At 47.1% G+C, this 57,671-nt stretch carries 54 protein-coding genes, 1 rRNA gene and 1 pseudogene (1 of these 56 running past the window's edge); 28 read left to right on the top strand and 28 right to left on the bottom strand.

What is annotated here, in order from left to right:
- Both AYO36_RS14090 and AYO36_RS14095 read right to left on the bottom strand, forming a co-directional pair.
- A 16S ribosomal RNA gene (locus AYO36_RS14090) occupies positions 1–109 on the bottom strand; the annotation flags it as partial.
- A 347-nt stretch (positions 110–456) separates the two neighbouring features.
- On the bottom strand, positions 457–1,326 hold the full coding sequence (locus AYO36_RS14095) for a nucleotidyltransferase-like protein (protein WP_035398755.1): 870 nt from the start codon (positions 1,324–1,326) through the stop codon (positions 457–459).
- 114 nt (positions 1,327–1,440) lie between these two features.
- Between AYO36_RS14095 and AYO36_RS14100 the strand changes: the two genes are divergently transcribed.
- Positions 1,441–1,803, top strand: coding sequence for a DUF2614 family zinc ribbon-containing protein (locus AYO36_RS14100; protein WP_029340912.1), 363 nt, complete (start codon positions 1,441–1,443; stop codon positions 1,801–1,803).
- A gap of 14 nt (positions 1,804–1,817) precedes the next feature.
- Here the strand turns inward: AYO36_RS14100 and perR are convergent, their stop codons facing one another.
- Positions 1,818–2,240: a peroxide-responsive transcriptional repressor PerR gene (gene perR / locus AYO36_RS14105; protein ID WP_369792039.1), complete on the bottom strand. Its 423-nt coding sequence runs from the start codon at positions 2,238–2,240 to the stop codon at positions 1,818–1,820.
- Positions 2,241–2,415: 175 nt separating this feature from the next.
- On the opposite strand from perR, the gene AYO36_RS14110 reads away from it, so the two are divergent.
- Positions 2,416–3,714, top strand: a complete 1,299-nt coding sequence (locus AYO36_RS14110) for a glutamate-1-semialdehyde 2,1-aminomutase (protein WP_023467313.1) — start codon at positions 2,416–2,418, stop codon at positions 3,712–3,714.
- Positions 3,715–3,765: 51 nt separating this feature from the next.
- Here the strand turns inward: AYO36_RS14110 and AYO36_RS14115 are convergent, their stop codons facing one another.
- The 4 genes from AYO36_RS14115 to mutY all read right to left on the bottom strand — a co-directional run bounded on the left by AYO36_RS14115 (position 3,766) and on the right by mutY (position 7,690).
- Positions 3,766–5,499 carry an ABC transporter ATP-binding protein gene (locus tag AYO36_RS14115; protein WP_064300881.1) on the bottom strand — a complete coding sequence of 578 codons (1,734 nt, stop codon included), beginning with the start codon at positions 5,497–5,499 and terminating at the stop codon, positions 3,766–3,768.
- A 90-nt stretch (positions 5,500–5,589) separates the two neighbouring features.
- Positions 5,590–6,132 (bottom strand): nucleoside tri-diphosphate phosphatase, encoded by a 543-nt coding sequence (gene ntdP / locus AYO36_RS14120; RefSeq protein ID WP_023467311.1) that lies wholly within the window; start codon positions 6,130–6,132, stop codon positions 5,590–5,592.
- Positions 6,133–6,248: 116 nt separating this feature from the next.
- Positions 6,249–6,674 carry an SRPBCC family protein gene (locus AYO36_RS14125; protein WP_064300784.1) on the bottom strand — a complete coding sequence of 142 codons (426 nt, stop codon included), beginning with the start codon at positions 6,672–6,674 and terminating at the stop codon, positions 6,249–6,251.
- Positions 6,674–7,690: an A/G-specific adenine glycosylase gene (gene mutY / locus AYO36_RS14130; protein ID WP_064300785.1), complete on the bottom strand. Its 1,017-nt coding sequence runs from the start codon at positions 7,688–7,690 to the stop codon at positions 6,674–6,676. The genes AYO36_RS14125 and mutY overlap by 1 nt, the downstream gene beginning before the upstream one ends.
- A gap of 103 nt (positions 7,691–7,793) precedes the next feature.
- Between mutY and AYO36_RS14135 the strand changes: the two genes are divergently transcribed.
- On the top strand, positions 7,794–8,777 hold the full coding sequence (locus AYO36_RS14135) for a metal-dependent hydrolase (protein ID WP_023467308.1): 984 nt from the start codon (positions 7,794–7,796) through the stop codon (positions 8,775–8,777).
- A 46-nt stretch (positions 8,778–8,823) separates the two neighbouring features.
- Here AYO36_RS14135 and AYO36_RS14140 read toward each other — a convergent pair whose 3' ends face one another.
- The 5 genes from AYO36_RS14140 to AYO36_RS14160 form a co-directional block, all read right to left on the bottom strand.
- On the bottom strand, positions 8,824–9,096 hold the full coding sequence (locus AYO36_RS14140) for a YfhJ family protein (protein WP_023467307.1): 273 nt from the start codon (positions 9,094–9,096) through the stop codon (positions 8,824–8,826).
- A complete protein-coding gene (locus tag AYO36_RS14145) occupies positions 9,093–9,413 on the bottom strand; it encodes a DUF1811 family protein (RefSeq protein WP_023467306.1) in 321 nt (106 codons plus the stop codon). Before AYO36_RS14145 ends, AYO36_RS14140 begins: the two co-directional genes overlap by 4 nt.
- 60 nt (positions 9,414–9,473) lie before the next feature.
- The gene (locus tag AYO36_RS14150; protein WP_064300786.1) at positions 9,474–11,534 is read right to left on the bottom strand and encodes an ABC transporter ATP-binding protein; all 2,061 of its coding nucleotides are present in this window, start codon (positions 11,532–11,534) and stop codon (positions 9,474–9,476) included.
- A gap of 14 nt (positions 11,535–11,548) precedes the next feature.
- Positions 11,549–13,276, bottom strand: coding sequence for an ABC transporter ATP-binding protein (locus AYO36_RS14155; RefSeq protein WP_064300787.1), 1,728 nt, complete (start codon positions 13,274–13,276; stop codon positions 11,549–11,551).
- A gap of 321 nt (positions 13,277–13,597) precedes the next feature.
- The gene (locus AYO36_RS14160) at positions 13,598–14,413 is read right to left on the bottom strand and encodes a RecX family transcriptional regulator (RefSeq protein ID WP_064300788.1); all 816 of its coding nucleotides are present in this window, start codon (positions 14,411–14,413) and stop codon (positions 13,598–13,600) included.
- A gap of 132 nt (positions 14,414–14,545) precedes the next feature.
- On the opposite strand from AYO36_RS14160, the gene AYO36_RS14165 reads away from it, so the two are divergent.
- The 7 genes from AYO36_RS14165 to AYO36_RS14195 all read left to right on the top strand — a co-directional run bounded on the left by AYO36_RS14165 (position 14,546) and on the right by AYO36_RS14195 (position 21,079).
- Positions 14,546–15,454 carry a TIGR01777 family oxidoreductase gene (locus AYO36_RS14165; protein ID WP_064300789.1) on the top strand — a complete coding sequence of 303 codons (909 nt, stop codon included), beginning with the start codon at positions 14,546–14,548 and terminating at the stop codon, positions 15,452–15,454.
- Between the two features lie 18 nt (positions 15,455–15,472).
- Complete coding sequence (locus AYO36_RS14170) at positions 15,473–16,612, top strand: amidohydrolase (protein ID WP_064300790.1); 1,140 nt, start codon at positions 15,473–15,475, stop codon at positions 16,610–16,612.
- Positions 16,613–16,842: 230 nt separating this feature from the next.
- Entirely contained in the window at positions 16,843–17,403 is a 561-nt protein-coding gene (locus tag AYO36_RS14175) for a GNAT family N-acetyltransferase (protein ID WP_023467300.1), read from the top strand.
- A 127-nt stretch (positions 17,404–17,530) separates the two neighbouring features.
- On the top strand, positions 17,531–18,214 hold the full coding sequence (locus tag AYO36_RS14180) for a response regulator transcription factor (RefSeq protein ID WP_023467299.1): 684 nt from the start codon (positions 17,531–17,533) through the stop codon (positions 18,212–18,214).
- On the top strand, positions 18,211–19,605 hold the full coding sequence (locus AYO36_RS14185; RefSeq protein ID WP_023467298.1) for a sensor histidine kinase: 1,395 nt from the start codon (positions 18,211–18,213) through the stop codon (positions 19,603–19,605). Before AYO36_RS14180 ends, AYO36_RS14185 begins: the two co-directional genes overlap by 4 nt.
- Entirely contained in the window at positions 19,602–20,168 is a 567-nt protein-coding gene (locus AYO36_RS14190) for a TVP38/TMEM64 family protein (RefSeq protein ID WP_082874255.1), read from the top strand. The genes AYO36_RS14185 and AYO36_RS14190 overlap by 4 nt, the downstream gene beginning before the upstream one ends.
- A 32-nt stretch (positions 20,169–20,200) precedes the next feature.
- Positions 20,201–21,079, top strand: a complete 879-nt coding sequence (locus AYO36_RS14195; protein WP_064300791.1) for an aldo/keto reductase — start codon at positions 20,201–20,203, stop codon at positions 21,077–21,079.
- Between the two features lie 50 nt (positions 21,080–21,129).
- On the opposite strand, the gene rlmD is transcribed toward AYO36_RS14195, so the two are convergent.
- A complete protein-coding gene (gene rlmD / locus AYO36_RS14200; protein ID WP_035398768.1) occupies positions 21,130–22,515 on the bottom strand; it encodes a 23S rRNA (uracil(1939)-C(5))-methyltransferase RlmD in 1,386 nt (461 codons plus the stop codon).
- 40 nt (positions 22,516–22,555) lie between these two features.
- Positions 22,556–22,768: an SE1561 family protein gene (locus AYO36_RS14205; protein WP_023467294.1), complete on the bottom strand. Its 213-nt coding sequence runs from the start codon at positions 22,766–22,768 to the stop codon at positions 22,556–22,558.
- Between the two features lie 84 nt (positions 22,769–22,852).
- Here AYO36_RS14205 and yfkAB point away from each other — a divergent pair, with 84 nt between their 5' ends.
- The 3 genes and pseudogenes from yfkAB to AYO36_RS14220 all read left to right on the top strand — a co-directional run.
- Complete coding sequence (gene yfkAB / locus AYO36_RS14210) at positions 22,853–23,965, top strand: radical SAM/CxCxxxxC motif protein YfkAB (protein ID WP_064300792.1); 1,113 nt, start codon at positions 22,853–22,855, stop codon at positions 23,963–23,965.
- Positions 23,966–24,052: 87 nt separating this feature from the next.
- Entirely contained in the window at positions 24,053–24,235 is a 183-nt protein-coding gene (locus AYO36_RS14215) for a hypothetical protein (protein ID WP_023467292.1), read from the top strand.
- 68 nt (positions 24,236–24,303) lie between these two features.
- Positions 24,304–25,458, top strand: a pseudogene (locus AYO36_RS14220) (MFS transporter); the annotation flags it as partial.
- 41 nt (positions 25,459–25,499) lie between these two features.
- Here the strand turns inward: AYO36_RS14220 and AYO36_RS14225 are convergent.
- Both AYO36_RS14225 and AYO36_RS14230 read right to left on the bottom strand, forming a co-directional pair.
- On the bottom strand, positions 25,500–25,787 hold the full coding sequence (locus AYO36_RS14225; protein WP_023467290.1) for a hypothetical protein: 288 nt from the start codon (positions 25,785–25,787) through the stop codon (positions 25,500–25,502).
- Positions 25,788–25,950: 163 nt separating this feature from the next.
- A complete protein-coding gene (locus AYO36_RS14230; RefSeq protein WP_064300793.1) occupies positions 25,951–26,880 on the bottom strand; it encodes a DMT family transporter in 930 nt (309 codons plus the stop codon).
- A 185-nt stretch (positions 26,881–27,065) separates the two neighbouring features.
- On the opposite strand from AYO36_RS14230, the gene AYO36_RS14235 reads away from it, so the two are divergent.
- On the top strand, positions 27,066–29,015 hold the full coding sequence (locus tag AYO36_RS14235; protein ID WP_064300794.1) for a heavy metal translocating P-type ATPase: 1,950 nt from the start codon (positions 27,066–27,068) through the stop codon (positions 29,013–29,015).
- Between the two features lie 51 nt (positions 29,016–29,066).
- On the opposite strand, the gene AYO36_RS14240 is transcribed toward AYO36_RS14235, so the two are convergent.
- The 4 genes from AYO36_RS14240 to AYO36_RS14255 form a co-directional block, all read right to left on the bottom strand.
- Positions 29,067–29,975 (bottom strand): YihY/virulence factor BrkB family protein, encoded by a 909-nt coding sequence (locus AYO36_RS14240; protein WP_023467287.1) that lies wholly within the window; start codon positions 29,973–29,975, stop codon positions 29,067–29,069.
- Between the two features lie 86 nt (positions 29,976–30,061).
- Positions 30,062–30,490 carry an NUDIX hydrolase gene (locus AYO36_RS14245; protein ID WP_064300795.1) on the bottom strand — a complete coding sequence of 143 codons (429 nt, stop codon included), beginning with the start codon at positions 30,488–30,490 and terminating at the stop codon, positions 30,062–30,064.
- A 29-nt stretch (positions 30,491–30,519) separates the two neighbouring features.
- A complete protein-coding gene (locus AYO36_RS14250) occupies positions 30,520–31,431 on the bottom strand; it encodes a guanosine-inosine kinase (RefSeq protein ID WP_058704971.1) in 912 nt (303 codons plus the stop codon).
- Between the two features lie 178 nt (positions 31,432–31,609).
- On the bottom strand, positions 31,610–32,503 hold the full coding sequence (locus AYO36_RS14255) for a 1,4-dihydroxy-2-naphthoate polyprenyltransferase (protein ID WP_064300796.1): 894 nt from the start codon (positions 32,501–32,503) through the stop codon (positions 31,610–31,612).
- 159 nt (positions 32,504–32,662) lie between these two features.
- On the opposite strand from AYO36_RS14255, the gene AYO36_RS14260 reads away from it, so the two are divergent.
- From AYO36_RS14260 to menC, 6 genes are all read left to right on the top strand, one after another.
- Positions 32,663–34,048 carry an isochorismate synthase gene (locus AYO36_RS14260; protein ID WP_064300797.1) on the top strand — a complete coding sequence of 462 codons (1,386 nt, stop codon included), beginning with the start codon at positions 32,663–32,665 and terminating at the stop codon, positions 34,046–34,048.
- Positions 34,038–35,681, top strand: a complete 1,644-nt coding sequence (menD, locus tag AYO36_RS14265) for a 2-succinyl-5-enolpyruvyl-6-hydroxy-3-cyclohexene-1-carboxylic-acid synthase (RefSeq protein ID WP_082874256.1) — start codon at positions 34,038–34,040, stop codon at positions 35,679–35,681. The genes AYO36_RS14260 and menD overlap by 11 nt, the downstream gene beginning before the upstream one ends.
- A complete protein-coding gene (gene menH / locus AYO36_RS14270; RefSeq protein ID WP_064300799.1) occupies positions 35,678–36,454 on the top strand; it encodes a 2-succinyl-6-hydroxy-2,4-cyclohexadiene-1-carboxylate synthase in 777 nt (258 codons plus the stop codon). The genes menD and menH overlap by 4 nt, the downstream gene beginning before the upstream one ends.
- Before the next feature lie 18 nt (positions 36,455–36,472).
- The gene (gene menB / locus AYO36_RS14275) at positions 36,473–37,297 is read left to right on the top strand and encodes a 1,4-dihydroxy-2-naphthoyl-CoA synthase (RefSeq protein ID WP_023469886.1); all 825 of its coding nucleotides are present in this window, start codon (positions 36,473–36,475) and stop codon (positions 37,295–37,297) included.
- 63 nt (positions 37,298–37,360) lie between these two features.
- Positions 37,361–38,743: an o-succinylbenzoate--CoA ligase gene (gene menE / locus AYO36_RS14280; RefSeq protein WP_231884725.1), complete on the top strand. Its 1,383-nt coding sequence runs from the start codon at positions 37,361–37,363 to the stop codon at positions 38,741–38,743.
- Complete coding sequence (menC, locus tag AYO36_RS14285) at positions 38,740–39,810, top strand: o-succinylbenzoate synthase (protein WP_064300801.1); 1,071 nt, start codon at positions 38,740–38,742, stop codon at positions 39,808–39,810. The genes menE and menC overlap by 4 nt, the downstream gene beginning before the upstream one ends.
- A 292-nt stretch (positions 39,811–40,102) precedes the next feature.
- Here menC and map read toward each other — a convergent pair whose 3' ends face one another.
- From map to AYO36_RS14310, 5 genes are all read right to left on the bottom strand, one after another.
- Positions 40,103–40,864: a type I methionyl aminopeptidase gene (gene map / locus AYO36_RS14290; protein WP_023467279.1), complete on the bottom strand. Its 762-nt coding sequence runs from the start codon at positions 40,862–40,864 to the stop codon at positions 40,103–40,105.
- Positions 40,865–40,877: 13 nt separating this feature from the next.
- A complete protein-coding gene (locus AYO36_RS14295) occupies positions 40,878–42,068 on the bottom strand; it encodes an EAL-associated domain-containing protein (protein ID WP_023467278.1) in 1,191 nt (396 codons plus the stop codon).
- 72 nt (positions 42,069–42,140) lie between these two features.
- Positions 42,141–42,407 carry a hypothetical protein gene (locus AYO36_RS14300; protein WP_023467277.1) on the bottom strand — a complete coding sequence of 89 codons (267 nt, stop codon included), beginning with the start codon at positions 42,405–42,407 and terminating at the stop codon, positions 42,141–42,143.
- A gap of 106 nt (positions 42,408–42,513) precedes the next feature.
- Positions 42,514–44,073 (bottom strand): degradosome RNA helicase CshA, encoded by a 1,560-nt coding sequence (gene cshA, locus AYO36_RS14305; protein WP_035398788.1) that lies wholly within the window; start codon positions 44,071–44,073, stop codon positions 42,514–42,516.
- A gap of 332 nt (positions 44,074–44,405) precedes the next feature.
- On the bottom strand, positions 44,406–45,260 hold the full coding sequence (locus AYO36_RS14310; protein WP_047395140.1) for a CvfB family protein: 855 nt from the start codon (positions 45,258–45,260) through the stop codon (positions 44,406–44,408).
- A 233-nt stretch (positions 45,261–45,493) separates the two neighbouring features.
- On the opposite strand from AYO36_RS14310, the gene AYO36_RS16960 reads away from it, so the two are divergent.
- The 7 genes from AYO36_RS16960 to AYO36_RS14340 all read left to right on the top strand — a co-directional run bounded on the left by AYO36_RS16960 (position 45,494) and on the right by AYO36_RS14340 (position 52,879).
- Positions 45,494–45,661 carry a hypothetical protein gene (locus AYO36_RS16960; protein WP_023467274.1) on the top strand — a complete coding sequence of 56 codons (168 nt, stop codon included), beginning with the start codon at positions 45,494–45,496 and terminating at the stop codon, positions 45,659–45,661.
- A 125-nt stretch (positions 45,662–45,786) separates the two neighbouring features.
- Positions 45,787–46,092, top strand: coding sequence for a hypothetical protein (locus tag AYO36_RS14315; protein ID WP_050678231.1), 306 nt, complete (start codon positions 45,787–45,789; stop codon positions 46,090–46,092).
- Between the two features lie 38 nt (positions 46,093–46,130).
- Positions 46,131–46,388 carry a hypothetical protein gene (locus AYO36_RS14320; RefSeq protein WP_023467272.1) on the top strand — a complete coding sequence of 86 codons (258 nt, stop codon included), beginning with the start codon at positions 46,131–46,133 and terminating at the stop codon, positions 46,386–46,388.
- Positions 46,389–46,466: 78 nt separating this feature from the next.
- Complete coding sequence (locus AYO36_RS14325) at positions 46,467–47,165, top strand: lysophospholipid acyltransferase family protein (protein ID WP_029340873.1); 699 nt, start codon at positions 46,467–46,469, stop codon at positions 47,163–47,165.
- Between the two features lies 1 nt (position 47,166).
- On the top strand, positions 47,167–49,068 hold the full coding sequence (locus tag AYO36_RS14330; protein ID WP_064300802.1) for an ABC-F family ATP-binding cassette domain-containing protein: 1,902 nt from the start codon (positions 47,167–47,169) through the stop codon (positions 49,066–49,068).
- Positions 49,069–49,239: 171 nt separating this feature from the next.
- A complete protein-coding gene (locus AYO36_RS14335; RefSeq protein WP_064300803.1) occupies positions 49,240–51,081 on the top strand; it encodes a GGDEF domain-containing protein in 1,842 nt (613 codons plus the stop codon).
- 10 nt (positions 51,082–51,091) lie between these two features.
- Positions 51,092–52,879, top strand: a complete 1,788-nt coding sequence (locus AYO36_RS14340) for a GGDEF domain-containing protein (RefSeq protein WP_064300804.1) — start codon at positions 51,092–51,094, stop codon at positions 52,877–52,879.
- 55 nt (positions 52,880–52,934) lie between these two features.
- On the opposite strand, the gene AYO36_RS14345 is transcribed toward AYO36_RS14340, so the two are convergent.
- Genes AYO36_RS14345 through AYO36_RS14355 form a run of 3 tightly spaced genes read right to left on the bottom strand, consistent with a single transcriptional unit; the run spans position 52,935 to position 55,205 of the window.
- Positions 52,935–53,579 (bottom strand): hypothetical protein, encoded by a 645-nt coding sequence (locus AYO36_RS14345; protein ID WP_023467267.1) that lies wholly within the window; start codon positions 53,577–53,579, stop codon positions 52,935–52,937.
- Complete coding sequence (locus AYO36_RS14350; RefSeq protein ID WP_064300805.1) at positions 53,576–54,748, bottom strand: DEAD/DEAH box helicase; 1,173 nt, start codon at positions 54,746–54,748, stop codon at positions 53,576–53,578. The genes AYO36_RS14345 and AYO36_RS14350 overlap by 4 nt, the downstream gene beginning before the upstream one ends.
- Positions 54,749–54,776: 28 nt before the next feature.
- Positions 54,777–55,205 (bottom strand): hypothetical protein, encoded by a 429-nt coding sequence (locus AYO36_RS14355; protein ID WP_050678235.1) that lies wholly within the window; start codon positions 55,203–55,205, stop codon positions 54,777–54,779.
- A gap of 339 nt (positions 55,206–55,544) precedes the next feature.
- On the opposite strand from AYO36_RS14355, the gene pflB reads away from it, so the two are divergent.
- On the top strand, positions 55,545–57,671 hold the 5' portion of the coding sequence (pflB, locus tag AYO36_RS14360; RefSeq protein WP_064300806.1) for a formate C-acetyltransferase. 123 nt of this gene lie beyond the right edge of the window; only the first 2,127 of its 2,250 coding nucleotides appear in the window; its start codon is at positions 55,545–55,547; its stop codon lies beyond the right edge, outside the window.

Below are 57,671 nucleotides of genomic sequence, written 5' to 3' on the forward strand. Positions count from 1 at the left end.
ATTCCACTGCCTTCCCTCCGAAGAGTTCCGTCAGTTTCCTGCGCTCGACTTGCATGTATTAGGCACGCCGCCAGCGTTCGTCCTGAGCCAGGATCAAACTCTCCATGAAGTGTTTGACTTGCTCGTTGTGTGACCGAAGTCACGATTGACGAAGCTTGCGCTTCATTCGTTTTTGTATTCCGTAGAATACGATTTTTGCCTCATCGTTCAGTTTTCAAAGTTCGTCGTGTCGTTTTCAGCGACTTTAATAAGATATCACGGAATAACTTAAGCGTCAATCCCTTTTTGAAATCTTTTTTCTTTCTCGTCACCGTCCAGTGCGTGTTGCCCTGTCGACACGTATTAATATACTATCTCGGTATAATACCGTCAATAGTTTTTCTAAAAAAACTTTTATAATCTTTTCCCTTCTATATATAGCAAAAAACAATCAAATGGATAAAATAAAGCCGATCGTCATACGACCGGCTCATACGTCACGAGTTCGACCCCTGCTCCTTTAGTTGTTTGATACGAAATCCTGATTAGACCTTTTCGCATGAAGAAATCAATCAGACTACTTAAATCCACTTTGACTTCTTGCAGTCGCTCTTCTTCCATCAATTCATACATCGTCCAAGGACTCGTCCGCTCACGCATGATTTCGAATAAATAGCGTCCTCCCGATAAGACCTTCGACTGCAAAAGATGCTCAAGACCAATCAAGGCGAGGTGAATACGTTGATCTAATGTCTCTTCACTCATCAACAATTGTTCATATAGTTTATAGACATCCGGATCATCCAGTCGTGCTTGTTCCCAGACGACTGTCTCGGGATGTTTTCCTTTTTCAAGGACCGATAATCGCGCGAGATGATGCAAAGCGTGGTGGACGTGTGTATAGGCATCATAATGATGTCCGCGACTGAACAAATTCCTTCCGTCTTGGAAACGACGCAGAAGTTTAGCGAATGAGATCGTCATCTGTAGACATCTTTCCTCATCAGGAAAGTTTAAGAGTTGCCGTTTTAAGTCAACTAAATAATCGTTCCGTTCGAAAACGATCGTTCCTTCTGCAATCCAGTGAATCGCACGTCGATTGGCATTTAACAAAATCCAGCGTGATAAGACATCTTCATGTACGAGGTGTAATGACACCTTTAGTGTATTCAGTCGATAATGTTTGATCGTCCACTCGACTTCTGGGTCTCTCGTGATGACGACAAGAAGTGTATCAAATTGATCCGTCAAGGAATCCCGTGGTTGCCGTTTCTCAACAGCAATGATCCCTTGTGTTTCACGATAAGCCGCGTATTCCGAATAAATCGTTCGTGTTGCTTGTTCCATGTACTTCTCACCCTTCTATACGAACTCGTCGTTACCATTTTCGACAAAAAAACAAGCTTTCCTCCTTCAGACAGTTGCACTTCTTATGCTAGACTGACAACAGGGGGAATTCACTTGAAAAAACAACGTAAAAATAAAATAAACCGCGCGCGAAACCTTGCTATGTTTCTTGTGTTCGGTGGGATGCTCGTCATGTATGGCGGTCTATTACTCAAACAATTTGAAATCATCATGGTCTTACTCATGCTTCTCGGTTTCGTCATGGTTCTTGCCAGTACGGCACTCTATTTCTTGATTGGTCTGACATCAACGAAGGCAGCTGTCGTCACTTGTCCAAACTGCGGAAAAGAAACAAAAGTCCTTGGTCGCGTCGACTTATGTATGCATTGCGATGAACCACTTACGATGGATCCGTCTCTTGAAGGAAAAGAATTTGATGAAAAATATAATAAACACAATAAACGAGCTCCCCGCTAAGGCAGCTCGTTTTTTTATTGGACATTCGATTGACAGTCCGGACAAGTTCCGTACACTTCTAATCGGTGACGATCGACTTTAAAGCCCGTTAAGTGCGCCGCAACCGTTTCGACATCATCGAGCACAGGATAGTTGAAATCAACGATCTTTCCACAGTTCTCACAGATCATGTGGTAATGGCGTGTCGTAACGAAATCGAAGCGACTTGAAGCGTCTCCGTAATTCATTTCCTCAACGATTCCCTTTTCTCGAAACACGCGTAAGTTATTATATACAGTCGCCACACTCATGTTTGGAAATCGATGTTCGAGTGCACGATAAATCTCATCCGCTGTCGGATGAGTGTGTCCCGTCGTTAAATATTCCAAAATCGCGTGACGTTGTGGTGTCATTCGAACGCCTGATTCCCGAAGTGACTTCACGGCGTCATCCAGCATTTCGTTAGCCACGTCCATCCCCTCATTTCTATCTTTCATTGATTATCAGATTGTAATCTTTATAATTAGTCTACCTACAAATAGGCATTCCGTCAACGGCTCTGCATCGGATTTGACGTCCATGATACAATCATATCGTGATATTTTTCACGAATCATCGATTGGAGGAATCCTCATGTCTACCCACACTACACGTCCTACTTCAGAGGCGTTATATGAAATCGCACAAGAGTGTATCGTTGGTGGCGTCAACAGCCCATCCCGTTCATTCAAAGCCGTCGGTGGCGGCGCACCTGTCTATATGGAACGCGGAGAAGGTGCTTACTTTTATGATGTCGATGGCAATCGCTATATCGATTACTTAGCAGCCTATGGTCCGATCATCACGGGACATGGTCATCCTCACATTACGGAAGCGATCACCCATGCTGCCCAAAATGGTCTTCTTTACGGCACACCACACCGTCTAGAAATTGACTTTGCACATAAACTACAAAAAGCGATCCCTTCGCTTGAAAAAGTACGCTTTACGAACTCGGGAACCGAAGCCGTCATGACGACGATTCGTGTCGCACGAGCGTATACGGGTCGTGAGCTCGTCGTGAAGTTCAGTGGTTGTTACCACGGTCACTCGGATCTGATGCTGATTGCAGCAGGAAGCGGACCAGCGACACTTGGTTCCCCAGATTCAGCCGGCGTCACGAAAGCGACGGCAAAAGAAGTCATTACGACACCGTTCAATGATATCGAATCGTATCGTCAAATCATGGAACAATGGGGCGATCAGGTCGCTTGTGTACTCGTCGAACCGATCGTCGGAAACTTCGGTATCGTCGAACCGCAACCTGGATTCCTTGCTGCGGTCAACGAAATCACACATGCTCACGGCGCACTCGTCATCTATGATGAAGTCATCACAGCCTTCCGTTTCACGTACGGCAGTGCACAAGAGTTACTCGATATCCGCCCCGATATGACGGCACTCGGCAAAATCATCGGTGGTGGATTACCAATCGGTGCTTATGGCGGTCGTAAAGAAATCATGGAACACGTCGCGCCACTCGGTCCAGCTTATCAAGCGGGAACGATGGCTGGTAACCCAGCATCGATGGCTGCCGGTATCGCTTGTCTTGAATTACTTGAGCAGCCTGGTGTCTATGAACAACTTGATCACCTTGGTGCCTTACTCGAACAAGGTGTACTTGAAGCAGCAAAACGCCATGACGTCACGATTACGATCAACCGTCTAAAAGGTGCCATGACGGTCTACTTCACGGACGAAACAGTCATCGATTACGATGGTGCAGAACGTGCAGATAGTGAGATGTTCGGACGTTTCTTCAAATTGATGTTGGAAGAAGGCGTCAACCTTGCTCCTTCGAAATACGAAGCGTGGTTCTTGACGACAGAACATACGGAAGCCGACATCACAGAGACGATTGCAGCAGTCGATCGTGCCTTTGCTCGACTCTAAGTCCTCCCACTAAAAAAGCAGCGTCCCTCATGAGGATCGCTGCTTTTTGTGTTATTCGACGAGTTCCAGATTTTGAATGGCATACAGTTCGAAATAAGCGCCTCGTTTTTGCATGAGGACTTCGTGTGTTCCGATTTCCGTAATTTGACCATTTTCGATGACGACGATCTTATCGGCATCGGTAATCGTTGATAAACGGTGCGCGACAGTAAACGTCGTCCGTCCTTTCGCGAGACGTGCTAACGAATCTTGAATCATCGCTTCGCTCTCTAAATCGAGCGCACTCGTTGCCTCATCCAAAATCAGAATCGGCGGGTTCTTCAAGAAGACCCGAGCGATGGCTAGACGTTGCTTTTGACCACCCGATAACTTGACGCCTCGTTCACCGACTGGCGTATGATAACCGTTTGGTAACCGTTCGATGAATTCGTGGGCATTCGCTGCTTTTGCCGCTGCGATGACTTCCTCATCCGTCGCCTCCGGATTCCCCATCTTAATGTTCATCTGAACCGACTCACTGAAGAGAATCGACTCCTGCATGACCATCCCGATCTGATCGCGAAGACCACGCAACTTCAAGTCACGAATATCAACGCCGTCAAGCGTGATCCGACCGGCAGACACATCATAGAAGCGTGGAATTAAACTGACGAGCGTCGATTTCCCACCACCTGACATCCCGACGAAAGCAATCCGTTCACCTGCCTGAACGTCAAGCGTTAAGCGATCAATTGCTAGCTCGCCGCCTTCTTCGTAAGCGAAACTGATGTTTTCGAACTGAACGTTTCCGCGGACATCTTTTGGATCGCGTGCATTCGGTTTTTCCGTGATGTCATACGGCTCATCTAAAAACTCAAACATCCGGTCCATCGAAGCGATCGACTGCGTCAACGTCGTTGAGGAGTTGACGAGACGACCGAGCGGCGCATACAAGCGATCGATATAACCAATGAACGCAACCATCGTCCCGAGTGTCACTTGTCCGTTCAAGACGAAGAACGCCGCTGTCCCGAAAATAAGGATCGGTGCGAAGTCCGTAATCGTCGAGACGACGACGTACGTCCGCGCATTCCAGTTCGTTTGACGCAGCGCCGCTTTTAAGAACCCATCATTTTGATGTTTGAACGCTTTGTTCTCGTGCGGTTCGAGTGCAAAACTACGAATTACTGCCATGCCGTTGACCCGTTCCGTCAAATGACCTTGTAGTTCCGCAAGTGCTGCCGAACGTTCCCGTGTCAATCCGCGTAAGCGACCGTAAAAGAACTTAACGGCGAGGGCGTAGAATGGTAACGGAATAATGGCGACGAGCGTCAACTTCGGATCAATCGTCCACATGATAGCGATCGCAATGAAAATCGTAATCATATCAAGCCATAAGTTCATTAATCCCGTGACGACGAAGTCTTTCGTCTGCTCGACATCATTGATGATTCGCGAGATGACTTCTCCGGTTTTCGTATTCGAATAAAAACGAAGCGATAATTTCTGAACATGATCAAACAATCGATTACGAACGTCAAATAAAATCTTCGACGCTGACCATTGCGCGAGGTATTGACGGACGTATTCAAGCGGTGGCTTGACGATCAGGAAGATGAAGACACCCGCTCCGATCAAATACGCCAATTGTTTACTTTTTTCCGCCATCGGCATCGTGTTTCCAGTTAGGATATTGTCGATGATGTACTTATACAACAACGGAAGTCCAAGTGGGATCGAGAACTTGATGATCCCGACGAAAACCGTCAGGAGAATCTGTTTTTGATACGGCTTGACGAACGCCATATAGCGGCGGATCGAACCTTGTTTCTTACGTTTTGCTTGTGTTGCCACGTGTTTCACTTCCTTCAATTAAAAAAAGACGATGGCGAACCATCATCTCCGATATCTTGTTTCATATTCACGATACCACATATCCACGAAAGCCGGGTTAAATGGACCCTTGCGACTGCGGATCCATTGAATCAGGATTTGGACATTGTCTTTCAAAATACGATCGATCGCCTTCGGATAGTTCATCTCGCGGCGATGCTTCTCATACTCGTCCTCATCGAGGATCATGTAAGACATGTCCGGATACACTTTGATATCTAAATCGTAATCAATGTACTTGACTGCTCGATCTTTCTCATCGAACGTAGAAGGTGATCCAAGATTGCAGTAATAGTAAATGCCATCCTCCCGAATCATACAAATGACATTGAACCAGAGTTCTGTTGAAAAGTAACAGATTGCAGGCTCTCGTGTTCGCCACTGACGACCATCCGATTCACTGACCATGATGCGGTCATTGAACCCAATCAATTCTTCTTCCGTCGATTTCAGCACGAGCGTTTCTTCCCAAACTCTGTGTAAGCTCCCGTTATGTTTGAAACTTTGAATCTCAATCTTGCTACTTTCTTTTGGGAATCGACTCATGTGCTACTCCTTTCTAAAGCGTTTTTCTTCCATTCTGTTATACTCTCGTGCTTATTATACCCATTTTCAGAACGCATGAAAAACGAAAGGGTATTTTTTCAGAAAAATGACGGAATTCAGGCTTGAAAGTGATTCAAAATCGCATTTTTTCGTTGTTTGAACATCGGTTTCAAGATGAATGCTTCAATGACGAAGGCTGGCAAGAAGGATGCGTACGTCACTTCATCCACGAAATAGACGCCAGATTCACGTTCTTCGACTCGGTGCACGTGGCACCATGCCCGGAATGGATACGGAACTTTTGTACCGACATCGACGAAAACATATTCTTCTACGAAAGGAATCCAAGACGTCCACGAGACAAATAGTGGAGGAACACCAACGCGCAGACGAATCGTATTTCCTGCTCGCGTCCGTGTATCACCCGACGTCTTCACTTGCGGAAATACCGTCAATCGACTTAAGGCCTTGGCGTCACTTAAAAACTCCCACGCTTGCTCCTTTGATGTATCGACACGTGTCTCAAAACGAAAAGTATGCATTAGATCTCCCCCTTTAATAGTCGATCAATCTTCATTTGCGCGACAGATACCGGATGTGTCGCATACGTTTCCTGATCAACCAGTATTGTCTGGTCCGGCTGTTCCGTCACGCGATAGACGGCAATTTCCCAAATCCGGTGTGAGAAGATATGTCGGACGTGACCGACAAGCGTCCCATTACGATCTTCTTCTGCTTCTCGAAGTGGGTATTGCCACATACCTGCGAGCAAACCCGTTTCTGCTCGTTGTTCAATTGCGATTTTTCCGTTCGTTTCATAGACGAGAGCATCATACGGAATAATTTGCGTCTTCCCTTTCTTCGTCTTCACAGGTAGTTCTTCCTGTGCATTTCGATCATATGCGAAACAAACGTCTTGAACAGGACAGAGTCCACACATCGGAGACTTTGGCGTACAGACCATCGCACCGAGTTCCATCAAGCCTTGATTGAAACTTGACGGATCAGCCGGATCAATCAATTGATGAACTGCTGCTTCAAACAATTTCCGCGTCTTCGGCGCAGCAATGTCTTCATAAATCCCAAGTACACGCGAGAGGACGCGCATCACGTTTCCGTCTACTGCCGGTTCTGCTTGCCCATAAGCAATCGATAGAACCGCTCCTGTCGTATACGGACCAACGCCCTTCAGCTGACTGAACAATTCCTTTTCGTCCGGAACGATTCCATCATATTTTTCAACAACTTCCTGAACCGCGATTTGAAGATTCTTGACACGGGAATAGTACCCTAAGCCCTCCCAGTGCTTCAGGACTTCACTTTGATCCGCTTCTGCTAAGTCATGCGGTGTCGGAAAACGTTTCGTGAAGCGCTCATAATACGGGATGACTGTATCGACGCGCGTTTGTTGAAGCATGATCTCACTAATCCAGATATGATATGGGTTTTTGGTTCTTCGCCACGGGAGATCCCGCTGTTCACGAAGGAACCAGGTAATCAGTTCTGTGGTAAATTGTGTTTTATTAAAGTTTGTGAAATATTCTTGAACGACAGTCAAAAGGTTACCTCTTTTCTCTTGGATACGATATATTTATTAAAAATTACTCGGCAGAACCTCGATGGATTCACCATCACGATTTTATAGAAGGAGCGAATTCGCATTGGATACTGGTACGCATATCGGCATGGGACTTTGTCTCGCCGCCATCTCGACGCTACACCCTGACGTCGCAGCGAGCACGACGATGTTTGCTGCCGTGACGACGACGGCGCTCGTCGGTTCACACGCACCGGACTTCGATACTGTCTTTAAGTTTAAAGGAAACAGCGCCTACTTGCGTCAACACCGCGGAAAATCGCACGGGTTGATCGCTTTGCTCGCCTGGCCGTTATTACTTTCAATCGTCATCGGCACGTTATTCGGTGTACCTCCGACTTCATTATGGCTGATGGCGCAGATCGCTGTCGCTCTTCATGTCTTCGTCGATCTGTTTAACGCTTACGGAACACAAGCCTTACACCCGTTCAAAAAATCCTGGATCGGTTGGGGTGTCATCAATACATTTGATCCATATCTGTTCACAATGTATTATGCCGCGTTCGGGATTTGGCTACTAACGAGAGCGACGATCGTCATCTTCCCGATTTTAATCGCCATCGTCATTATCTACTACGCTGTTCAATTCAAGTTACGAAACGATGCCCTCGCGACCGCAGCCCGCTATTATCGCGGCGCGCATAAACTGTTCATCTCCCCTGGCATGAAATGGGATGAGTGGCATGTCGCGGCACGTTTACGCGATGAGTATTCCGTCGTTAAGATTAACAGTGGAACCGTCGTCGAATGCGGAAACTTCCGGATCAAGGACGAACCACACGGTGACGCCTTGTACGAAATCGTCAAACAAAACGCGGACTTGCAAGCGTTTCTTGAGTTTTCGAAGATTCATACGTATACGGTCTCACGAAAGGATGGCATTGTCGAATACCGCTTCACCAACCTGCGTTACTTCACGAAGGAAGTATATCCATTCGTTGCCGTCGTCAGAATCGACGCTGCCACACAAGAGATCGTCAGCTCCTATACCGGCTGGGTGTTCAGCGAACGGACCTTGCAGAAAAAACTGTTCATCCCTGCATTATAAAGACAAAGCTCCGCGCAACGGAAATCCCGATGTGCGGAGCTTTTTTTCATTCGACGTTTCGACCTGTCATCAAATGTTTGAATTTTTCGTTCGTCGTATTAAATCGGTGTAACATTGCCCCGTGCTGTTTGATCTGTTGCTCGACGAAATGAACCGCGACGGCTTCACCTTGATATTTCTCACCTGCGCGCGCGAGTGTCGCTTCGAAATCTTCCCACAGCACTTCGACCCACGTCAGTGCTTCTTCCGGGGTTAATACTTCATTCACTTGCAATAATTCTTCAGCCAGTTGCTGAAGGGCTTGTTCTCGATTCGTCATGTCTGTTCTCCCTCTCCTGTGAATAACGCGAGCGGAATCGCGACTTCCTGAGCGGTTCCTTCAAAATGTCCCCAGCCCATGACGCCATTGACGAAGTGTAACTCAAATCGTGCCTCTTCTCCTTCGATTCGGTAAAAGGCTCCCCGTTCGAATCGTGCCGGATCGATCAAATAACTTTTCGCAATGGCGATTTTTCGCGTCACGACTTCCACTTCACTGACGTTCCCGTGTTGCTCCGCTTTTCGTTTTTGTTCACTTAATTTCGTGATCAACATCTCAAGCTCGTATTTCGATAATTGACTCATCCGTGTCTCCATTACAAAAACTCCCCCTCTTCGTTTTTCAGTATAAACGAAAAGGAGGAGAAACTGGATGGATTAGCTTGATTTCAATTCAAGATTCCGTTTACTTTGTAACGCATACATTTTCGCATAAATCCCGGACGTTGCAAGGAGCACATCATGGGATCCTCGCTCGACGATCCGACCATGATCGAGAACAAGAATCTCATCCGCATCCTTGATCGTCGACAAGCGGTGGGCGATGATGAACGTCGTCCGCCCTTTCGTTAACGTCAGCAAAGCATCCTGAATGACCGCTTCCGTTTCCGAGTCAACGCTCGCTGTCGCTTCGTCAAGAACTAGGATCGCAGGGTCGAACGCTAGCGCACGGGCAAAACTGATCAACTGCCGTTCCCCCGCTGATAACGTGGCACCTTTTTCGATGACTGGTTCATCGAGCCCGTTCGGTAAACGATCAATGAACCGATCCGCACCGACAGCTTCAATCGCTTGTCGTACTCGTTCTTCGGAAATATCAGGATTGCCGAGTGTGATGTTCGAGCGAATCGTTCCTGTGAAGAGGAACGGATCCTGTAGGACGATCCCCATATGCTCACGGACCGCTTGTTTCGGTAAAGTCGTCACGTCCTGTCCGTCAATCAACAACTGTCCTTTTGACGGATCATAGAAACGCATCAGCAAGTTCATGATCGAACTTTTCCCACTGCCCGTGTGTCCGACGAGGGCAATCGTCGCGCCAGGACGAGCATCGATTTGAATCTCACGTAATACGGGATTTCCCGCTTCATAACTAAATTCGACGTCCTTGAAGGACACCGCCCCTTTAAACCGAGCAACACGACCTTGTTCGACCGGCTCTCCCTTTTCGTCGAGCAACTGGAACATTCGGTCCGCTGACACGAGTGCTTGTTGTAGCGGTGACAGCTGATTCATGATTTGGGTGACCGGTTCGAATAAACGGGACACGTAATCGATATACGCATATAAGATCCCGAGCGATAAAAACGAGCCGTTCGTCAGACTTTTCCCACCGACGACCCAAATCAACAAGGCGAGCGTCAAGTTTTTCAAAAAGTAGGATAAGTTGTGGGACATCAGGGCATCAAGTCGTAACAACTTTGCCCGTGTCTGATAGTTCTCTTCGTTCTTTTGTTCGAATTCGGCAAGAACTTCCTTCTCACGTGCATAAGCCTGAATGATCGGCATCGTCTGGATGTTCTCATTCAGTTGACCATTCATGTCGGCAACGAGGGATCGGACCTTGAAGTTGTTTTTCGTCGCGAGTTTCTGGAACAGCTGAATCCAGAAATAGACGATTGGAATGATGATCAGCGAGACTAGTCCTAAGCGATAATCGAGGAAGAACATCGCGACCAGAATCCCCGCCATCGTGATGATCCCCGAGAAGACCCGGGCGAGCACACCGAGATATAGATCGCGAATCGTTTCCGTATCATTCGTGACTCGACTGACGATTTTCCCGATCGGTGTCTGGTCGAAATAACGAACCGGTAACCGTTGCAGATGCGTAAAGACATCAAGACGCATCCGTTTAATGATTTTATGAGCAGATCGCTGGAGCAAGATTTGCTGAATCCAGTTCAAACCAGCTGCTACCAGCAGCAAAAGGACATAGATCAAGGACAACCAGCCGATTGCTTTTAAGTCTTTTGAATAAAAATCATAGACCTGTCCTTGTGTCAGTTTTTGAATATTATCATACGTGTAGACGTCGTCTCCACGCGTGACCGTCATCGTATTTCCACTGATTTTCCGCTCTCCTCCACTGACGACTTGTTTCGGTACGAAAAAGTAGCCGTTGGTCGTTTGGACGATCGAGACGGATTGAACGATCTGACTTTTAGAGACGTCTTGTGCTTTGGCGAACTGACGGCCGTCATACGTGACCGCACCGTCCGATTTAACTTCGACCCAGTCCTTCTCAATTGCCACGATATGTTCATCAATGATGACTTTGGCGATATACGGACCTGTCAATTCCGCTCCGACTGCCAGTACGAGTAAAAATAATCCTAAAAAGATCGCTTGTTTCTCATGCATCGCATAGCGGATCAACGAACGGATCGTCGTCTTCCGACGTGCCGGATCGAGTTGGTATAATTCTAATTCATTCATGCAGAGGCACCTCCTTACATCTCTTCACTTTGTCGCTCGAATTGTTGAGCGTACCAGCCATTTTGTGCCATCAGGCTGTCATGTGTTCCTCGTTCAGAAATCATTCCATCTTGCAAGACGATGATTTCGTCCGCATGTGCCACTGCCGACAAACGATGGGCAACAATTAATGTCGTGGATTGGTGACGATTCGATCGAATCGAATCAATGATATGTGATTCCGTTTTCGCGTCTACCGCTGATAGTGAATCATCAAGCAACAGCAACTCTGGTTTTTTTAACATCGCCCGCGCGATCGAGAGACGTTGCTTTTGTCCTCCTGATAACGTGACGCCACGTTCACCGACCATCGTCTCAAGTCCTTGTTCCAGCGTTTCGATATCTTTTTCAAACGATGCGAGACGAATCGCTTCCTGCAATTCTTCTTCTGTCGCTTCACCTGCACCAAACAGAATGTTATCCCGAACAGATTTTGAGAATAGTAAATGTTCTTGTGACACATAACCCGTCCAACCGCGAACCGTCTCTAGCGCAATATCTTCATACGGTACGCCGTTGACCGTCAGCATATCCCGTCCGATTGGATACTCACGTAAGAATTGACGCAAGAACGTCGTTTTCCCGGATCCCGTTGGTCCGACGATACCGATCGTTGATCCTTGTTCGATCGTAATATTCAAATCTCGCAAGACCGGATGGGCTGTCTCTGGATACGTGAACGTCAAATCGTTCATCTCGATCCGCTCGGGATGTTCGACGTGTTCCCGCGGTGTCGAAGCAATCAACGGTTTGACTCGCATCGTTGCTTCTAAGCGGTCAAGACTCGCTGTCCCACGCTGGATGACATTGATTAATTCACCAAAGGCATACATCGGCCAGATCAGCATCCCGAGATAGATGTTAAAGGCGACCAATTGTCCGAGCGTGATGTCGTTCGTAAAGACGAGATATGTCCCGAACGATAAGCCGATCAAGTAACTGAAACCGACGAGCAGCTTGATGATCGGTTCAAACAAGACATCGATTTTTGCGACGTGCATGTTTTTCTCAAAGACATCCGTCGTGACATCGTCGAAGCGTTTAACATCGACTGGTTCTTGTACGAACGAGCGGATGACACGCAGTCCAGAAATCGACTCGACGACCTGGTCATTCATCGTTCCGAATGAATCCTGGGCAGTGATGAAGCGTCCGTGAATTTGACTTCCGAGCTTATTCATCGCGTAGGCGAGAAGTGGCATCGGTAACAAGGCAGCGAGCGTCAGCTTCCAATCGATCGCCACCCCCATGACGACGAGGGTGATCGCTGTCATGTTCAACGAGTCGACGAGCGTCAAGACACCAAATCCAGCTGTCCGCTCGACCGCCTTCAAGTCGTTCGTCGCGAGCGCCATCAAGTCTCCCGTCCGATTCTTTTGGTAGAACGTCGGCGTCAGTTTCAATAAGTGCGTAAAGAAGCGACTCCGAAGTGTCCGTTCTAATAAAAATGCCGTTCCGAATAATTTCGCTAACCACAGATACGTCAAGATGAAGGAAACGATGGAAATGACTGTTAATCCGATGACGTATTGCAAGAGCGTCGCCTGGTCCATCGATCCCGACCGCAATCCGTCGATGACCTTACCGATTAGCCATGGCGGCGTTAAATCGATGAAGCCGGTGATGATCAATAAGACGACTGCTACGAGATACGATGATTTGTGTTCTTTTAGAAACCAACTCAATTGCCGAAATAAACGCATGAGGGTCCCCCCTTTACTGTGAAATGAAGTACTTTTTCCGAGCACGCAAAAAGGCATACGGATTTCCGGATGCAGTCCGAGAATCAGTATGCCTTGAAATGGGCATGATGCATTCTTGTTCGTCTGCGCGCTCGGGAGACGAATCCCCTTGCTCGCACATGAAATGAATTACTTATACGTGCTCAAGAGTCTCCGTCGTATTCAGCTGTTGGATATGAGTGAAACCAATTGGCTTTTTCATAGGACGGTTCCTCCTTTTCTTAGTCTGTGCGTAGAATAGCACAATTGTCGGATAATTGTCAATTTTTCGTCTTGCTTTTATTACTCCGCCTCTTCTTCTTTGACTTGTTCGAGGACTTGAGCGGCTAGACCGTATGGAAATCCTTTTCGGACGAGTGCTTGCTTGACTTTTTGTTCGCGTTCGAACGGTTCAAGTTGTCGGTATTTCGGATAATACTTGCGCGCTTGATAAAGGGCCGCTTGTTCTTCTTCGTCACCTTCTTCAGCTCGAAACACCTCTTCAATGCCCGCTTTAATCAAATCGGACGAAAACCCACGCTGCATGAGCGTTAACTGCAACTTTTGTGTCAGTTCCCGCACGGAACGCCGTTGCAGCTCTTTTTGCTTTTGCCGCAAAAACTTCAGGACTTTTTCGTATTCCTCTTCATCCGTAAACGTCACGATCGCTTCATCAATCGCTGTCTTCGGTATCTTCAATGCCTCAAGGTCGCGGCGAATCCGTCCCGGACCTTGAGGTGTCGTCGCTTTTTTCGTTGCCGTATAAGCAAGTGCGAACTGTTGATCATCCAAATAGCGTTGCTCCGTCAATCGATCGATTGCATGTTTGATCGCATGCTCCGGTGTCTCTTTCTCTGTTAAATAGGCGACGACTTCACTCGTCGCCCGCATGCGGTACGATAAATGATTCAACGAGAGACGATACGCTTTTTGCTGTTCTTCAGCCGTTAACACTTCCTTGACGAAGTCGTCATCCAGTTCCTTATCGCGTTGTAGATTGTATTTAATTAAGATATCGACGTCTACGGCAAAGGCATATTCCTCTTTGCCATCGCGCTCGACATAGATGTTGAATCGTTCGCTGTTCTTTTTCTGCGTCGAGATCCGTTTGATCTTCATTTCGTTCCCTCCCCTAACCTGATTCGGTAGTTCTACGATATCATGAACAGGCAGGTCTATGTTTGAGTGAAACCATGGAACGGGAACAAATGGAAAGAAGCTACTTTTACTTATTTAGGGAGGATGGATTACATGAACATTGCGATTACCGGTGGAACCGGTATGATTGGTCAAGCCTTGACGAAACGTTTACTCGAGCAAGGACATCACATCTTTATCTTAACGCGTCATCCGAAAGCAAATGACGCGCATGTCACATATATCAAGTGGATGACAGAAGACGCAAAACCGGAACAGCACTTAGAAGGCGTCGATGCCTTTATTCATCTTGCTGGTGCTTCGATCAACGACGGACGTTGGACAGATGAACGCAAACGCGTCATTCTCGACAGTCGCGTCAGCACGACGAAGGAGCTCGTGCGAATCGTTGAAGCACTCGATCAAAAACCAAATGTCGTTTTATCTGCTTCTGCAGTTGGCATTTACGGACAAAATCGGCATCAAACCTTCTCTGAAGATCACCCCCTTCCACCGACCGCTGACTTCTTAAGTCATGTCTGTGTCGCGTGGGAAGATCTTGCCCGTCCGATTGCCGACGCTGGCATTCGACTCGTCCATCCACGAATCGGTGTCGTCTTAACGAAAGCCGGTGGCGCTTATCCGTTAATGCGCCTGCCTTATGTCTTGTTTGGTGGTGGGACGATGGGCGACGGAAAACAGTGGGTCTCCTGGGTCCACATCGATGATTTAGTCGATTTATTCCTATTCGCACTTGAGACCCCGACAGTCGAAGGACCGCTGAACATCACTGCGCCTCACCCGGAGACGATGCGGCGTTTTGGACAGACAATCGGAAAAGTCTTACATCGCCCACACTGGCTCCCGGCGCCACGCTTCGCGTTAGAGCTCGCACTCGGTGAAAAGAGTACGATTGTACTAGAAGGAGCTCGTGTCATCCCGAAAAAAGCGCTCGAAAACGGATACAAGTTTCGGTATGCTGAACTAAAGGATGCATTGCGAGCAATCGAGCATTCAAACTAGTACAGGGGTGGACGATACTTGGATATCTTAATTCGAAATGCACATATCTATCCGATTACTTCGGACAGTTTTTACGGGGACATCCGTATTCGTGATGGAAAAATCATTGAAATCGGTGAATTACTGGATCATTTAGACAACGATCAAGTCATTGAAGCAGAAGGTCACTTTTTATTGCCCGGTTTCATCGATGCCCACACGCATCTCGGATTATATGACGAAGGCACCGGAACCGTCGGAAATGATGCGAATGAGACGATTTTCGCGATGACTCCTCATCTGCGTGCCATTGATGGCGTCTATCCGCTGGATGAAGGCTTTAAGGAAGCCGTCGAACATGGGATCACGACCGTTCAAGTCATGCCTGGTAGCATGAACATCATCGGTGGCGTCACGAGTGTCATCAAGACGCACGGACGGTTCATCGATGATATGATTCTTCGAAAGTATGCGGGTCTGAAGGTGGCGCTCGGTGAAAACCCGAAGCGTGTCCATAGTGCTGGTCGTGCCGGTGAACTGACACGGATGGGCATCATGGGGATGTTGCGCGAAGCCTTTCTTGAAGTTCGGACACAACGAGTTTCCGAAACGTTCGCCCATCAGATGATCAAACGGGTCCTTGATCATAAAATGCCGCTTCGTGTACATGCGCACCGAGCAGATGATATCCTTTCTGCCATCCGTTTTGCGGAAGAGTTCGATCTTGATTTACGTATTGAACATTGTACCGAAGGTCATCTCGTCGCAAAAGAGATGGAGTTGCTACCGATCGAAAAAGTGACGGTCGGACCCACCTTCACGCGAAAGTCTAAAATCGAACTGAAGAATAAGACATGGGAAACGTACCGGATTCTTCATGAGCATGGTCTCGAAATCTCGATTACGACCGATCATCCGTACACTCCTGTCCAGTACTTGAATCTCTGTGCCGGTCTAGCTGCACGAGAAGGTCTACCAGTCGATGTCGCCTTGCGCGCGATCACGATTCATCCAGCCCGCTCGCTCGGTGTGGACGATCGCGTCGGATCGATCGAGGTCGGAAAAGACGCGGATCTCGTCCTATGGAGTCACTTCCCACTCGACTATTTAGCGAAGCCGCTCATGACGATGATTGACGGAAAAATCATTTTTGAACACGCTCAACTGAACTTGACTTAACCCCACCCCCGCCAGGTGTTTTTTGCACCTTTCGGGGGTTTTAGACGCTTACGGAAAACATCTTGTTTTTGTATCTTTTTTCACAAAAATTATTTTCTTGCAATTTTAAAAAAAGAAGGTAATATTATCTTATCCGACAACTGAAGAAGGCATACCATGCGCGGTTCAAACGAGTCAGACAGGTAGCTTTCGACAATCATTCTTGCGGTCCTAAAAGGAGGAATGGAAGTATGCTCAAGCAACGGGAGCTGAGCGACTGCGCTGATTTGTTCGAACTGATGCAGCATCAAGACGTATATCCGTACGTCCGCCAAAAAACACGGTACTTTGATGAATTTCTGTTTACTACAAAGCAGGCAATCGAAGAGGAAGAACGTGGTGAAATCGTATCACGTACCATCCTAGATGAATTCGATCAACCGATTGGTACGATTAGTTTACTCGATATCGAAGGACAATATGGGTTTCTCGGTACATGGTTAGGTAAACCGTATCATGGTAAAGGATACAATCATTTAGCGAAAGAAGCCTTCTTCTCTGAGCTGTTCTTCGAGCTTGGATATGAGAGTGTCTTCATGAAAATTCGCAAAAGCAATATTCGGTCACAAAAAGCAGCTGAAAAATTGCCGTATGCGTTCTGTGCGGATGAGTTGCGCCCTGCGCTTCTTGAGCAATTGAATGCCGGTGAGACACAGTTCACCCTATATGAAGTCTCTAAATCTAGTTTCCACATGTACATTCATGGTCGGGAACTCGAAACACTATACGATCACCAACAACTCGAAGCATGAGAGCCTTGTCTCTCATGCTTTTTTGTGTCCACGCATGCGCTTCTAAAGTTTGAAATGGTATGATAAATAAGAAAACTCATCTTTATGGAAGAAACACTTTCTTCTACAGGAAATGGAGCGAAGACTAATGCCAGAATCGTTTAACATTCTCGTAGTAGATGATGAAGCACAAATGCGTGACCTTCTCGTCTCGAATCTTGAAAAAGAACACTACACGACGATGACAGCTTCTAACGGACAAGAAGCGATCCATCTCATTCAACAAAATACATTCCATCTCGTTCTACTCGATGTCATGATGCCGGAAATGGACGGCTTGACAGCATGTATGCGCATCCGTGAATTCTCAAACGTTCCGATCATCATGCTGACGGCACGTTCGGATGAACTCGATCGCATTCACGGGCTGAAAATCGGAGCTGATGACTATATTACAAAACCATTCAGCCCTCGAGAACTGCTTGCTCGCATCGAAGCGACGCTTCGTCGTTCTCACCGCTTTACAGTTGATCAATCGGCTACTTTAACGCTCGGAATGCTCGAACTCGATACCGAAAGTCGGAGTGTCCACGTCAATGGCAAACCGGTCAGTCTGACGCGTAAGGAATTTGATTTGTTGCATCTGTTCGCTCAAAACAATGATAAGGTCTTTTCTCGTGAACAGTTACTCGATCAAATCTGGGGTGCGGATTATATCGGGAACTTACGGACGGTCGATACACACATCAAAACACTTCGCTTAAAGCTCGGGGAAGCTGGTGGCTCGATTCAAACGGTCTGGGGCATCGGTTATAAATTCGAGGAAGTATGATTAAGCGCTATACGATCCGGCGCCGGATTTGGATCACGATTTGGTTCACAAGCGTTTTTTCCGCTATTTTATTCGTCCTGCTGACGTTCTATCTCTACGACCGGTTCTATCTTCAAACGCAGGAAGATATCTTATTGAACCGAGGCGAAAAGCTGATCAACATTTATGAATCTGAAGGATTATCTGGTGCTTTTTACGATGGAATGACTTATACGAATGAGTTGACGGAATCGAAAGTCTTCTTTATCGATTTCCTGAAGAAAAATCCAGCTGGACTGCGCTTTTTGACGAATGCGGATATCGAAGAACTTCGAAACGGTGAAACCGTCGTCTCCAGTCGGACCCATCCGATTGAAGGAACGGACATTTTGATGACCGGATTTCCGATCATCGAAAACAATCGACTGGTCGGTACATTGATTTTATATCTAGAACTCGGTCAAATCAGTGAACCATTCCGCCCACTCCGCCTGATGATCTTCTTCATGATCGGACTGATCGTCTTGAATCTCGTCATCTTCGGACGACAAATCATCGATACGATCATCCGTCCGTTGATCGACATGAAGCGCGCCTCGACTGTTTATGCACAAGGTGACTTTGATTATCGGATTCCGATTCAATCGGACGATGAGATCGGGGAACTCGCAGAAACATTAAATAAGATGGCGGAATCGCTCGGAGAAGTCGACGAGCAGCGGAAGGAGTTCCTCGCGAACGTCAGTCATGAATTGCGGACACCGCTCTCCTACATCCGTGGCTATACGGAGATGATGCAGGATGATTCGCTCGAGGAAGAAAAGCGTGCGCAGTATTACCAAATCATCGAGCGGGAAACGGAGCGTCTGCAACGTCTCGTCAATGATTTGCTAGATCTCGCTCAACTTGAACGCGATTCCTATCCGATGTCGAAACAACCACTTGTCTTCAGCCAAGTACTTGAAGATGTCATTTACCGGATGGAACCCATCGCCCAGTCAAAAGGAGTCACGTTCGTGATGAATCTCGATCCGGATCAAATCGTCTTAGGCGATACAGACCGCCTTGAGCAAGTCTTCGGCAATTTACTCGATAACGCCTTACGGTACACACCGCCTGGTAAACAGATTTTCTTATCGACTGAAACGATCGGCGACCGGACGCATTGTCTTATCCGGGACGAAGGAGAAGGCATTCCGGAAGAGCATCTTGATCGACTGACAAAACGTTTTTACCGTGTCGATAAATCACGGACGCGTAAAGATGGCGGAACCGGTCTTGGTCTTGCCATCACGAAACACATCATCGATCGTCATGATGGGACAATCCGGTTCGACTCCGTTCTTGGAGAAGGAACGACTGTCCACATCGAGTTACCGCTTCTTCCGGATGAAGAGGATGGATTCGAATGATGGAACATCATGTCATCCAAACCTTTGAACTCTTCGGACCGTTCGCTCCGTTCGTTAGTGTCTTAGTCGGCGTCGTCGTCAGTGTACTTGGTGTCCTACCGAGTACGTTCGTCACCGCTGCGAATCTCGTCTATTTCGGTCTATGGATGGGCACATTGCTCTCTTTCATCGGTGAAGTCCTAGGTGCGGTTTGTGCGTTTCTACTTTACCGAAAAGGACTGCGGTATGCCCTTCGTCGCCCACTTCCGGATCGATTCGCTCGTTTGCAACAAAAACTACAAGCACAACAAGGACGCGAAGCTTTTTTGACGATCATCTTGCTGCGGCTGTTACCGTTCGTCCCGTCTGGCATCGTCAACATCGTCAGTGCTGCTAGTGGTATTTCCATCCTACTTTTCCTGACTGCGAGTACGATCGGAAAAATTCCAGCCATGTTAATCGAAGTGTTCGCCGTCCATCAGTTCATGCAATCCTCATCCATCATCCAATGGTCGATTGCAGGCGTGGCACTCGTTGGTTATCTGGCCTATCGTATTCAACAAAAACGAGCATCATCGATATAAAACTACAGGTTTTCTGAAAGGAAGTATCGTTCATGGAGTTAAGACGTTTTGGAACATCCGACCTACTCGTATCCCCGCTTGGGTTCGGAGCTGGTCACATCGGCGCAGAACAGATGACGGATCGCGAAGCAGTTTATTTACTCGAACAAGCACGTGATCTCGGCATCAATCTGATCGATACAGCACGCGGCTATGGCTTATCGGAGCAACGCGTCGGACAATTTCTAAAGAATCGTCGTCACGACGTCATTCTGTCGACGAAAGTCGGCTATGATGTTCCCGGTACGCAGGACTGGACCTTTGAAGCGGTCCATGGTGGCATCGATCAAGCCTTACAGACGATGCAAACGGATTATCTCGACATCGTACACCTCCATTCTTGTAGTCGAGAAATTCTCGCCCAGGGAGATGTCATCGAAGCGCTTGACCAAGCAAAACAAGCTGGAAAAGTCCGCGTCATCGCTTATTCCGGTGATCGGGAAGACTTAACATATGCTATCGAAACGAATCGCTTCGACAGTTTCCAAACGTCATTCAATCTATTTGATCAACGTGTCGATGAAGTCCTGCCCACCCTTCTAGATCACGGTGTCATCGCCAAGCGTCCAATCGGTAACGCCCCGTGGCGATTCACGGAGCGTCCGGTCGGACAGTACGTCGAGCCCTACTGGGAACGTGCGCAACAACTCGCTTATCCACTCGAGGAATCGAGTTGGCTTGAAACTGCCCTTCGTTTCACGGTCTTTGAGCCAGGGATCACGACAGCCATCATCGGTACGTCTCGACCAGAACACCTCGCTTTGAATCAGCAATTAATTGAGCGCGGTCCACTTCCTGCTGATCGTGTTGCCCGGTTGAAGGAACGCTTCGCTGAGTGTGACGCGACGTTCGGTTATCTTTCGCAAACATGATAAAAAGCCTGTATGTCCACTCGTTCAAAGAGTGCATACGGGCTTGTTACTTAGAACTTTTTCTTTTTCTTTTTTTCGAGCACGACGATCGCTTCGACGTGCGCTGTTTGTGGGAACATATCGTACGGTTGAATGTACGATACCTTGTATCCCGCTTTCATCAAGTGATCGCAATCGCGCGCAAGCGTCTGCGGGTTACACGAGACATAGATGATTTTTTTCGCTTTAGACGAGATCATCGCGTTCAACAATTGTGTATCGCAACCTGAGCGTGGTGGGTCGACGATGAAGACATCTGGAATCCAGCCTTCCTTTACCCAACGCGGAATCCAGGCTTCTGCCTTACCGACGACGTAGTGGGCATGGTCGAATCCGTATTGCTTCATGTGCGCATTGGCATCTTCGACAGCTTCTTCAATGATTTCCATGCCGCGGACTTCTTTTGCTCCTTTAGCGATCCAAAGTCCGATTGAACCAACACCTGCGTATGCATCAACGACACGTTCTTCGCCTGTCAAAGCAGCAGCACGCGCAATTTCTTCATACATCCGCTCTGCTTGTTCCGGATTCAATTGGAAGAAGGCACGCGGAGACAATTGATACGTGAATTCCCCCATCTCTTCCTCGATCCGTTCAACGCCACGCAAGACTTCCGTCTCTTCTCCGAAGACACGTGATGTCAACTTATCATTGATGTTCAGTGCAACCGAGACGACACCTGGAATGTCCATGATATCGCGCGATAAGCCCTCTAGATCACGGAAGCCGTCTTTAAAGGCAACGAGCACGACTTGAATTTCGCCCGTTTTGATTCCTGTCCGGACGACGATATGGCGCATGACACCGTCTTGTTTTGATGCATGGTAAACGGGTACTTTATAGTCATTGAGTAATTTCGTGACAGCTTGGTTGACGCGAAGCGTATCCTTATTTTGGACGACACAATCATCGATCGCGACCAAACGATTCGAATTCGCAGAATAGAGACCGCTAACGATTTCATTGCCTTGTTTACCGACGACGAATTGCGACTTGTTGCGGTATCCCCACTCCTTCGAACCGATCGTCGGGCGGATATCGGCTTTTTCGACATTCAACTTCGTTGATTTCAAGAAAGCGTTGCGAAGCATTTCTTCCTTATAACGCAATTGTCCATCGTAACTCATGTGTTGTAATTGACAGCCCCCACAGACACTATAGACCGGACAAAGTGGAGTAACACGGTCTGGTGAACGATCGTCACGCTTTAAGATTTTTGCATTCGCATAGTTCGCATGAATTTCCGTGATCTCGATCTGTGCCGTCTCACCGACGAGTAGACCTGGGATGAAGACGATTTGTCGTTCAAGTGTTGCGATCCCTTCACCGTTGATTCCCATTCGTAAACAAGTGACCGAACGGACCTCACCCGTCTGTAATTTGATTTTTGTTGCCATTGATTTCATCCTTTCTCTTTACGCAAATGAAAAAGCGGTCTCAATCTACCGCTTTTTTCGTTTCTTCTTGTTCTTTCATATCCTTCGCATATCGAACGACCTTCGCCTTGAGTTGATCCAGTGATACGATTAGTCGTTCCAAATCTTCGATATCTGATGATTCATCGAGTGAATCGATTGTATGACAGAGAAGCTGCATTCTTGATTTTAGCACATTCATTTGACCAAGTTTATCAGTTCTTGCTTTTCCCATTATTCAGACTTCCTTTCTTCCGCTGGATTCCGACGTTATTTTAGCATACGATACGAAGTGGAGCACTAAAAAGGAGGAGTATCTATGTCACATTCATCACCCATCACGATTGCGAACGATCCGTGGGAAGCTTATCGCGACATTGAACAATACGGCACGGTCCGTTTGACGAACATTGAAGTCACGACAACAAAACTGTGTAACATGCGCTGCGAACATTGCGCCGTCGGTTACATGTTATCCAGTAGCGAGTCACCCGAGATTCCAGTCGAGCTACTTATTCAACGTCTGGATGAAATCGAACATCTGCGTGCCTTCTCAATCACCGGCGGCGAACCGATGCTTTCAATGAAGTCCATCAAGGAATATGTCGTCCCTTTACTTAAGTATGCCCACGAACGTGGTGCTAAAACCCAAATCAACTCAAATTTAACACTTCCGTTATCTCGCTACGAATTAATCATTCCTTATCTAGATATCTTGCACATCTCACATAACTGGGGAACAGCTGATGATTTCATCGATGGTGGCTTTGCGATGATGGAACGAAAACCGTCACGTGAAGCACGGACGAAGCTTTTCGAGACGATGAAAGAGAATGCCCGTGTTCTAAATGCACGTGGTGTCATCGTTTCTGCAGAGACGATGATCAATAAACGGACATTACCACACCTTGAAGCGATTCATAAGGAAATCGTCGACATGGGGTGTGTCCGCCACGAGGTGCATCCGATGTACCCCGCTGACTTCGCGTCGATGATCGAAGCAGCTAGCTTGCCCGAAATTCGCGACGGGATCCATCGTTTGCTTGACGTCCGGGATCCGAACGTCTGGATGTTATTCGGAACACTCCCCTTCTATGCTTGTTCGATGGAAGAGGCGGATTTAGAACTTCATCGTCGCTTGCGTCAAGAGAAAAACGTCTCTGTTCGCAATGACCCTGATGGACGTTCCCGTCTCAACGTCAACATCTTTGATGGCGAGATCATCGTGACGGATTTCGGTGACGAACTTGCTTCGCTAGGTACGATTCATGAGACATCCTTCAATGATGCTTATGCTGAGTGGCAAGAGACAGAACTGAATAAAAGCTTGTCATGTCACTGCCCTGCGGTGCAATGCCTTGGACCGAACGCGCTTGTGAAAAACGCATATTACCCTGAGATTGATTTCACAAAACAGTCCAGCCGGCTTTAAAACTAAAAAAAAGGTTTTGAACGATGGCATCCCGGGAAAAATGTCACAAAGTAGACACATTCTGTTTTTCTAAAAGGGGTGACCGGGATGGAATGGCTCGTAGGTATTGTCGCAATCATCGGTACGTTCAGTATGGTCTTGTTCGTCATGATGGTTGGTATTCGCGCTTCACACAGCATCGAACATGATGAAGTATTCGACCAGACAGACTGGGACGAACATCTTCTGCATATGCCGCGTCCGACACGTTTTGAACAAGAAAATAAATGAAGCACGCCCCGGTCTCCCGTTTCATAGACCGGGGCGTGTTATGCTAAAAGAAAAAAGAAAGGTCGTCGTTACTTGTGTCACGTCGTTTTGCTCTTATCTTATCGATCGTCTTCATTTCCGGATTCACGCAAGGTCTGCTGATTCCACTGTTATCCATTTTACTTGAACGCCAAGGAACCCCCGCTTTCATCAACGGTCTCAGCGCTGCCGTTCTCTATATCGGTGTCATCGTCGCCGCCCCTCTCATGGAAGGTCCACTACGACGACGTGGTTATATTCCGGTCATCTCGTTTGGACTCGCTCTTGTTGCAGTGGCGGTTTTCTTATTTCCACTCCTTCCAAGCGTCATTGCTTGGATGATTTTACGGTTCCTAGTCGGATTTGGTGATCAGACGTTACACTATGGATCACAGGTTTGGGTGACGTCCATTACCCCAAATGAACGGTTAGGACGAACGATGTCACTATACGGGATGGCATTCGGTCTCGGTTTTGCTCTCGGTCCTCTTGCGGCACCTCTCGTCGATGTCATCAACTGGCTACCATTCGTGTTGACTGGTACATTGACTGTCATCGTCCTGATCTTGTTATCGCGTATGCCGAACGAAAAACCGTCCTCCGTCATGCCGGAGGAGCTGCAAAGCGCCGCCTCACGGTATAAACTTGTCCTATCAACTGCTTGGTTCACGTTACTTCCTGGCTTTACATATGGTTTTCTCGAAGCCACACTGAATGCCAGTTTTCCCGTTTTTGCGACGCGTAACGGGTACGGTCTATCTGAGACGAGTACCTTGATCACGACATTCGTCGTCAGCTCGTTGATCATGCAACTTCCACTTGGACGACTTGCTGATCACTTCGGAAAACGTCGGACGTTAGTAACCGTTCTTTCGATTGGCTCCGTTGCTTTCCTTATCGCTTGCTTCGTCTTCGAACGATACGGTTGGTTATTCGCGATTTTTGCTATTAGCGGGATGGCACTTGGCTCGACGTACTCGCTCGGTGTCGCCTATATGACGGAACAGTTACCGCGACACCTTCTTCCGACGGGCAACTTGCTTGCAGGGATTGCCTTTAGTCTTGGTTCGATCCTTGGACCGATTGCTGGCAGCTTGTTCGTTCTGCTTCCAGCTATGCTTTATTTCAGTCTATTCGTTCTGGTTCTAGCGACACTTGCGTTTCTCTTACGATATGCGAAACGTCACGAATCATCCCGGATCTAAAACAAAGGATCTTGCGCTAATGATGCGCAAGATCCTTTGTTTTATTTCACGATTCCTTCTTGCCGAAAACTCCGCCAGAGCTTATCGTCGATCGCATACGGCTGTTCTTTTGCACGCTTCAGCTCTTCTGTCTCGAGCAGCACGACGACCTCTCGACCGTTGATTGACCACACTGAATCGTAACCTCTCTCCGCCTCGATGATTTCCACATCCACATCTCCATGGGTTTCCTTCAACTGCTGACTGACGCACGTTACGACGAACCGGGCAAACTCATCACGTGGACGACGAGTGGCAATGATCTTTCGAACGATCTCATTCCGTTCCATTCGTTTTCATCTCCTTCCGTTTTATAGTCGCACTAGCCTTTCAGACAAGGCCGAATCGGTCTTCACTTGACCGTACAGAAAAAAGCCGAACGGGTCGGCTTGAGCAACGAACGATTGGGAGTTACTTTGATTGAAACTATTTTTGCACGATTCTGAATCTTCGTCAACCTCGCTTTTGAAACCATACAGGAAGGTACGTCGAGACTAAAATACCACTGACGACGAAGAGTAACCCAAGCAACGCTTGCGGTGGAATCGTCTCGCCGAGAATCAAGGCCGATAAACTGACACCATAGATCGGTACGAAGAACATGAACAACGACACTTTACTGACTGGATTATATTTCATTAGTAAGTTCCAAAGCGTAAATCCAGTCGCTGATAAGAAGGCAAGATACACGAGCATCCAAGCACTTGTCGTTGAAAAGGTAAACGGTGCGACATGACCATCGAGAATGACTCCTGCGATAAAGAGACCGATTGATCCAATGACCATCGCCCATCCTGTCATCGGCGCCACCGGATAACGTGCTGAGTATTCTTTCGCGATCAAGTTACCGAACGCCCCGGAAACCATTGCCGCAATCAACAGCCCTTCCCCTATACCGAACGAGACACCTTGTCCACCTTGCGGCCAGTTGGCCAAGATGACACCTGTGAATCCAAGGAATAAGGCGAGTCCTTTAAATCGATTCAGTCGATCGTCTTCGTATCGAAAATGAGCAAGTAACATCTGGAAGAATGAGGTCGATCCAGCGATGATTGATCCTTGCACTCCCGTCGATAAGGAGAGACCAATATAGAAGAAGACATACTGCAAGAACGTCAAAAAGAAGCCGAGACGACTATAGGCATAGGTCCGCTCCTTCAGTGTAATCGTCTGTTTGAAGACGAAGACACTGACGACAAGTAATAACACACCTGCTAAAAAGAAACGATAGCTTGCAAACAGCAATTGCTCTCCGTATTCCGAAGATGTGATCTGTAATAAGTCATAACTTTTTTTAATGAAGGGAAATGCACTGCCCCACAAAAAAGTCGTCATTAACGCAAAGACGACGAGTCCAATCCGATGGGTTAAAATTTTTTGCATCTTTCTAGTTCCTTTCCTGTTCCTTTTCACTGAAGCATGGTATAGTAATTCTACAGATAATAATAATTATAATCTAGAGACAATGAAACTCATTATCAATCAGTTAAACTCATTGATATATCACATTCTCATTCTCTTTCTATAATGATTTCATTTCTCATTTACATTTTGAAAGGAGTTTTAATATGACGACTTCCACTACTACCGATGTTCAACAGCGTTCCGTATTCCGTCATGCTTGGGATGAGCATCACGAATTGATTCTAGCATTGTTTAGCGGAATATTGATTTTAGTTGCTTACGGACTTGAAAAATTCAATGCGGCATCTGCCGTATATGTCACATTGTACTTATCGGCTTATGTAATCGGAGGATATGCGAAAGCAAAGGAAGGATTGACGGAGACGTATCAAGAAAAAACGTTGAATGTTGAATTGTTGATGATTTTAGCAGCTATCGGTGCTGCTGCTATCGGCTACTGGATGGAAGGTGCGATCCTCATCTTCATCTTTGCGTTATCCGGTGCCCTTGAGACATACACGATGAATAAGAACGAACGTGCCTTGCAAAGCTTGATGTCCTTACAACCAGAGGAAGCAACACGTCTGAATACAAACGGTCAACTCGAAGTCGTCGGAATCGAACAATTAGCGATTGGTAACCTCGTCTATGTTCGTCCTGGGGAACGGATTCCGGTTGATGGTGTCATCGTACGCGGTCAAGCCGCGATCGAAGAAGCATCGATTACAGGAGAATCGATTCCGGTTGAAAAACAAACAGGTGATACCGTTTATAACTCGACTGTCAACATGAATGGTGTCTTGACGATTGAGATGACGAAAGCTGCTGACGAATCGTTGTTCCAAAAAATCATTCATATGGTCCAAAACGCACAAAGTGAACAGTCTCCATCTGCTCAGTTCATCGAACGTTTCGAAAGCCGTTATGTCAAAATCGTCCTCCTCGTCGTTGCACTAATGATGGTCCTCCCTCATTACGTCGTTGGCTGGACATTTGAGACAAGTATTTACCGCGCGATGATTCTTCTCGTCGTCGCCTCACCTTGTGCCCTTGTTGCGTCGATTACACCTGCTGCCTTATCTGCAATTGCCGCATCTGCGAAAAATGGCGTTCTTTTTAAAGGAGGCGCCCACATTGAGACGCTCGGTCAAGTCGATACGATCGTCTTCGATAAAACGGGAACACTGACAACAGGGAAACCCGTCGTCACTGAAAGTCGTTACGCGGAAGGCATGGACGTCCGAACAGTCCAACAAGCGGTCGCTTCCATCGAAGCGCAGTCGAACCATCCACTCGCACAAGCAATCGTCGATCACTTAAAAACCGATGTCCGCGAACCATCAACGTTTAAAGATGTGACAGGATACGGGATTGAAGCAACTGTCGATGGTGTCACGTATCGTATCGGTAAACGGGCGTTCCATGATGGTTTAGACGATCCATTCGTCGCGATCGAACAGTCATTGAAAGAGCAAGGGCATACGATCGTTTATGTCAGCAATGGAGCACAGATCGTAGCGCTTTATGCGTTACGTGATACGATTCGTCCGGAAGCCAAAACAGCGATTGCTGCCTTAAATGATCTCGGCATCGCAACGATCATGTTAACTGGTGATAATCCGGTCACGGCAGCTGCTATTTCGCGTGAAGCAGGATTAACGGATTTCGTCGCTGAGTGCCTACCGGAAGATAAAGTCCGCTACATCAAACAATACCAAACAGAAGGTCGGACCGTCGCGATGGTCGGTGACGGCATTAACGATGCCCCAGCCCTTGCATTAGCACATGTCGGGATTGCGATGGGTGAAGGAACGGACGCTGCGCTTGAGACCGCTGACGTCGTCTTGATGAAAAATGATTTAGGTCGTCTTGCCTATGCTGTGCATAAAGCCCGGAAGATGAACCGGATCGTCAAACAAAACATCACGCTTGCGATCGGTGTCATTCTCTTATTGATCGTATCGAACTTGTCACAATTCTTGATCATGCCGTTCGCTGTCGTTGGACACGAAGGATCAACGATTCTCGTCATCCTGAACGGTTTACGCCTTCTTCAACAGGATGCTTTACCAAGTCTTCCACAGCGTTCATCTGAAAAACGATTAGCTGCTTAACACGAAAAAACGTCTGATTGCCGGAAGGCAGTCAGACGTTTTTTCGTATCTTCATCCGAACGTATTCGTCGGAATCGCATCAAGTTCAGCTTGTTCCTTCAAGCGTTTCTCTTCCATCTTCTTTGGATCCGCTTTTTTCATGAATCGTTCCCATGATGCGTTCAATTCAGAACCGAGTAAGATGATCAGCCCTGTGAAGTAGAGCCATAATAACAAGATGACGACACTACCGAGCGAACCGTACGTTTGATTGTAATTCGAGAAGTTCGAGACGTAAAATCCGAATCCAACCGATAATAATTGCCAGACGATGACACCAAAAACGGCTCCTGGAATTGCTTCTTTGAATGTAATCGGGCGCTTTGGTGCGACGCGGTAAAAAATCGACAGGATACCAATCAATAGAATCGTCGACACGACATACCGTAAGACCGTCAGTAGGATTTTTTGCCCCATATCGATCGGCAGGACGAAATTGGCAAGATACGTGATGATCGGACCACCGAGAACATTCAAGACGATCAGCAACAACATCCCGATTCCGAGCACGATTGTGAGCAACAAGGCAATCCCACGTGCTGCGACAAAACCACGGGGAGAGAAGTCTCCATAGGCATGGTTCGCCGTCGTGATCAAACGATCGACTCCTTTTGAGGCGGACCAGACGGCAAGAATCGCACCGATCGATAACAATCCACCTTGTGGTTCCTTGATAGCTTGGAAAATCGTATCGGTGAATGTGTTGACGGCTCCACCTGGCGCTAAGTCGCGAATTTGTGATTCGAGCGTCTGACGATCGATGTCAAAGAAAGATAAGACGGAAATGACGAAAATGATACCTGGGAAAATGGATAAAAACCAGTAATAAGCGAGTGTCCCTGCATAATCCGTGATGTTATGATCGGACATTCGTTGCTTTAAGTTCAGGGCAAGCCCTTTTGGATCGCGTGAATGCGCCATCGTCATCTCTCCTTCATGAAAAAGAGGCAGTCGAAGACCACCTCATTGTTTTAATATACTTTTCCCATTTTATTTCAACTAAAACCTCATTCGTTTTCAGAAAGGATCAATCCATAGAATGGTTCTGTCATTTCTGCCAGCTGTTTGGCAAGTGACGGTGGACGAATCGGTAACGAAGGTAGCTCCGAACGCTTGATCCAGACCGGTGTATAACCCGATCCTTCCTCTTCGAACTCTTCACCCGTACCCGTGCCAAAGCGACCCCCAATTGTTTTCGCCCAAAAATAAGGATTGTCGAATCCATTAAAACGGACGATGGCGGCAATACCGGTCAACTCCACATCGATTCCAAGTTCTTCATGTGCTTCACGAATCGCTGTTTCTTCTAACGATTCTCCGTTATCTTTCCCACCGCCTGGAAAGACATAATACGTTTCGTTCGGTTTATCCCGTCGGATCAACGCAATTTCATCCTGTTCGTTTCGTAAAATGATTGCACTTCGTTGAATCGGCATGACGCCACCTCCCCTTTTATCATTTCTACTTATCGAAGAGCATCCAGCATTTCAGGAACGAGTCCGTTTTCTGTCGAAGCGATGACTTCCGCTGCAACCTTCATGCCAAGCTTCAAGGCTTCTTCTGCCGGTCTCTCTTGTGTCAATTCAGACAAGACAGCAGAGAAGAATGAGTCGCCTGCTCCCGTTGAGTCAACGACCTTCACTTTTTTCGTTCCGACGTGACCTGATGTCGCTGTACGACGATCAACGTAGACCGCCCCGAGTTCACTCATCGTCACGACCGTGAATGGAGCACCTTTTTTCGCTAGCTCATTTGCTACATGAATCGCATCTTCAACCGTCACGATCGACAGATCAGACAGAATTTCCGCCTCTTCTCGGCTACAAATGAATCCAGTGAACCCTTGTAGCAGATGACGATTTCGTTCGATGACGCTCAAGTGACCACAAACACCAAACAACGGCAACTCCATTTTGCGACATAAATGAATCAAACGTTCTAAGACCGTAACGGACAAATCAAGATCGATTGCAACGGCATCGACTCCATCGAGTGCATAGACCGATTGACGTAAAATCGCCTCTTCGAGCAACTTCGCATCCGGTTGTTTCGAGATCGATGTTTGCAAATCACCTTCGTTATCCATGACAGCTAGCCACATGCCCATTCCATGATCTTCTAACATTTCGACATGATCCACATTTGCACCGTAAGATTTCAGCTCATCGAGCACTCCCACGCCAATCTGATCATTCGTAACCGTCGAGATAAAGCGAACTTCATTCCCGAGGACGGCTAGATTTTGTGCTACGTTGCGTCCTGTTCCTCCATTTGAAAACGTGATGTCTCCTACGTTTTTCGCATCCTTATGCAAAGGAGCGAACGAAGTTCCTTTTATGTCGACGAATACTTTTCCGATTACCGCGATTTTATTCATTTCAGTTCCACCTCTAACCATATTTCCTGATTTCCGACCTTGTTTGATCTTTCAGGCACATTGCTTCAATTATAGTAAAATTTTAAATCAGTGACAACCGAAGTACTTTTTTTCTAACTGTTCGCTATCTTCACGTTAAAAAAGCAGCAAGCGGATCGCCTGCTGCTTTGATTAAAGATTAGATATTCGCGATCACGAGACTGATTGCGAGTAAGAGTCCGAAAATCGTGTTCACTTTACCGGTCTGTGCCATGCCAGGCATCAGCTTTTCCGGTGGCAAGTCTTCCCAGAAGAGACGGACCGCTTTGATCATGAGCGGAATACTCAATAACGCGAGTAACGCAAACCATGAGACTTCGAATGCGAGTACAGCAATAATGAGAGACAGGACAGCTGCCGCAAAAAATCCGATCAAGACGTACACGGCACGGCGATGTCCGACGAGACAGGCAATCGTTTTTCGTCCGTTGACCTTATCATTATCCAAGTCCCGAATGTTATTCGCAAGTAGGATTGAACCAATCAAGATGGCGACTGGTACCGAAATCGCAACGGCTTCTGTCGGAACATAACCAATTTGCAAGTACGCCGAAATCGCGATGATGATATACCCCATGAAAAAGCCTGCAACGACTTCTCCAAACGGTGTATAGGCAATCGGAAACGGTCCTCCTGTATAGATATATCCGACGAACATCGAAATGAGTCCTACGACAAGTAACCACCACGATGTCTCGATGCACAGATACACACCGAGTAATGCCGAGATGCCATACAATGTAAGTGCGAACGCTAGAATCGTCCCCGGCTTGAATCCGTCACGAACGATCGATCCACCGATTCCGACCGACTCCTCCGTATCTAAACCACGTTTGTAATCGTAGTATTCATTGAACAGATTCGTTGCGATTTGAATCAACATCGATGCGATCAACATCGCCACGAACAAATCCAAGCGTATCGATTCCACGCGTGGTGCGACAACTGCCGTACCGACGACGACCGGAACAAAACTTGCTGTCAGTGTATGCGGTCGTGTCATTCGCCAATAGACAGCGATTGATTTATTCATATAATAACCCCTTTCCTGTCTAAGTGTATCGGGTTTCGTTTTTTGCTGTCAATGTTCAATCCAAGATAGCTTATTCCTTCTTTTTTGTCCGCAAAAAGTTTACACTTAGATTAAGTGAAACATATCACAGTATCTACAGACTAGGGGGCAATGAGCGGTATGGCTTACGCTCAACAAGAGCTAAAACAGTGTATCGAACAGGCCGTCAGTCAGGCGAACGCCTCACAACGACCTATACTCGCTTCGTATTCATGGGAAATCGAAGCAACTGACATGCGTTCCCTCGAACAGGGTATCGAGGAACGATTTTATTTCGCGACACCTGATCGCTCGATGCGGGCCATCGGGTTTGGCATCGTACAACAACTTCAGGCTTCAGGAACGGATCGTTTTTTACGAATTCAATCGCAATGGGCAAACTTGAATCGCGATCATGTCGGTCATGATTTATTTGCGTTCAGCGGATTTTCGTTTACCGAACTTAAACAACCGGATTATCGTTGGTCTTCCTTCGGAGACGCTTCGATGACGATTCCGAAGTTTTTATTTCTAGAACAAGATGGCAAGACACGTGTGACGATTTTTGCTCGCGTCGAGCCAATGGATCAAGTCGATTCTATCTTAAATGAACTCTCACTCGATTTCGCCAAAGTCAATCAACCGCAACCATCGACTGCGGCAGGCGTCACGCGCTTACGACTATCGCGAGATGGGAATGAAGCCTTTGAAGCTTCGTTCCATCAAGCTATGCACTACTTGGAGACGACACTTGAAAAAATCGTCCTGGCGCGCGAAGTCGTCTATGAGCTGGATCGTCCACTCGACGTAGCCGCTGTCGTCGCTGAACTCGAAGATACGCAGCCCGGCAGCTACGTCTTCTGTTTCCAACCAAATCCGGAAGAAGCCTTTATCGGCGCTACACCGGAACGACTCGTCTTAAAACGTGGACGTCGTCTTGAAACGGCAGCCGTCGCTGGTTCTGCACCACGCCACGCAACGGATGAGATGGACGAAGCACTCGGTCAATCGTTATTACAAGATCAAAAGAATCGGGTGGAGCACGGAATCGTCGCGGATTCGATCGAACGGACATTATCTGTTTTTTCAGAGGAACTGGATTGTCCGGATACGCCGATTCTCTTGAAGAATCGCCATATTCAACATCTTTATACACCGATCACAGCTCATTTAAAAGAAGATGTGACGTTATTCCAATTAATCGAAAAACTGCATCCGACACCTGCGCTTGGAGGCGAACCCAAGCAGTTAGCAGTCGATGCTATCCAAGAAATTGAGACGTTCGAACGAGGATGGTACGGTTCACCTGTTGGTTGGATGAACGGACAGGATGACGGGGAATTCATCGTTGCCATTCGATCTGGATTGTTTACAGAACGGGCGGTCATTCTTTACGCCGGTTGCGGTCTCGTCGAAGGCTCTCATCTCGATAGTGAACTGGCAGAGACGGAAACTAAACTATCACCGATGGTACAAGCACTTGGACACATCGGTTCGATTGAAAAGGATGATATTTATGTTGACTAAGTGGATGCACACGTTAATTGATACGCTCGTCGCTTCTGGTGTCCGGGACTTCGTCATCAGTCCCGGTTCCCGTTCGACACCACTTGCCATTGCTGCTTTTCTGCATCCTTCTAGCCGTACCCACGTCCTTGTTGACGAACGGTCGGCTAGTTTTTTTGCTTTAGGTCTAACACGGACGGAAGAACGCGTTCGTCCCGTTGCGTTGATTTGTACAAGCGGTACCGCTGCAACGAACTATTATTCAGCAGTGACCGAAGCGAATATTTTTGAACTTCCGCTGATCGTCTTGACCGCCGATCGACCACATGAATTACGGAATGTCGGTGCGCCACAAGCTATTGATCAGGTTGGTCTGTACGGGAAGCAGGTTCGGCATGCGTTTGATCTTCCGTTAGCAGAAGAAGCGAGCCTTCCTTACGTCGCTCATGTTGCACAACGTGCAACCCTACTCTCTCTGACGGAACCAGCTGGCCCGGTTCAAATCAATGTTCCGTTACGTGAACCGCTCGTGCCGGAACTCGATCTCTTACGGACAGGGCGTCCGGTCGGTGTTTTACCTGAACCGACACCGGGCGTAAACAACGCTTTAGCGACCGCACTTCAAGAAGAGCGTCTTCTTTTTGTGCTTGGACCACAACTTACTGCGGCGGACAGTCAGGTTGTCATCTCGTATGCGAAACAAGCAGGGATTCCGGTGTTGGCGGATCCACTCAGTCAAGGACGACAATCGCATGATGCTCACGTTTTTGCCTATTACGATACATGGCTCAAACATCCCGCTACCGCTCAGCACGTCCGACCAGACCGAATCATTCGTTTCGGTGCTATGCCGACGTCAAAACCTTATCTGCTTTGGTCTCGGGAGATTCCGACGACGGTCGTCGGTCATCCAGGAAACTGGCGCGATCCACAGCTTCATTCGGATTTCGTAATTGGTCACGCGCGACAACTCGCGCATCATGAATCTGTTCCGCACGACCCTGCGTATCTGACACTGTTGCAACAGGCGGAGCGACGCGTCGCCGCTGCTTTTGCGACAATCGATCAAGAGGAGATGACGGAATATAACGTCGTCCGTGCATTGGCGACGTTACAGGACGGAAGTCTCTTTGTTTCGAACAGTATGCCAATCCGGGATGTCGATACGTTCCTACCGACAGGAACATCCCTTCGTCTACTCGCGAACCGAGGAGCGAACGGAATTGACGGCATTCTCTCAAGCGCTCTAGGAGCAACGTTTGATGCCACACATCGCTACTTACTCGTCGGTGACTTGGCGTTCATTCATGATATCAACGGTCTGATGACAGCACGGACGCTTCCGTTAACGATCATTCTCGTCAACAATGCAGGTGGTGGTATCTTTAGCTTTTTACCGCAACAACGACTTGAGCAAGAGGTATTCGAACCACTCTTCGGTACACCTCAGCATCTCGACTTCGCTTCTCTCGCTTCCGGATACGGTGTAACCTATCAGGCGATCGATTCCATTGCCGCGTTACGTCAAGCACTTGCGGAAGAGACGAACGTCACTCGGATTCTTGAAGTCAAGACGACACGAACAGAAAACGTACAGATGCACCGTTCGATCTGGGACGTGACGCATCATGCGTTAGCCGAGGTGTTCCAATGATTTTGCGTGGGCATACGTATCATGTGAAAATCGAGGGATCGGGTCCACCGCTCCTATTGCTTCATGGTTTTACAGGCTCCCTCTCGACGTGGGACATGCTAAGTGAGCATTTATCGACTCACTTCACCGTCTATCGCCTCGATTTGATGGGACATGGAAAAACGACACCGGCGTCTGAGCAACGAATGCGTTTGACGCAACAGGTCAAGGATCTCGAGGCACTGCTCGCTATGCGATCCGAGCCATGGATCGTCCTCGGATATTCGATGGGTGGACGAATCGCTTTAATGCTGAGCGTCGTCTCTGAGCAAATCGCTCGGACGATCGCTGTTAGTACGACACCGGGTATCGAGACGGCAATCGAGCGAAAAGTACGTCGTACATCGGATCGATTGCTTGCGGAGCGACTCGAAAAAGGCGGACTCGAAGCTTTCATCGATCACTGGGAGACACTTGGACTATTTAAACCCCAAGCCCTTCTCCCGGAATCGCAACGTACGCGACTGCGTCAGGAGCGCCTGTCCCAAACGGTGGAAGGTCTGAGTGCTTCGTTACGTGCACAAGGTACAGGAAGCATGCCATCCCTATGGTCATGCCTTCCGAAAGAGATTGATTGGATCGTCGGGGCAGAGGATGAAAAATTCCGTGCCATCGCTTCACGAGCGGCATCACCTGAAAAAATTCACGTGATTTTGCACGCTTCGCACGCCCCACATATCGACCAACCGCAAAAGTTTGTTACAATGGTAGAGAATCTACTTATTCATTACTAACATATTGGGGGAATTCACATGAAATATGCTCCGGAATGGGTATCAGCCCGCAGCTATGAAGACATCAAATATGAACAATGGAACGGGATCGCGAAAATCACGATCAACCGTCCTGAAGTTCGCAATGCGTTCCGACCACACACGGTCCACGAACTCATCGACGCATTTTCACGTGCACGTGACGATCAAAATGTCGGCGTCATCATCTTAACAGGTGAAGGCGATCTCGCATTCTGTTCTGGCGGAGATCAAAAGGTACGTGGACATGGTGGATATGTCGGTGACGATGAAATTCCACGCTTGAACGTTCTTGATCTTCAACGTTTGATTCGTGTCATCCCAAAACCAGTCATCGCTATGGTCGCAGGTTATGCGATTGGCGGCGGACACGTCCTTCACCTCGTGTGTGACTTGACGATCGCTGCAGACAACGCCCGCTTCGGACAAACTGGTCCAAAAGTTGGTTCATTCGATGCTGGATATGGCTCTGGTTACCTCGCACGCGTTGTTGGACACAAGAAAGCGCGTGAAATCTGGTACCTCTGCCGTCAATATGACGCACAGCAAGCACTTGATATGGGACTCGTCAACACGGTCGTTCCACTCGCAGATCTCGAGCAAGAAACGATTCAATGGTGTGCTGAAATCCTTCAACATTCACCAACGGCTCTTCGTTTCCTTAAAGCGGCATTCAATGCTGATTCAGATGGTCTTGCAGGGATTCAGCAACTCGCAGGAGATGCAACGTTGTTGTACTACACAACGGACGAAGCAAAAGAAGGACGCGATGCGTTCAAAGAAAAACGCAACCCGGACTTCGGACAGTTCCCGCGTTTCCCATAATGAAAAAAAGGTTCAATCGTCTTACGACATTGAACCTTTTTCGTATATTCATCTCAAAAGGAAGTGACTATTTTGTATCCTTGGATCTATACACGGGCAAAAGAACAGCCGGATGACATCGCACTCATTACGGAAACAGAGCGTTGGTCGTGGTCCGAACTATATGCACGCGCGCATCGCTTAGCGAGTACTTGGGCGACGATCGTGACACGCGGAGACCGGATCGCCCTGTACGGTCCATCGAGTGCGCGCTACATCGTCGCACTTCACGCAGCTCAATTGCTCGAACTGACCGTCGTCCCGATCAACACACGTTTGACGCAAACGGAAGTATTACGTCAATTCAAGCAGGCAGATGTACGGCTCATCGTGACGGACCGGACACTTGATACAAGGATCCGGTGCGTGGCTTTCTCTTATGAAAAAGAAGCACCTGACCTCTTAATACGCCATATGCCCAAGCAATACGTCCAATCGATGCTCTTTACGAGTGGTACGACCGGACATCCGAAAGCCGTCGAACAAACGATGTTGAATCATTTTTCGAGTGCGACGAACGCCGCGCGTCATATCGGATCACTGCCAGAGGATCGTTTTTTGATCGTCACGCCGCTGTTCCATATGAGTGGATTAGCTGTCGTCTATCGGGCAGTCATCTATGGAGTACCGATCATTCTTGAGCCACATTTTTCACCAGAACGCGCCTTGCACTGGATTACGACGGAAAAGATCACCCACGTCTCACTCGTCTCGGTCATGCTTGATCGACTGCTCGAAGCCGGGCTACGTCGCCACGCGCTTCGCGTCGTACTGACAGGAGGCGGTCCTGTACCATTACCGATTCTGACGCGTGCACTCGACCGCAATATCCCGGTCATGCAGACATACGGGATGACAGAAACGGCTTCTCAAATCGCAACCCTCTTGCCTGAGGATGCCTTACGAAAGATTGGATCGGCCGGACAAGCGATTCATCCGACACAAATTCGCATTACACGTCATCAAGAAATCGAAGTCAAAGGACCGACGATCATGAAAGGCTATTTTCATGAGGAAGAGAAAACGGCAGAAGCGTTTACGGCAGACGGTTTTTTCAAGACTGGTGACTTAGGACGCTTGGACGCCGATGGATACCTCTACGTCCTCGATCGTCGAAGCGACCTCATCATCTCAGGTGGGGAAAACATTTATCCAGCTGAAGTCGAATCAGCACTTCTCTCGATTGATGGAATTCAAGAAGCAGGTGTCGTCGGACGATTTGATGCTAAATGGGGACAGGTTCCGGTCGCCTTCATCGTCAGCACACTCGATGAAGTCATCGTCCGAACGGAAATCAGTCAATTGCTCGCTAAATATAAATGTCCGGTTGATTATATCTATCATAGCGCGCTGCCACGCAATGCAAATGGTAAACTATTGCGGAAGCAACTGAAGGAGTCATTATGAGTATCACTCTCCGGTCTGCCGAACTGTTCGATGTTCCGCTCGTCTTTCGTCATCCGATGCAAACCGCCCTCTCGACGCTGACAGTACGTCGGACAACGATTTTGCGTCTGACTGATTCGGAAGGACGAATCGGTTACGGGGAAGGTGTCGCGTTTGATACACCGTGGTATACATCGGAAACGCAGCACTCTCTTCAAGGAATCGCTCCGCTGCTGTATCGATTACTTGAACAACCGCTCCATCATCCAGCAGACGTTACGGATCGCTTCCACATCGTGCAAGGTAATCCGATGGCAAAGGCGATGTTCGAAGGAGCGATCTATGAATTATTCGCAGCAGCTACCGGTCAATCGCTTGCCACGTATCTCGGAGGTGATGAATCATCTCTCGTACCTTGCGGGAAAGCACTCGGACGGGCTTCCGCAGCACAGACCGTCGAAGCCGTCGGACAAGCGATTGCCTCCGGGTATGGACGGATCAAGCTGAAGCTCGCTCCGACGGATACCGTCGTTCTTGAGCAAGTACGTGCCGCTTTCCCTGATGCGCCCTTGATGTTTGACGCCAACGGCAGCTTTACTGAAGCAGACTTTCCTCTATTACAACAGTGGGATTCATTCGGTCTCGTTATGATGGAACAGCCGCTCGCAGCGTCGGATTGGTCCGGACATCAACGTCTCGCTAGACTCTTACAGACACCGATTTGTCTGGATGAATCCATCGTCGCTCCAGCAGATGCCGAGTTGATGAAGACGCTCCACGCTGGTCAGATTCTGAACATCAAGCCGGCACGCGTCGGTGGACTGACGAACGCTTTGTCCCTTCGAACAAAAGCACCCTACTGGCTCGGTGGGATGTTCGAGAGCGGTATCGGGCGTCGTCAGACCCTTGCTTTTGCAACACTGCCTGGACTCGCTTATCCGATCGATATGGCAAGTACTGCCGATTATTTCGAAGAAGATTTGCTTGAGACCCCGTATCATGTCGAACACGGACACATTCGTTATTCCGCTCCAGCCGTATCCGAGTCACAGTTAAACAAATTGGCAACGTCCCGGATATCCTTATAATAGGAGCACTACGACGAAAAAGAAGGCTGACTCAAAAAAGAATGACGCGTCTTTTCACGCCCTTTCCTCAGTCGAGACACAAGCCAGCTTTCCTGCCTTATTCAAGCAGGAAAGCTAGCTTGTTTGTCTCTGACAGCGCAAAGATGCGCTTTTTCCTGTAGGAGTTGCGTGAAACGCGTCATTCTTTTTGTTATGAAATAAGGGTGGCAGATTATCATTCTGCCACCCTTACCTTTGTGGAAACTGACTTTTGAGTCAGCCCCCTTCTCGTGTTTTACTATATGAGCTTTTCTTAGAACGATTCTTTGCCTTCGACTTTCGTCAAAATCTCATACCCGTCCTTCAAGACGACGACCGTGTGCTCGAATTGTGAGACGAGGCTCCGGTTCGGTGTGTATAACGTCCAACCGTCCCGCTCATCTTCGATACAGAACTCATCTCCTGTTGAAATGAACGTCTCGACAGCGATGACTTGGCCTTCCTTCAACAAATCATTCTCTTCACGATTGAAGTAGTTCGAGATGGATTCTGGCTCACCATGAAGTGTCTTACCGAGACCATGTCCCGCTAAGTTACGGATGACCGTGAAACCACTCTTACGTGTTTCAGCATAGATTGCTTTTCCGATCTGGTTGACCTTCGTTCCGGCTTTGACTTTTTCAAGTCCTTTCTCAAGCGCCGTCAATGACACTTCAACGAGTCGGACATCTTCCGGACGTTTTGCTTCTCCTGCGATGACCGTCTTCCCTGTGTCCGAGTAGTAACCGTTCTTCACAGCCGAGACATCGACATTGACGATATCACCTTCTTGAATGACATACTTCCCTGGGATACCGTGTGCTGCGATATCGTTGACACTGATACATGTCGCTCCTGGGAAATCGTACATGACGATTGGAGCAGACTCTGCTCCCTGTTCCTTCAGGATGCGTGCTCCGATGTCATCGAGTTCCTTCGTCGTGATTCCCGGTTTGACGGCATCCGCCATCTCATCGCGTGCCATGGCGACGATTCGTCCAATTTCTCGTAATGCCTCGTAATCATAATCTAACACTTTCATTTCCTCCTCATTCACTCAATCGTTCTTGATATAGATAATCTGCAGAGATATCCGCAAATAAGAACATCCCATTACTGAGCGGCATACTAAATGTCCGCGTTTGTTCACTCGAGCTGAAGTCGACGTACCGTTCGGACAAATATCCACTATGTCGTCGTTCCATCGCTACCGTCGTCCGGATGAAGTAAGGACGGAAACTCCAGTTGTATCCTTTGTAGAAGGAATACAGTTTCCACTCCCCACTCTTTTTACTGACGTTTGAAGATTGTTGGAATCCATTCGCATCCGTGATATAAAACCGGATGAATTCCGGCTCCATCTTCCGGGCGAGCGTCAGCAACCATTGATCGAGATCTTGCTCCGGCTTCAAGGACTGACAATCTTCATTAAATCGAACCGTCCAGTCTTGCTCTAGCTGAAACAAGCGATTCATCTGCTCGCGATCATATTTATAGAACATCGGGACTTCATGAATCAACACTTCCATACCAGGACAGGTCATGACCCATTCAGGTGATGCTTCTCCAAGTAGATTCCCCATGTAGTAACGTCCTCCGTGCTGCCACGCATACCGAAGTTGACCGAGATGACTGATGTTCTTATACAAAAGTGGCGCTCCAAGCTGGTCGCAAAGATGCTCCATCGTCTGTAAGAGATGTGGATACGACGCTGAGACGGTCTTTTTTTCAATCATGGAGGATAAATCGACGATCAACATATCCGGTGACATCGAAAAGACACGTTCAAGACTCGTTGCTTCCGCACGGTCCAGCGCTACCTTCAGTCCAGAGTTCTGGTAATACGCGACGATCCGACCCAGACGGTCAAAATCATCGACTTGGACATCCGTCAAAGTAACGTACATCCGCTCTTTTGGAAACGACGAGTCGACCGTCCGTAAGACATGCAAGAAGTCCTCCCCACCGTTTTCAAACAGCCAAGCTGGACGGCAACGGATCAGAATAAACGCTTGTGCATCGGAGGGTACTTTTTGGAATGCTTGACGGACGACATGCCCCATGACTTCGAGTTGATACTCGATTGGAACATCGTCTTCCTGAAAAAATGGTTTTAACGGTTCACCACGAAAATGGGACTGGATTTCATACCCTTCCACCTTAAAAGGGGCAGCGCCTACGATCGGTTGAAACCACGCCTCTATCTCTTCGGGATGAACGATGACATCTAATGCATCCATTCTATTCCCCCCTTGTACTCTTGTTCTATCTTAACAAAAAAAGAGCCTCTCTGTAACGAGAGAGCCCCTGTTTTACGATAACGTCGTATCTTTCCGCAATGCGATATACAAGTACACACCGAATGTCGCCGTCAAGTAGATGATACTCAGGACACCGTATTGGATTCCGACGGCTCCGCCCTTACCGATGGCTAGCACAAGAAAGATGATACCGCCAAATAATAAGGTCGCCAACGGAATATAACGAAAATGTCCTTTTGTCGTCCGCTCACAAATCTTTTTCGTCGCGACGATCAGTGCAACGAGACAGACGGATGCTGCTACATAAATGGTATACACGAATGATTCAGCCCTCTCCCTATCGTTCATGGCTCATTTTATCATGACCGCTCAGATAAATCATAAAAAAGAACCGACTTGTCTGTGACAAATCGGTTCGAATCGTTTACTTTTCAAAACGTGGTTTACGTCCACCACGGTTACGATCGCTTTCGCTACGGTTGCTACGTCCAGCATAACCGCCTTCACGACGATCTGATGAAGAAGATGAACGACCACCTTCACGACGCTCGCCACCGCGTGGGTTGTTTCCACGGTATCCGCCACTGCGGTTGCCGCTTCCACTTCCACCTTTGTTTCCGTAAGGACGACGGTTTCCACCACCGTTGCTACCGAAACGTTTCACGCGGATTGGTTCGATTGAAGAGATTTGGACTGGTGTTGCATCCGGCTCTTTCGTCAATCCTTTAAGTGCTGCTGAAAGAAGTTCCACTGCTTCGTACTCTTCTAAGAGTTCTTGTGCAAGTGTCGTATATTCTTTTGAGTCTTTTGCTTCAACGCGTTTGATGAGTTCTTGTGCAGCAAGCTTCAAGTTGCCTTCTAAGATTTCATCAAGTGTTGGTGCATGACGACGTGACATTTTTTTGTTCGTGACACGTTCGATTGTTTTGATTTGACCGAATTCACGTGGTGTAACGAATGTGACAGCCGATCCTGTTTTACCAGCACGACCCGTACGACCGATCCGGTGAACATAGCTCTCTGGATCTTGTGGGACGTCAAAGTTGTAGACGTGTGTGACACCAGAGATGTCAAGACCACGTGCTGCAACGTCTGTCGCGACGAGGATATCAATCGTTCCTTTTTTGAAACGACGGATGACTTGGTCACGTTTTGCTTGTGTTAAGTCACCGTGTAAACCGTCAGCTGTGTATCCACGTTGGATCAAACCTTCAGTCATTTCGTCAACACGTTTTTTCGTACGACCGAAGATGATTGAGAGTTCCGGAGAATCCGTGTCGATCAAACGGCAAAGAACGTCGAATTTTTGGCTTTCTTTCAATTCGATGAATGACTGGTCGATGTTTTCAACTGTCATTTCTTTTGCTTTGACTTTGATGTGTGTCGGAGTCGTCATGAAACGATCTGCGATTTTACGAATTTGTGGTGGCATCGTTGCTGAGAATAAGAGTGTTTGACGTGTTTCAGGAAGTGCACCGAGGATTTTCTCGATGTCTTCGACGAATCCCATGTTCAACATCTCATCTGCTTCGTCAAGGATGACCGTTTGAACGTGATCGAGGTTCAACGTCTTACGGTTCATGTGGTCCATCAAACGTCCTGGTGTCGCAACAACGATTTGTGGATTTTTGCGAAGTGCGCGGATTTGACGATCGATTTGCTGACCGCCGTAAACAGGAAGTGCATGAACGCGTTTTACTTCACCGATCCGGTTCAATTCTTCTGCTACTTGGATTGCGAGCTCACGTGTTGGAGCAAGAATCAACGCTTGGATGTTGCGTGATTTTGCGTCAAGACGCTCGATTGTTGGGATACCGAATGCTGCAGTTTTACCAGTACCTGTTTGTGCTTGACCAATTAAGTCAACGCCGCTGAGTCCGACTGGAATTGTTTCTGCTTGGATTGGTGTTGCTTCTTCGAAGCCCATTTTTAGGACACCTTTGATAAGTGCCTCACTAAGATTTAATTCACGAAATGTTGTCAATGCTAAATACTCTCCTTTGTCATATGAAAAGCGTCTGCCACTAAACAGACGCTACCGTAACGAATACAATCGACTACCTATTATAACAGAATCTATCACATAAAGATAGAGTGGTTTCTCTTATAATAATGTTTAGGGAAGTCACCATCATAATCGTTGCCATAAGGGCGAGGGAAAGGCGAAGTGCCCGGACCGTGCGATGTACGTCATCGCGTGCCCCCACTAGTGATGGGGTATATTCAGTAAATGGTCGCCGGTAATCAAACCAGCCGCAACCACCAAAATGATGAATTCCTTACTATCTATTCGAAACGCAGGCTTACTCGGTCCGATTATTTCGTCAACCGAATACCCGTTTCATTTTTTTCTATTTTTTTATCTTTCAACAGGCGACCGAGCGCTCGTTTGAATGCTGCCTTACTGAGACCGAATACTTCATCGATCGTCTCGGGAGCTGTCTTATCACCATACGGCATCTGGCCATCATGTTCAAGTAGATGGTTCAGAATCAACTCCGCGTCTGTATCAATGGCTTCAAAGGCACGTGGTCGTGCTGAAAGTAATACTGTACCATCTGGTTTTACATTTGTCACTCGTAATTTCAAGACTTCTCCAAGACGCGGCCAGCGTTCCATCTCACGTTCATGTAAGAATCCGATCGATTGATCGTTGACCCAGACGTTAACGCCTGGTTCGCGTTGTGAGAAGACGAGACCTTCAACGTCCATGTTGTTCCACTCTTCTGGAGCTGGCTTCGCACGTAAGTTGAAGTATGCATAAGGTGCAGGGTCTCCGAGTAACCGAAGCTTCTGATCATGTTTCAGACGAATGAAGAGTTGATCGCCTTCTTCTGGCCAGAACATCCGGCGCTGCGGCAAATCGTCGAGTGAGACGAGAACGTCTTTTTGAATGCCGATATTCGCGAACACTCCTGTGTTATAGCGTGTTCCATTAACCGTCGTCTTGACATAGTCTTCAAATGAAGCTTCTGGAATCGTCATTGATGATGCTAGACGCCCTTCATTATCTTGATACAAGAAGACTTCTACCTCTTCATCGAGGGCTACTTTCCGTGTTTGTTCATTGTTATGCAACAACACGTCTTCATTTCCATCTGTCAGAAACACTCCAAACTCTGCTTCGCGTTCTACTTTTAATGTGACAACCTGTCCTGCGCGTAATCCCATTTCGGGTCATCTCCTCTCTGTATTTGAATCGATTCCAGTCCTTGTGAATCGTTCTGCTGTTCTTTCCCTACCATACTATACTCTTTTTTCATTCATCTCTGATATCGACACAACGATGACAGTTGTGACATATTTGTGAACGGAACACATTTGCGTGATTTTTTTGAAAAAAAGATATATGATTAAATAACAGGAAAAAGAAGGTTTAGTTTAGGTAAATATGGGGGATAAAAATGTTTCATAACATTCAATCGCGTTCGTTCGCACGACGCTTCACGAAAACATTGGTTTTTGCATTTTTTGCGTTCCTTGCTACGATTGGAATCGTCTTCGCAGAAGGATCGAACAGTACGGATATGACACCGAAGACACCAGCGCTTCAGCAAATCGATCGCCCTTAAAATCTACACCTTCCGTGTGGATTTTTTATTTTTTCCGGACATTTACAGGACGATAAAGGAAAATCACGACTTACCTCGAATTGTAATGGACATACCATTATTTTAATTTCGAGGAGGAAACGGACGTGCTCTTCTACTTATTCACGACGATTGCGGGTCTCATCACTACATATTTAAGTTTTGTTACCGGTTATTATACGAGTTCGATCGGTGTGTTCGTCTTTACGCTAGCGATTTGTCTGTCACTATCATCAATCCGCCAGCTGATACGTACGTCCTATCTGACTTACATTGAATACATCCAACACCGTCGTGTCAAAAAACAATACGAACGGATGAAAAAGCGTGAACTTTCTTATCAAGTCTCCTATCCTCAACAAGATTCCAGCACACCACTTGCATTCTCCGCGACAGACCAGCATGATAAGTAAAGAACACGATTTCATCATCTAGGAGGAACAGATTCATTATGAACGAAATCCCTTTATCAAACGGTTGGACACTTCGCTACTCCCCTGTCATCGATTTATGGTTGAAGGAAGATGGCGTACTGCTCGTAGATCACGAAGATAAGGTCCGCTTGACTCTCATTTTGGATGAGGAAACGATGGAAATCAAACAGATCGACAATACGAACGCTACGTTCTCTGTTGATCCAACGACACGTCGCCTCACCTTTGAACTAGGAGAAAGCGAAGAGGAATCTGAACCTCGTTACTGGGAATAATCACGCAGACCGGGTGCGACGCCCGGTCTTTTTTTGTACAATAACATCAGTAATGAAAAAAGGAGCTGTCACTTCACCATGATACGTACTGTCATATGGTTCATTTATTTTGGACTTGTCTTACCCTGTACCTTACCGTTTTTACCTAGTGCAAAACGTCGAACTCACCTCGCGCGCTATGCGTTCGTCCAGCGTGTAGCAAGCGCCTGGGCAAACTCTCTTCTCCGACTCGCTGGCGTTCGTGTCAACGTAACAGGTCGTGAACACATCCCAGCAAACGAACCCGTCGTTTTCATCTCGAATCACCAAGGGAACTTCGATGTTCCGATTCTACTTGGAACAATCGATAAACCGAAAGCATTCATCTCAAAAATCGAAGTGAATAAAATTCCAATCGTCAATGTTTGGATGAATCTGATGGGATGTGTCATGATCGATCGAAAAGATCGACGCCAATCGCTGAAAGCGATTCGTTCTGGTGTCGAGACGATCAAGGACGGACAATCGATGATCATCTTCCCGGAAGGAACACGCTCCAAAGGCGGTCCAATGGCGGAGTTCAAAGCGGGTAGCTTCACACTTGCGACCTCAAGTGGCGCTCGCGTCGTACCCGTCGCAATTTCGGGAAGTTATCGTGTCATGGAGGAAACGGGTAAAATTCGCCCTGCCACGGTCGACGTTACGATCTTACCGTCGATTGATCCAAGTACGATGACACAGAAAGAACTCGTCCAGACAGTCGAACAGCAAATCAAACAGATTGTAGAAGGTGTCTAATATGTTAATGAAAGCAGAAAATCTCAAAAAAGAATTCGCCGATAAAATCGTCTTCGAAGATGTGACATTCTCCGTCTCACCTGGCGACCGGATTGGCATCATCGGCGTCAATGGGACCGGTAAGTCGACACTCCTGCATATCTTGGCAGGTAAAGAGACGGCAGACGCTGGTACGATGCATCACCCGAATGATTATCGGATTCGCTTGCTATCGCAAACGACCGATTATCCGGAAGACCAAACGGTCATGGAAGTATTGTTGTCTGGTGATACACCAACAATTAACGCGTTACGTCACTATGAAACAGCGCGTCTAGCACTCGAACAAGATCCGACGAGTGAAACACTACTCAATCGCTTCATCACAGCTCAGACAGAAGTCGATGCTGCGCAAGCTTGGGACACGGAATCACGCTTAAAGATGATTTTAAACAAACTCGGCATCCTCGACTTGAACGCGCTGATCGGCTCTCTTTCCGGAGGACAACGCAAGCGTGTCGGACTCGCTGAAGCTTTACTTGATGAAGCCGATCTTCTCCTGCTCGATGAGCCGACGAACGAACTCGATGCTGAGACGATCAGTTGGCTTGAGACTCAAATCAAGGAATACCGTGGTGCGATTCTACTGATTACCCACGATCGCTATTTCTTGAATCGTGTGACGAATCATATGATGGAAATCGCGAACGGTACGGCTTATTTCTATGTCGGAAACTATGAATCGTTTCTTGAGAAACGTGCCGAACGTCGTGAACGGACGGCTTCTATGGAAGAAAAACGTCAAAACATCCTCCGTCGTGAACTCGCCTGGTTGCGCCGCGGAGCAAAGGCGCGGACGACGAAACAAAAAGCTCGGATCCAGCGCGTGGATGCTTTACAAGACCTCTCGTACGAGGAAGAAGAATCGACACTCGAAGTACAAGTCGGTTCGACCCGTCTTGGTAAAAAGGTCATCGAAGCGCATGATGTCTCGCATCGATTTGGTGAACGGACTCTTTTTGAATCGTTTAACGCTCTGATCGGACGGAAAGAACGGTATGGTATCGTCGGGCGAAACGGGAGCGGAAAATCAACACTTCTTTCAATCCTTGCGAAACGCTTAGAACCAACAACCGGTGAAATCATTCACGGCGAAACGGTGAAGATTGGCTTTTATGGGCAATTTGCCGAGTTCACGCATCCCGAACGCCGTGTCATCGATGAGGTCGAACGGATTGCAAAAGTCATCACGACACTTGCTGGCGAGGAGATCACGGCAAGTCAGATGCTCGAACAGTTTCTCTTTAAACCGGAAGCCCAATATAAACAAATCGGTAAGCTTTCCGGCGGCGAAAAACGACGTCTGAAATTGTTGACGATTTTGATGGAAGAACCGAACGTCCTCTTCCTTGATGAGCCGACGAATGACTTGGATACTGAGACGTTATCCGTACTCGAAGATTATTTAGAATCATTCCCAGGCACCGTCATCACGGTCAGCCACGATCGCTACTTCCTCGACCGGGTCGTCGATCGTCTGATTGCTTTCGAAGATGCGAATATCGTTTTCTATTACGGACAATATACAGACTATCTTGAGCAAATGACAGCACCCGTTCCATCAATCGTTGTTGAAAAGACGGTTGAGGTTGCTACAGCACCAAAGATAGAGACGCCAAAGAAACTAAGTTATCAGGAACAACAAGATTGGGCAATCATTGAACAACAAATCGAAGAAAGTGAGGCAGAACTGGAGCAATTAGAAGCCGAACTTGCTTCGGCAGGAAGCGATCTTGGTAAAGTCAATGAACTGTATCAAGCCATTGAAAAAACGAAAGCGATGCTTGATGAACGGATGGAGTATTGGACGTACCTTTCTGAAAAAATCGAGGCATTTGAAAACTATCGTCAATCTAATCAATAATTTCGATAAGCGGAGTTCTTCCTTAAAGAAGAACCCTGCTTTTTTCATGAAATGGGAATTGCCTCTTATTTTCATTTTAAATCTGAAAATAAATGTGAATTCAAACTAGATATCGGGTAATGTTATAGCATATTTCATTTTCATGGAAGGCTTGCGAAAGGAGGAGTTCCGGTGAAACGGATCGTTCAAAACATCTACCCTACCGTCGCATTCTACTTAGTCGTCACGTACACTCTGCTCTGGCTATTGCCACAAGATCGCTCGTTACAACTTTCAGCGATCATTAGTCTGATCGGTTCTTTCTTCATTTTCCTACTTAGTCAATCGAAGGCTTTCAAACAACCCTCTATTCCATATAAATGGTTATCCATCGCCTTTTTCTCGTATTTTCTAGGCGATCTCCTCAATATGATTGGTCGTCTTTTTCAATGGAACGCTGTTAACCTGAACGTCTTACTGGATCTGCCTTATACGGTTCATTTAACGATGATGGTCATCTTCTTATTTCGGCAGTTGGATTTGACTTTGTTTCAAAAGCAAAAATTATTGATTCTTGATTCTTTAACATTGTTCACTGTATCGATGATTGCTGGATACATCGCTATTTTCCGCTTTGTCCCCTCTTATACGCGAACGGTGCTCGAGCAAATCAGTTGGACCTTCTATGCCTTCTTGACGATTCTGTTGACGCTGTTCTTTTTCTTACTTTATGCTTCTGGACTAAAGCGAAACGTATCGAGATTAGGGTTCCTCTTCCTAGTACTCGGAACGTTCGTGCTCGGTATGACGAACTTTATTTTTTATACGTTGTTATTGAACGGTGAACCGCGAATAGCTGGTTTATTGCTTCCGCTATACCCACTCAGCGGACTCTTCATCCTTGCCTTCATGAATACTCGCGCTCTTCCCATCAGTCATGAACAACAAGCAACTCTTATTCGGGTCGAAACACTTACGCGTTCCTTGATGTCGTACATCTTATTATCTGTACTGATTCTCTATATTACATTCTTCCCTGTCTCCCAAACCTTCTTCTCACTTTCCGTCGGCATTACGTTTTTATTATTTTTAACACGACAGCTTTTTTCATATCAGGAAAATCTGCGGTTGTTACAGGAAACAACAGCACTGCAAACGAATCTAGAAGACATCGTCCATCAAAAGACAGCACTCTTACAGTTACGCGAAAAAGAACTAACGTCGCTTTTTCTATCTTATCCAGAAGTTGTTCTTGAAATCGATGCTACGTATCAGATTCGATCTGTCAATCCAGCTGCTGTCGAAGCTGGATGGAGCGATTTACCGCTCGGACCGAGCCAACGGCTACAACTCGATCGACTCATTCCATTACTTCAACAAGCGCAGCTGATTTATCCCTCTCACTTGCTACATGTACCGGCCACGGAGGAACATCCGGAAAGCTTTTTGAATACGACAATCATCGATATCCCGGATCAACAACGCTATTTCGTCATCTTGGCGGATATCACGGAAGATTATCAACAGGAAGTATGGCTAGAACGTATGGGGTACCATGATTCGCTCACGCATTTGCCAAACCGGCGTTACTTCGAGGAACAACTTTATCTGACTCTGCCGACGTTAGAATACGGCTCCTTACTATTCATTGATTTAGACGGTTTCAAACAAATCAATGACACTTATGGGCATGATGTTGGTGACCTCGTGTTACAAGAGACGGCGAGCCGCCTTCAATCGATGACGACGTCAACTGATCTCGTTGCACGTCTTGGCGGAGATGAGTTTTTGATTTTCATTCAAGCATCTACTTCGGAAACACGCCAGTTTGCCGAACACGTTCTCGAAGTTCTAAATCATCCGTTCTATATTCAGACACATACGCTTCAAGTCACACCATCAATCGGAATTTCCTTATATCCTGAAGATGGTAAAAGCTCTGAACAATTATTGATTCGAGCAGATGAAGCCATGTACCATATTAAGAAGACCGAAAAAAACAATTTTTTGTTCGCTACTCAAATTAAACGTTAGGAGGGAGTCCATGCTTAAATCGAACTATTTCATCCGTTGGTTTCCTGCCATGCTCTTGATCTCATTCGCCTTAATGATCCTTGCCACATGGACCCCTTCCATCTCTAATCGGATCGTTGAACAAGTACTACAGTATGCCTCTCTTGGATTAATTGCTTATTTTATTCTTACTGCTTATCGTAAGGAACAAGCATTAGTCGTACCAAGACGAAAATTCTGGCTGATTGCTTTAGGATCACTGGTTTTATCCTGTATCGGTTCCGTTCTTGAGACATTACATTTCTTCAATCCAGACTTTCCAGTTCCATCTATTTATAGCCTAATTTTATTTTCAATATCCCATTACGTATTCTTATACGCGATTTTTTACCGAATCATCACAAAACGGACACTCGGACAACACGTACTCGCTTTCGTCGACGCCGCGATCATCGTCGTTTTCATTGGACTTGTCGCGTTTCACGTCCTCAATGAATTGACGAATCCTGGACTGCAAACTGTTCCTTATGCCATCATCGTCATCACGAATACATCACTCGGTTTATTCGTTTTATTCTATTTCACGTTCATCCAAGAAACCCATTGGGTATCAAGGATGGCATTGTTCTTATTGTTTTTATCCATTTTTATTCGCGGTATCTACGAAGTCTCAAGTGTTTATTTTCCGGACTTCTCAGCGAATTATCTGCTGTTTTTCCCGATCTTGATCCGTTTGGCGCAAAGTGCAGCTATTCTATGGCATATTGATCATATCGAAGAAGGAACCACTCGAACGACGGTCATTCCCCGTTCCTGGCTCCCTCTACTGGCCGTTCCTTTATTTATTCATTACATGGTGGAACGAGAAGGCGGAAAGCTCGATATCTTCATCATTTTAGTTTTACTAATCATTCGACAAATCTTGATTGCTCGTCAGCATGGGTTGATCGTCGCACAATTACACGAACGGAATGAACAACTCGCTTCACGCATCGAGCACCGAAAACAACAAATCAAAGATAGTGAACAGCAAGTCATTCCACTCTTTCTCGGTCATCCTGACCCGATGATTCGACTCGATCAATCCGGAACGGCACTATACGCAAATTTAGCTGCCCAACGTCTGTTTCATTTACCCGACATGACGATTGAACATATTCCACGTACGATGCGTCACTTATTAGAAACACTTGAGACAGATATCGATGAGTATGAAGATGAACAACATAGACGATATGAGATCATTGATATTCCGATTCAAATTGCCACCACCTCGATGGGACGTTTCACGATTTTACATGACGTCACTGAACGAAAGCTCCGGCAAAAACGTATCGAATACCACGCCTACCATGACGCCTTGACAAGTATCGGAAACCGTCGTTCGTTAGAGCGAGATTTTTCGAACCATCTCCTCGAGATGAATTATCTTGCGGTAGTCGATTTAGACGGTTTTAAACAAGTCAATGATACGTATGGTCATGAAGCAGGTGATTACGTATTGATCGAGGTCGCGAAACGATTGAGCGAGCATACGAATTCTTTAGAACAGGTGTATCGACTTGGTGGAGATGAGTTCGCGATCCTCTTACACGCCGATGATGAACTGTCCTTACGTCGAAAATGCAAATCCTTCTTACACTTTTTAAGACGTCCTTACGTTTATAAAGGACAATCCTTATTCGTTTCTGCAAGCATCGGTGTGACCGCGTGTCATAAGGCTGATCTTGAAACATGCTTAAAGCAAGCCGACCTTGCCATGTATCGCGTGAAACATCGGGATAAAAACGATGTCGCCCTATATCGAGCAGATTCTTGAAAAAAAACCTAGAACACATTGATCATAATCGGTCATGTGTCCTAGGTTTTTTCGATTATTCTTCTGGTCTCGGCGCAATGTTGCCTTCTTCGATATCGAGGAGTAAGTCGATCAATTCCGCACAAAACTCAGGGTACTGGCGAAGCAACGCGTCTTCTCCTACTTCATCCACGAAGTCCGTCAACAAAGCGAGGACTTCTGGTACCAGTGCGCGCGCTACTTTCATATAGGCAATCGCAAAGCGCCATTTCCCAGAAATGTAGAGCAGTTTCCCAATCAACAAATCACCTGGTTCGACTTCAATCTCAGACAAATCCGTTTGATACGTCTGTTTTGACATTAAATCAACGACACCATCCGCCTCGACTTGAAACAACGAAGGCATCGGGTCCGCTAATCCACGCAAGGCACGGTAGAGGCTAGGCGATAACTCTTCTTTGACCTGCTCAAGAAAACGACCGTGCGGCGTTTTTCCTTGATCATCCGTCTCATAGAAGATTGCCCAATCTACGAATAAGTCCCGGAACAATTCAGCATCTTTTAAATACCAACGTCCCTCCGTCGCAATCTCTTCAATGAAAGCGACCCAATCCGTACTACGCGCTGTCGCTGCTTCTTGATACATCTTCTTCAAGGCTGCATTCATTTCCGCTTCAGAAACCGTCGTCGGAAACGGAATTACTTTTCGATCGTTCTTCATTTCGATCGCCCTTTCCGGTGAGGAGTAGCCGGTCGTTTAATCGTCTGAGGTGCTGTGAATTCACGTTTTGGAATGACTTCCCCACGGTAAATTTCCATCGCTTCCATCTCGACGCCCATTTGCTTCGCAAGTGTTTTTAAGTGTTTTAAGTCTTGATCCGTAACAAGAGCAAGTACCATTCCGTTCGCGTTTCCACGTCCCGTCCGACCTGAACGGTGTACGAAATCGTCAAGCGACTCCGGCAAATCATAATGGACGACATGCGTGACTGCTTCGATATCTAACCCACGTGCCGCAAGACCTGTCGTGACGAGTAAAGGAAACTCTCCCTTTTTATAAGAACGCAATGTCTCCATCCGCTCTCGTTTGCCTTTTTCAGCGTCTAAAATCCGGTATTTCAATGAGTATTTACTCAACTCGCCATTCAATGGTCCGAGGAAGGAACGGTTATTAATGAATGTCAGTACTTTTGATCCTTGCATGTTCGCCAGACGACGTAACAATTCCGGCTTCTGACGACGTGAAGTCTCCAAATAACCAAATGTCACTTGTGTGCTGACGGCACGCTCAACACGAATTGTCTCAGGATTATTCGCAAGCGTCCGTCCCCATTCTGCTGTCCGTTCCGGTAATGTAGCTGAGACGAATGCCAGTTGTCGATCGCGTAGTGCACTGTTTGCGATCCGCGTCGCCGAGTCACTCATACCACTCTCATAGATTTGATCCGCTTCGTCCAAGACGATCAATTTCACCTTATGCATCTTCAACTTCTTCGAATCAATCAACTCAACGAGACGCCCTGGCGTTCCGACGATGATTTGTGGTTTTTTCTTTAATCGTTCATATTGTCGTTTTAATTCAACACCACCAATGAATGCACCGGATTTGATACCACTTCCTTGGGCAAACAATTGAATGACTTGATGAATTTGCATGACGAGTTCCCGTGTTGGTGCCGTGATCACGACTTGCACGTGTGGTTCTTCTACTTCAATCTTTTCTAAAGCTGGAATGACATAGGCAAGCGTCTTCCCTGTTCCTGTCGGCGCTTCAGCCAGGACATCTTTTCCTTCGCGCAACAATGGAATCGCTTGTTCTTGAACAGGCATCAACTCGGTAAAGCGTGCGCGCTCCCATGCTTCCTGTAAAAATGGTTTTGTAAAGTTCATAACGATTTCTCCTACTCTCTTAATTCCATCATGCCGTTACGTATTCGACATGATCTCCTGATGCATCACGGTAACCCCGTAATGTCTGTGTATATTCATTTCCTGCATCGAGCAATCGAATGTGGAACCGGATCTCTCCTTCACCGGCTTCTTCTTCTAGAATCTCGAATCCTTGGATGACACGATCCTGTAATTCTGCAGCGAGTGCCGGGTACTCCGCAAGACTCGCATACGTCGATTTTACGTCAACCGGACGACGAACAAGCGCAATCCAATACGATTCATCATAGCCGATAAAGTCCTCATAATCAAAATCATCTTCAAACCGAATCCAGAATCCATCATTTTCGAATTCCGTGATCATTCCCGTTCGCGTTGAACCGTCCGATCCGATTTTCAGTGAGACCCAGTCTCCTGACTGATACTCTCCTTGTTGTGTTAATGATACATACTCCATTTGGCACACCTCCACGTTCTATATTCCCTTTTTCATTGTCAACGATACGTCTTAAAAATACAAGGCACCGTAGCGTGACATTCCTCACAGTTTCAACTGTTCTAGTAAATCTTTTTCAAATCAACTCATACAGTTTCTAAAAAACCTTGAATTAGCAATCTAAAACTGTTTTTTTTAAACTATTCTCATATGAATACAGAAATAAAGAAAGCCCATCATATCAACGTTTGTTCACTTGTTAAAACATTCACATGAACGTAAAGGGAATCACCCCTTCCTTTTGTTACACTATTCACATAAGGAACTGATGATTAGCTCAATATTAAAGGAGTGGTATCCATGTTATTAGAAAAAACGAGTGCCTGGACGAACTTTACGTCTGGTGAATGGGTAAAGACGATCGATGTCGCAGACTTCATCCGACTCAATCGCACGGAATATACAGGAGATGATCACTTTTTAGTCGGTCCGACGCAAGCAACGGAACGTCTCTGGCAACAAATTCTACAGCTGACGAATGAAGAGCGACAACGTGGTGGTGTGTATGCCGTCGATGCTAAAACACCATCAACGATCCTCTCGCATGATGCAGGGTATCTGAATCGCTCACTCGAAAAAATCGTCGGTTTACAGACAGACGAACCGTTTAAACGTTCGATTCATCCGAACGGTGGGATTCGGATGGTGAATGATGCCCTAGCTGCGTATGGCTTTGAAGCAGACGAGACCGTCACGAAAACCTTCAGCGAGTACCGGAAGACACATAACCAAGGGGTTTTCGATGCCTATACCCCTGAGATGCGCGCTGCACGTAAAGCCGGTATTATCACCGGATTACCTGATGCTTATGGTCGCGGACGGATCATCGGTGACTATCGTCGTGTTGCTTTGTACGGAACGGCACGCTTGATCGAAGAACGTAAGCAGGATTTAAAGGCACGTGGCGGGTTCTTATCTGAATCGATGATTCGCGACCGTGAAGAGATGAATGAACAGTTGCGCGCATTAACGGAATTGACCGAGCTTGGAGCTCGCTATGGTTTCGATCTCTCCCGCCCTGCAGAAACAGCACAAGAAGCATTCCAGTGGGTCTATCTTGCCTATCTTGCTGCCATCAAAGAGCAAAACGGGGCAGCCATGTCACTCGGTCGAGTCTCGACGTTCCTTGATATTTATGTCGAACGTGATCTTGCGGCTGGTCGCTTGACGGAAGAGACTGCACAAGAACTCGTCGATCATTTCGTCATGAAGCTTCGGATCGTTAAGTTCTTACGGACACCAGACTACAACGATCTGTTCTCAGGTGATCCGACGTGGGTAACGGAATCAATCGGTGGAATGAGTGAAGATGGGCGATCAAACGTCACGAAAAGTTCATTCCGCTTCTTACACACTCTCTCGACACTTGGTCCGGCACCGGAACCGAATCTAACCGTTCTCTGGTCTACTCAGCTTCCACGCGGATTCAAGGAATTCTGTGCGAAGATGTCGATCGTTTCAAGCTCGATTCAATATGAAAACGATGATTTGATGTTACCGGTTTATGGAGATGATTACGGCATCGCTTGTTGTGTCTCCGCGATGAAGATCGGGAAACAGATGCAGTTCTTCGGTGCGCGAGCAAACCTGGCAAAAGCATTACTTTATACGATCAATGGCGGAATGGACGAGAAGCTCAAAATCCAAGTTGCCCCAGCTACACCACTAATGCTCGACGAAGTACTCGATTACGAAACCGTCATGGCGGCTTATGATCGTCAACTCGATTGGCTCGCAGAACTGTACGTCAACACACTGAATGTCATCCACTACATGCATGATAAGTACAGCTACGAACGGATTGAAATGGCTTTACATGATCCAGAAATCTTACGGACGATGGCATGCGGTATCGCTGGTTTATCGGTCGTCGCTGACAGTCTATCCGCCATCCGTTACGCAACAGTTCGTCCAATCCGAGATGCGGATGGGATTGCAGTTGATTTTAAAATCGAAGGCGAGTTTCCGAAGTTCGGGAATAACGATGAACGGGTGGATCAGATGGCGGTCGATCTCGTCACACTGTTCATGGAGAAAATCCGTAAACATCCAACGTATCGCAATGCCCTTCCGACGCAGTCTGTCCTGACGATTACTTCAAACGTCGTCTATGGTAAAAAAACAGGAAATACGCCAGATGGACGCCGTGCGGGTGAACCATTCGCACCGGGTGCTAACCCGATGCATGGACGTGACACTAGAGGAGCTGTCGCCGCACTGACATCTGTCGGAAAATTACCATATGAACATGCGCTCGACGGGATTTCCTACACGTTCTCGATTGTTCCAAAAGCACTTGGTAAGGATGAGACCACACGTATTCGCAATACGGTCGGATTACTTGACGGATATATGGGTGGTACGACTTCAAAAGGACACCATTTGAATGTCAACGTCTTTGACCGTGAGACGTTACTCGATGCCATG

Origin of the sequence: Exiguobacterium sp. KKBO11 (genome assembly GCF_001644945.1) — a bacterium.
Lineage (GTDB): Bacteria > Bacillota > Bacilli > Exiguobacteriales > Exiguobacteriaceae > Exiguobacterium_A > Exiguobacterium_A abrahamii.

What these genes read in the sequence shown, in the direction of transcription:
- menC (WP_064300801.1), top strand. Translation starts at nt 38,740, where the DNA reads ATGAGTATCACTCTCCGGTCTGCCGAACTGTTCGATGTTCCGCTCGTC.
- ntdP (WP_023467311.1), bottom strand. Translation starts at nt 6,132, where the DNA reads ATGAGTCGATTCCCAAAAGAAAGTAGCAAGATTGAGATTCAAAGTTTC.
- AYO36_RS14095 (WP_035398755.1), bottom strand. Translation starts at nt 1,326, where the DNA reads ATGGAACAAGCAACACGAACGATTTATTCGGAATACGCGGCTTATCGT.
- AYO36_RS14195 (WP_064300791.1), top strand. Translation starts at nt 20,201, where the DNA reads ATGGAGTTAAGACGTTTTGGAACATCCGACCTACTCGTATCCCCGCTT.
- AYO36_RS14205 (WP_023467294.1), bottom strand. Translation starts at nt 22,768, where the DNA reads ATGGGAAAAGCAAGAACTGATAAACTTGGTCAAATGAATGTGCTAAAA.
- AYO36_RS14310 (WP_047395140.1), bottom strand. Translation starts at nt 45,260, where the DNA reads ATGGGATTACGCGCAGGACAGGTTGTCACATTAAAAGTAGAACGCGAA.
- menH (WP_064300799.1), top strand. Translation starts at nt 35,678, where the DNA reads ATGATTTTGCGTGGGCATACGTATCATGTGAAAATCGAGGGATCGGGT.
- AYO36_RS14240 (WP_023467287.1), bottom strand. Translation starts at nt 29,975, where the DNA reads ATGGCGCATTCACGCGATCCAAAAGGGCTTGCCCTGAACTTAAAGCAA.
- yfkAB (WP_064300792.1), top strand. Translation starts at nt 22,853, where the DNA reads ATGTCACATTCATCACCCATCACGATTGCGAACGATCCGTGGGAAGCT.
- AYO36_RS14125 (WP_064300784.1), bottom strand. Translation starts at nt 6,674, where the DNA reads ATGCATACTTTTCGTTTTGAGACACGTGTCGATACATCAAAGGAGCAA.
- AYO36_RS14180 (WP_023467299.1), top strand. Translation starts at nt 17,531, where the DNA reads ATGCCAGAATCGTTTAACATTCTCGTAGTAGATGATGAAGCACAAATG.
- AYO36_RS14350 (WP_064300805.1), bottom strand. Translation starts at nt 54,748, where the DNA reads ATGAACTTTACAAAACCATTTTTACAGGAAGCATGGGAGCGCGCACGC.
- rlmD (WP_035398768.1), bottom strand. Translation starts at nt 22,515, where the DNA reads ATGGCAACAAAAATCAAATTACAGACGGGTGAGGTCCGTTCGGTCACT.
- AYO36_RS14345 (WP_023467267.1), bottom strand. Translation starts at nt 53,579, where the DNA reads ATGAAGAACGATCGAAAAGTAATTCCGTTTCCGACGACGGTTTCTGAA.
- AYO36_RS14215 (WP_023467292.1), top strand. Translation starts at nt 24,053, where the DNA reads ATGGAATGGCTCGTAGGTATTGTCGCAATCATCGGTACGTTCAGTATG.
- AYO36_RS14235 (WP_064300794.1), top strand. Translation starts at nt 27,066, where the DNA reads ATGACGACTTCCACTACTACCGATGTTCAACAGCGTTCCGTATTCCGT.
- AYO36_RS14185 (WP_023467298.1), top strand. Translation starts at nt 18,211, where the DNA reads ATGATTAAGCGCTATACGATCCGGCGCCGGATTTGGATCACGATTTGG.
- AYO36_RS14115 (WP_064300881.1), bottom strand. Translation starts at nt 5,499, where the DNA reads ATGGCGTTCGTCAAGCCGTATCAAAAACAGATTCTCCTGACGGTTTTC.
- AYO36_RS14355 (WP_050678235.1), bottom strand. Translation starts at nt 55,205, where the DNA reads ATGGAGTATGTATCATTAACACAACAAGGAGAGTATCAGTCAGGAGAC.
- AYO36_RS14295 (WP_023467278.1), bottom strand. Translation starts at nt 42,068, where the DNA reads ATGGATGCATTAGATGTCATCGTTCATCCCGAAGAGATAGAGGCGTGG.
- AYO36_RS14340 (WP_064300804.1), top strand. Translation starts at nt 51,092, where the DNA reads ATGCTTAAATCGAACTATTTCATCCGTTGGTTTCCTGCCATGCTCTTG.
- AYO36_RS14255 (WP_064300796.1), bottom strand. Translation starts at nt 32,503, where the DNA reads ATGAATAAATCAATCGCTGTCTATTGGCGAATGACACGACCGCATACA.
- AYO36_RS14160 (WP_064300788.1), bottom strand. Translation starts at nt 14,413, where the DNA reads ATGAAGATCAAACGGATCTCGACGCAGAAAAAGAACAGCGAACGATTC.
- AYO36_RS14110 (WP_023467313.1), top strand. Translation starts at nt 2,416, where the DNA reads ATGTCTACCCACACTACACGTCCTACTTCAGAGGCGTTATATGAAATC.
- menD (WP_082874256.1), top strand. Translation starts at nt 34,038, where the DNA reads ATGTTGACTAAGTGGATGCACACGTTAATTGATACGCTCGTCGCTTCT.
- AYO36_RS14330 (WP_064300802.1), top strand. Translation starts at nt 47,167, where the DNA reads ATGTTAATGAAAGCAGAAAATCTCAAAAAAGAATTCGCCGATAAAATC.
- AYO36_RS16960 (WP_023467274.1), top strand. Translation starts at nt 45,494, where the DNA reads ATGTTTCATAACATTCAATCGCGTTCGTTCGCACGACGCTTCACGAAA.
- AYO36_RS14250 (WP_058704971.1), bottom strand. Translation starts at nt 31,431, where the DNA reads ATGAATAAAATCGCGGTAATCGGAAAAGTATTCGTCGACATAAAAGGA.
- menB (WP_023469886.1), top strand. Translation starts at nt 36,473, where the DNA reads ATGAAATATGCTCCGGAATGGGTATCAGCCCGCAGCTATGAAGACATC.
- AYO36_RS14225 (WP_023467290.1), bottom strand. Translation starts at nt 25,787, where the DNA reads ATGGAACGGAATGAGATCGTTCGAAAGATCATTGCCACTCGTCGTCCA.
- AYO36_RS14140 (WP_023467307.1), bottom strand. Translation starts at nt 9,096, where the DNA reads ATGACGAATCGAGAACAAGCCCTTCAGCAACTGGCTGAAGAATTATTG.
- AYO36_RS14150 (WP_064300786.1), bottom strand. Translation starts at nt 11,534, where the DNA reads ATGAATGAATTAGAATTATACCAACTCGATCCGGCACGTCGGAAGACG.
- AYO36_RS14190 (WP_082874255.1), top strand. Translation starts at nt 19,602, where the DNA reads ATGATGGAACATCATGTCATCCAAACCTTTGAACTCTTCGGACCGTTC.
- AYO36_RS14320 (WP_023467272.1), top strand. Translation starts at nt 46,131, where the DNA reads ATGAACGAAATCCCTTTATCAAACGGTTGGACACTTCGCTACTCCCCT.
- AYO36_RS14165 (WP_064300789.1), top strand. Translation starts at nt 14,546, where the DNA reads ATGAACATTGCGATTACCGGTGGAACCGGTATGATTGGTCAAGCCTTG.
- AYO36_RS14145 (WP_023467306.1), bottom strand. Translation starts at nt 9,413, where the DNA reads ATGGAGACACGGATGAGTCAATTATCGAAATACGAGCTTGAGATGTTG.
- AYO36_RS14325 (WP_029340873.1), top strand. Translation starts at nt 46,467, where the DNA reads ATGATACGTACTGTCATATGGTTCATTTATTTTGGACTTGTCTTACCC.
- AYO36_RS14230 (WP_064300793.1), bottom strand. Translation starts at nt 26,880, where the DNA reads ATGCAAAAAATTTTAACCCATCGGATTGGACTCGTCGTCTTTGCGTTA.
- AYO36_RS14245 (WP_064300795.1), bottom strand. Translation starts at nt 30,490, where the DNA reads ATGCCGATTCAACGAAGTGCAATCATTTTACGAAACGAACAGGATGAA.
- AYO36_RS14175 (WP_023467300.1), top strand. Translation starts at nt 16,843, where the DNA reads ATGCTCAAGCAACGGGAGCTGAGCGACTGCGCTGATTTGTTCGAACTG.
- AYO36_RS14155 (WP_064300787.1), bottom strand. Translation starts at nt 13,276, where the DNA reads ATGCGTTTATTTCGGCAATTGAGTTGGTTTCTAAAAGAACACAAATCA.
- AYO36_RS14260 (WP_064300797.1), top strand. Translation starts at nt 32,663, where the DNA reads ATGGCTTACGCTCAACAAGAGCTAAAACAGTGTATCGAACAGGCCGTC.
- perR (WP_369792039.1), bottom strand. Translation starts at nt 2,240, where the DNA reads ATGCTGGATGACGCCGTGAAGTCACTTCGGGAATCAGGCGTTCGAATG.